At 53.0% G+C, this 57,671-nt stretch carries 44 protein-coding genes (1 of these 44 cut by a window edge); 13 read left to right on the forward strand and 31 right to left on the reverse strand.

Annotation, left to right across the window (positions count from 1 at the left end; all coding sequences use genetic code 11):
• Window positions 1–5: 5 nt before the first annotated feature.
• From LOC67_RS11605 to LOC67_RS11615, 3 genes are all read right to left on the reverse strand, one after another.
• Window positions 6–2,177 (reverse strand): sialate O-acetylesterase, encoded by a 2,172-nt coding sequence (locus tag LOC67_RS11605; protein ID WP_230262769.1) that lies wholly within the window; start codon window positions 2,175–2,177, stop codon window positions 6–8.
• 93 nt (window positions 2,178–2,270) lie between these two features.
• Window positions 2,271–3,704, reverse strand: coding sequence for a glycoside hydrolase family 5 protein (locus LOC67_RS11610; protein ID WP_230262770.1), 1,434 nt, complete (start codon window positions 3,702–3,704; stop codon window positions 2,271–2,273).
• 120 nt (window positions 3,705–3,824) lie between these two features.
• A complete protein-coding gene (locus LOC67_RS11615; RefSeq protein WP_230262771.1) occupies window positions 3,825–4,739 on the reverse strand; it encodes an alpha/beta hydrolase in 915 nt (304 codons plus the stop codon).
• 398 nt (window positions 4,740–5,137) lie between these two features.
• Here LOC67_RS11615 and LOC67_RS11620 point away from each other — a divergent pair, with 398 nt between their 5' ends.
• The 3 genes from LOC67_RS11620 (at window position 5,138) to LOC67_RS11630 (ending at window position 10,589) form a co-directional block, all read left to right on the forward strand.
• Window positions 5,138–5,683 carry a DUF2760 domain-containing protein gene (locus tag LOC67_RS11620; RefSeq protein WP_230262772.1) on the forward strand — a complete coding sequence of 182 codons (546 nt, stop codon included), beginning with the start codon at window positions 5,138–5,140 and terminating at the stop codon, window positions 5,681–5,683.
• A gap of 130 nt (window positions 5,684–5,813) precedes the next feature.
• Window positions 5,814–7,652 (forward strand): Hsp70 family protein, encoded by a 1,839-nt coding sequence (locus tag LOC67_RS11625; RefSeq protein WP_230262773.1) that lies wholly within the window; start codon window positions 5,814–5,816, stop codon window positions 7,650–7,652.
• Between the two features lie 78 nt (window positions 7,653–7,730).
• Window positions 7,731–10,589: a hsp70 family protein gene (locus tag LOC67_RS11630; RefSeq protein ID WP_230262774.1), complete on the forward strand. Its 2,859-nt coding sequence runs from the start codon at window positions 7,731–7,733 to the stop codon at window positions 10,587–10,589.
• A gap of 555 nt (window positions 10,590–11,144) precedes the next feature.
• Here the strand turns inward: LOC67_RS11630 and LOC67_RS11635 are convergent.
• The 4 genes from LOC67_RS11635 to LOC67_RS11650 form a co-directional block, all read right to left on the reverse strand.
• A complete protein-coding gene (locus LOC67_RS11635; protein WP_230262775.1) occupies window positions 11,145–13,004 on the reverse strand; it encodes a CRTAC1 family protein in 1,860 nt (619 codons plus the stop codon).
• The gene (locus LOC67_RS11640; protein WP_230262776.1) at window positions 12,994–15,885 is read right to left on the reverse strand and encodes a tetratricopeptide repeat protein; all 2,892 of its coding nucleotides are present in this window, start codon (window positions 15,883–15,885) and stop codon (window positions 12,994–12,996) included. Before LOC67_RS11640 ends, LOC67_RS11635 begins: the two co-directional genes overlap by 11 nt.
• Window positions 15,886–16,315: 430 nt before the next feature.
• Window positions 16,316–16,723 (reverse strand): hypothetical protein, encoded by a 408-nt coding sequence (locus LOC67_RS11645; RefSeq protein WP_230262777.1) that lies wholly within the window; start codon window positions 16,721–16,723, stop codon window positions 16,316–16,318.
• Between the two features lie 478 nt (window positions 16,724–17,201).
• Complete coding sequence (locus tag LOC67_RS11650) at window positions 17,202–18,602, reverse strand: two-component system sensor histidine kinase NtrB (protein WP_230262778.1); 1,401 nt, start codon at window positions 18,600–18,602, stop codon at window positions 17,202–17,204.
• A 479-nt stretch (window positions 18,603–19,081) separates the two neighbouring features.
• Between LOC67_RS11650 and LOC67_RS11655 the strand changes: the two genes are divergently transcribed.
• Window positions 19,082–20,104 carry a putative zinc-binding metallopeptidase gene (locus LOC67_RS11655; protein WP_230262779.1) on the forward strand — a complete coding sequence of 341 codons (1,023 nt, stop codon included), beginning with the start codon at window positions 19,082–19,084 and terminating at the stop codon, window positions 20,102–20,104.
• Window positions 20,105–20,323: 219 nt separating this feature from the next.
• Here the strand turns inward: LOC67_RS11655 and LOC67_RS11660 are convergent, their stop codons facing one another.
• The 10 genes from LOC67_RS11660 to LOC67_RS11705 form a co-directional block, all read right to left on the reverse strand.
• On the reverse strand, window positions 20,324–21,388 hold the full coding sequence (locus tag LOC67_RS11660; protein ID WP_230262780.1) for a chemotaxis response regulator protein-glutamate methylesterase: 1,065 nt from the start codon (window positions 21,386–21,388) through the stop codon (window positions 20,324–20,326).
• Between the two features lie 17 nt (window positions 21,389–21,405).
• Window positions 21,406–22,941, reverse strand: a complete 1,536-nt coding sequence (locus LOC67_RS11665) for a CheR family methyltransferase (protein ID WP_230262781.1) — start codon at window positions 22,939–22,941, stop codon at window positions 21,406–21,408.
• A gap of 412 nt (window positions 22,942–23,353) precedes the next feature.
• Window positions 23,354–23,686, reverse strand: a complete 333-nt coding sequence (locus tag LOC67_RS11670) for a hypothetical protein (RefSeq protein WP_230262782.1) — start codon at window positions 23,684–23,686, stop codon at window positions 23,354–23,356.
• A gap of 165 nt (window positions 23,687–23,851) precedes the next feature.
• Complete coding sequence (locus LOC67_RS11675) at window positions 23,852–26,467, reverse strand: methyl-accepting chemotaxis protein (protein ID WP_230262783.1); 2,616 nt, start codon at window positions 26,465–26,467, stop codon at window positions 23,852–23,854.
• Between the two features lie 157 nt (window positions 26,468–26,624).
• Entirely contained in the window at window positions 26,625–27,140 is a 516-nt protein-coding gene (locus LOC67_RS11680; protein ID WP_230262784.1) for a chemotaxis protein CheW, read from the reverse strand.
• A gap of 73 nt (window positions 27,141–27,213) precedes the next feature.
• A complete protein-coding gene (locus LOC67_RS11685) occupies window positions 27,214–29,187 on the reverse strand; it encodes a chemotaxis protein CheA (RefSeq protein ID WP_230262785.1) in 1,974 nt (657 codons plus the stop codon).
• 22 nt (window positions 29,188–29,209) lie between these two features.
• The gene (locus LOC67_RS11690) at window positions 29,210–29,575 is read right to left on the reverse strand and encodes a response regulator (protein WP_261366888.1); all 366 of its coding nucleotides are present in this window, start codon (window positions 29,573–29,575) and stop codon (window positions 29,210–29,212) included.
• Window positions 29,576–29,593: 18 nt separating this feature from the next.
• Window positions 29,594–30,610, reverse strand: a complete 1,017-nt coding sequence (locus LOC67_RS11695; RefSeq protein WP_230262787.1) for a methyl-accepting chemotaxis protein — start codon at window positions 30,608–30,610, stop codon at window positions 29,594–29,596.
• A gap of 62 nt (window positions 30,611–30,672) precedes the next feature.
• Window positions 30,673–31,008 carry a lipid asymmetry maintenance protein MlaB gene (locus LOC67_RS11700; RefSeq protein WP_230262788.1) on the reverse strand — a complete coding sequence of 112 codons (336 nt, stop codon included), beginning with the start codon at window positions 31,006–31,008 and terminating at the stop codon, window positions 30,673–30,675.
• 599 nt (window positions 31,009–31,607) lie between these two features.
• Window positions 31,608–32,201 (reverse strand): MarR family transcriptional regulator, encoded by a 594-nt coding sequence (locus LOC67_RS11705; RefSeq protein WP_315861053.1) that lies wholly within the window; start codon window positions 32,199–32,201, stop codon window positions 31,608–31,610.
• A 1,004-nt stretch (window positions 32,202–33,205) separates the two neighbouring features.
• Between LOC67_RS11705 and LOC67_RS11710 the strand changes: the two genes are divergently transcribed.
• From LOC67_RS11710 to LOC67_RS11745, 8 genes are all read left to right on the forward strand, one after another.
• Entirely contained in the window at window positions 33,206–33,427 is a 222-nt protein-coding gene (locus LOC67_RS11710; RefSeq protein ID WP_230262790.1) for a hypothetical protein, read from the forward strand.
• Window positions 33,428–34,069: 642 nt separating this feature from the next.
• Complete coding sequence (locus tag LOC67_RS11715; RefSeq protein WP_230262791.1) at window positions 34,070–34,636, forward strand: hypothetical protein; 567 nt, start codon at window positions 34,070–34,072, stop codon at window positions 34,634–34,636.
• Complete coding sequence (locus LOC67_RS11720) at window positions 34,636–36,138, forward strand: sodium:solute symporter family transporter (protein ID WP_230263740.1); 1,503 nt, start codon at window positions 34,636–34,638, stop codon at window positions 36,136–36,138. The genes LOC67_RS11715 and LOC67_RS11720 overlap by 1 nt, the downstream gene beginning before the upstream one ends.
• Before the next feature lie 129 nt (window positions 36,139–36,267).
• Window positions 36,268–37,344, forward strand: coding sequence for an aspartate carbamoyltransferase (locus LOC67_RS11725; protein WP_230262792.1), 1,077 nt, complete (start codon window positions 36,268–36,270; stop codon window positions 37,342–37,344).
• A gap of 26 nt (window positions 37,345–37,370) precedes the next feature.
• Window positions 37,371–39,290 (forward strand): asparagine synthase (glutamine-hydrolyzing), encoded by a 1,920-nt coding sequence (gene asnB / locus LOC67_RS11730; protein WP_261366889.1) that lies wholly within the window; start codon window positions 37,371–37,373, stop codon window positions 39,288–39,290.
• Complete coding sequence (locus tag LOC67_RS11735; protein ID WP_230262794.1) at window positions 39,290–40,543, forward strand: Zn-dependent hydrolase; 1,254 nt, start codon at window positions 39,290–39,292, stop codon at window positions 40,541–40,543. Before asnB ends, LOC67_RS11735 begins: the two co-directional genes overlap by 1 nt.
• 61 nt (window positions 40,544–40,604) lie before the next feature.
• Window positions 40,605–41,345 carry a cysteine hydrolase family protein gene (locus tag LOC67_RS11740; RefSeq protein WP_230262795.1) on the forward strand — a complete coding sequence of 247 codons (741 nt, stop codon included), beginning with the start codon at window positions 40,605–40,607 and terminating at the stop codon, window positions 41,343–41,345.
• 109 nt (window positions 41,346–41,454) lie between these two features.
• The gene (locus LOC67_RS11745) at window positions 41,455–42,357 is read left to right on the forward strand and encodes a hypothetical protein (RefSeq protein WP_230262796.1); all 903 of its coding nucleotides are present in this window, start codon (window positions 41,455–41,457) and stop codon (window positions 42,355–42,357) included.
• A gap of 23 nt (window positions 42,358–42,380) precedes the next feature.
• Here the strand turns inward: LOC67_RS11745 and LOC67_RS11750 are convergent, their stop codons facing one another.
• Window positions 42,381–43,232: an endonuclease/exonuclease/phosphatase family protein gene (locus LOC67_RS11750; protein ID WP_230262797.1), complete on the reverse strand. Its 852-nt coding sequence runs from the start codon at window positions 43,230–43,232 to the stop codon at window positions 42,381–42,383.
• A 90-nt stretch (window positions 43,233–43,322) separates the two neighbouring features.
• Window positions 43,323–44,045 (reverse strand): hypothetical protein, encoded by a 723-nt coding sequence (locus tag LOC67_RS11755; RefSeq protein ID WP_230262798.1) that lies wholly within the window; start codon window positions 44,043–44,045, stop codon window positions 43,323–43,325.
• Between the two features lie 427 nt (window positions 44,046–44,472).
• On the opposite strand from LOC67_RS11755, the gene LOC67_RS11760 reads away from it, so the two are divergent.
• Window positions 44,473–45,408, forward strand: a complete 936-nt coding sequence (locus tag LOC67_RS11760; RefSeq protein ID WP_230262799.1) for a glycosyltransferase family 2 protein — start codon at window positions 44,473–44,475, stop codon at window positions 45,406–45,408.
• Window positions 45,409–45,430: 22 nt separating this feature from the next.
• Here LOC67_RS11760 and LOC67_RS11765 read toward each other — a convergent pair whose 3' ends face one another.
• The 12 genes from LOC67_RS11765 to LOC67_RS11820 all read right to left on the reverse strand — a co-directional run.
• Window positions 45,431–46,045 carry a hypothetical protein gene (locus tag LOC67_RS11765; RefSeq protein WP_230262800.1) on the reverse strand — a complete coding sequence of 205 codons (615 nt, stop codon included), beginning with the start codon at window positions 46,043–46,045 and terminating at the stop codon, window positions 45,431–45,433.
• Window positions 46,039–47,466, reverse strand: a complete 1,428-nt coding sequence (locus tag LOC67_RS11770) for a hypothetical protein (RefSeq protein WP_230262801.1) — start codon at window positions 47,464–47,466, stop codon at window positions 46,039–46,041. The genes LOC67_RS11765 and LOC67_RS11770 overlap by 7 nt, the downstream gene beginning before the upstream one ends.
• Window positions 47,467–47,473: 7 nt before the next feature.
• A complete protein-coding gene (locus LOC67_RS11775) occupies window positions 47,474–48,592 on the reverse strand; it encodes a glycosyltransferase family 4 protein (RefSeq protein ID WP_230262802.1) in 1,119 nt (372 codons plus the stop codon).
• 58 nt (window positions 48,593–48,650) lie between these two features.
• Entirely contained in the window at window positions 48,651–49,886 is a 1,236-nt protein-coding gene (locus tag LOC67_RS11780) for a glycosyltransferase (protein ID WP_230262803.1), read from the reverse strand.
• Between the two features lie 49 nt (window positions 49,887–49,935).
• A complete protein-coding gene (locus tag LOC67_RS11785) occupies window positions 49,936–50,928 on the reverse strand; it encodes a glycosyltransferase family 2 protein (protein ID WP_230262804.1) in 993 nt (330 codons plus the stop codon).
• Window positions 50,925–52,187, reverse strand: coding sequence for a glycosyltransferase family 4 protein (locus LOC67_RS11790; RefSeq protein WP_230262805.1), 1,263 nt, complete (start codon window positions 52,185–52,187; stop codon window positions 50,925–50,927). The genes LOC67_RS11785 and LOC67_RS11790 overlap by 4 nt, the downstream gene beginning before the upstream one ends.
• Before the next feature lie 13 nt (window positions 52,188–52,200).
• Window positions 52,201–53,334: a glycosyltransferase family 2 protein gene (locus LOC67_RS11795; protein ID WP_230262806.1), complete on the reverse strand. Its 1,134-nt coding sequence runs from the start codon at window positions 53,332–53,334 to the stop codon at window positions 52,201–52,203.
• Complete coding sequence (locus LOC67_RS11800; RefSeq protein ID WP_230262807.1) at window positions 53,334–54,290, reverse strand: glycosyltransferase family 2 protein; 957 nt, start codon at window positions 54,288–54,290, stop codon at window positions 53,334–53,336. The genes LOC67_RS11795 and LOC67_RS11800 overlap by 1 nt, the downstream gene beginning before the upstream one ends.
• A 44-nt stretch (window positions 54,291–54,334) precedes the next feature.
• Window positions 54,335–55,321 (reverse strand): glycosyltransferase family 10 domain-containing protein, encoded by a 987-nt coding sequence (locus LOC67_RS11805; RefSeq protein ID WP_230262808.1) that lies wholly within the window; start codon window positions 55,319–55,321, stop codon window positions 54,335–54,337.
• A gap of 4 nt (window positions 55,322–55,325) precedes the next feature.
• Window positions 55,326–56,177, reverse strand: coding sequence for a hypothetical protein (locus tag LOC67_RS11810; protein ID WP_230262809.1), 852 nt, complete (start codon window positions 56,175–56,177; stop codon window positions 55,326–55,328).
• A gap of 70 nt (window positions 56,178–56,247) precedes the next feature.
• Entirely contained in the window at window positions 56,248–57,351 is a 1,104-nt protein-coding gene (locus tag LOC67_RS11815) for a galactosyltransferase-related protein (RefSeq protein ID WP_230262810.1), read from the reverse strand.
• Window positions 57,348–57,671, reverse strand: partial view of an acyltransferase gene (locus LOC67_RS11820; RefSeq protein WP_230262811.1) — the 3' portion only. Its footprint extends 279 nt past the window's final position; the window shows 324 of its 603 coding nt (coding positions 280–603); its start codon lies beyond the right edge, outside the window; its stop codon occupies window positions 57,348–57,350. The genes LOC67_RS11815 and LOC67_RS11820 overlap by 4 nt, the downstream gene beginning before the upstream one ends.

Consider the following 57,671-nt stretch of genomic DNA (forward strand, 5'->3'; position numbering starts at 1 on the left):
CTTTTTTAGCGGACGTAGATGCGAAGACGGGCTTTGGTGTAGCTGCCAGCGTTGGAGCTGAATGTCCAGTCGGGCTTGTCACCTTCGTTGTTCCCGATACCCAAATCGGCACCGTCGCCGTTGACCCAGTGATTGATGGCGAAGATCGTTTGACGCTCGCCATGGTTGTGGACTTGCATCGAACCATAGCCGTCCAATGGGGCGGCTCGTTCGTCTCCGAAATCGTATTCGGATGAGGACGCACCTGGAACGTTTCCAGAATTGCGCTGGCCATAGTTGTTCGGCCAAAACTCAATGTTGCCGGTTGTCATGCCGGTGCCACTTTTGATCGACGTCACGTTTGAGAAAACATCCAGGTTCGAGACTCGCTGTTGAAAACCTTCGCCAAGCGAAGTCGTTGGAACTGCGATCTTGTTGATGTCCTTGGTGAAGGCGTCCATCGCGACAAACACTTTTTTGTCCTCGGATCCCTCACTGCTAAGTTCTACCAAGTAGCCAATTCGCTCAAACTTGTTAATTTCAGAACTGTTGTTGACGTCGAATTTGATCTCACGGCCTAGACGTTTGAGGTCCAAGTCGTAGACAAGCCGGTATTCCTTTTCGATCGCCAGGGTGCTGACAAAGTCGGGGACTTCACCACCGCGGAATGCGCCCACCGGTAGGCCGCTGCCGCCCATCAAGTTCGGTTCGGCTAGCTTGTGCCACGCAAACCGAAACGCTGTGGGGGAGCCGACCTTGTCAGAGGTCAAGATGACACGATTTCCGTCCAGCTTCGCATCGGCAGGTTGGAAACCGTAGCTATCCGGGCCAATTAATTCAAAGTTTGACGGTGCTTTTCCGTCACGCGTCTTCAAACCGCCTGCGGTGTCTTTGAATGTAATGACCAGTTGATCGCCCTCGACATTCATGGAGCTCATTGTCGGGCTGGCCGCAGTCAGTTCCTCGCGTCCGTAGTCGTTTTTCAAGGCCCACAAAGCCAGTCGTTCACCGACGTCTTGCTTGTTCGGCGGGTGAATGTCGTTCAGTGTCGCGATGTCGTTAATAACCACCATGCCGACGTTTGCGATGTCTTGCACCTTGGCCTGAGCTTCCCAAAAACGGGCCAAGATCGTTGGGTCTTCATTGCCGTAGAAGTAAGGGGCAATTTGCACGAAGTAGAACGGGAAATCGCCTTGTTTCCAAAGCTGCCGCCAACCGTTAATCAATGCTTTTTTCTTTTCAAAGTAAAGCATCCCTTCGTTGTGATTGGATTCACCTTGGTACCAAATGGCTCCGCGAATCGGGTATCCAACAATTGCATGGATCATCCCGTTGTAAAGCATCGTTGGATCTTGGTGGCTTTGCCACGGTTGCAAAGCATTTGGAAAAGCTGGGCTCGGATTGACTCGCTCCGTCTTGTCCATGCTTTGCTTGGCTGCTCCCAACCATTGTTGCGTCGCATCGATATGTTTCTGCAACAAACCGTTGTGCTGTTCGGTTCCTGGCGTCTTGGTCAGGACCGAATTGTAGATGTCTGAAAGTGCGCCGATTTGTTGAAAACCATTTGGTGGCGTCCACGGTTCGACTCGGGTTCCACCCCATGACGAATTGATCAGTCCGATTGGTACGTTCAGTTCTTTGTGCAGCCGACGCGCCATGAAGTATCCGCATGCGGTGAAGTCCGCGACGGTATCCGAGGAACAGAGTTCCCAGGGAGCTTTGACGTCGTCGAGGGGATCGTTGGAAGGTCGGTGTGCGAACTTGATATGGCGAATCAATGGATAGTCGGCTGCCGCAATTTCTTCCGCGGAGTTGTTGCTCGCGCGGACGTTCCATTCCATATTCGATTGGCCGGAGCAAAGCCAGACTTCGCCAACCAGGATATCTGTCAACTCGATCTTGTTCGTGCCGGAGACGATCAGAGTTTTGGGAGATTCGCTGGCGGACAGTTCGGGTAGCTCGACAGCCCATTTGCCAGAATCATCGGCTTTGGTTTTCGCTTCGTTGCCCGCGATTGTGACCGACACCGATTCGCCAGCGTCAGCCCAACCCCATACGCGAACAGGTTTCTTCTGCTGGATAACCATATGGTCGCCGAAGAAGCCGGGAAGTCGTACTTCCGCTGCGGCTTGCGTCGCCATGCCAAAAACACCTGCGATGCTAAGGCAAAGACGAAGAGATTTCGATCGAAGTTTCATCAAGATGTGGTCTCGGTAGAGTTTGAAAGTAGTGAAGCGGAAAATGTCGAGCGTCTGGGCAGAATCGATCAGTGAGGACGAACGTCACTGGCGTTATCGCCGTGGTTTTAGCGCATCCAACAACGGCTGTTTGAACATCTGTTTGTCCGGATCAAATATTCCGAAGCCTGCCGCGAATTCCCAATACGACCAATCCATTTGAAGTGACTCGGCCGCCGAGCGAACCGCTGCGGTCCATCTTTGCCTGGATTCAATGTCCGCAGCTTGGTAGGCACCAAACTCGCCAAGGTAAATGACGCGGTTGTGCTTTTTACCCCATTCGGCCGCCGTGGCTAAATCACTGATGATGGAGTCGTTCGCCGTGCCTAGCAGGTTTTGTGTTTCGTCGGCATAGATGAGGGCGAGCTTTCGAATTGTAAAAGCAGGTTGTGACTTCGGTGTGTTGTTTTGCAAATAGATCGTGTCGAATGATTCGCCCATTTGATCGGAATCAAACTTCACACGACGGGTCTGATTCGGTTCGGTCACGATCACGCTATCCGTCCGTTTGTCACCGTTTACCAACGAGACTTGGATTTTTACCGCGGCATCGGTCTGCAGTTCGATAGCGAGCGGACGCGAGTGCGGCTTGCCGGATCGAAGCTTGATGCCGGCCCAACCGGCTTGGTATTCAACTTCCAAACCGCGTGAGTTGCCTTTCGTGGTGGTTTGCCAAGATTCGTTACGCCAACCATTCGCAATGGATGTCTCTTTCGGATCCCATTGAATCCCAGTTGGCTTTGGTGGCGAAACCCATTGTGCCCCTTGGTGGGTGAAGTCAAACGGAAGGTAGTAATGGACGGTTACCGAAACGTTCGGATCGTCGGGTAGTTCCAAAGTATTCAGTGACGAGATTGAGTTGTAGTTGATGGGGCCAACGACAACCGTCCGATCAGGGTTGGTTTGACGGACGACCTTCAGCGTTTCGACAACAAACCCATTCCAAAGCCCCGGTGATTTTGCCAAAGTATCGTGTGGTTCATTTAAGAGTTCGAAGGCAACACGGTCTTCCGGAAGCCCCCGGAACCGCTCGGCGATCTGTTTCCACATCGCCAGAAATCGAGCTTTGTTTTCAACCGGTTTTTGATTCAGGTTGGGATCGTGGTGGCAATTGATCAGCAGTTTTAAATCCGCATCCAAGCATGCTTTGGCAAGATGCTCCACGCGGTCCAATAGCGCTGGGTCGATCTTGTAGGGAGCGGTTTGGGCGGTGTGATAGCCCCAGCTAATTGGCAAGCGAACATGATCGAATCCGGCATCCTTGATCTGTTTAAACCATGCGTCGTTCGCTCGCAGTCCCCAATCGCCTTCGTTGGGGGCTTCTAACATGTTGCCAAAATTGACGCCGCAACGAAGTCTTAGCGCCGAATCGGTGACTTGCGAACCGTTGTCGCCCGAGGCGTTGGTATTAGACGTCACTTGTGCATCTGTTGTCTTGGCAGTTAACAGCAGTGCACAGGCGAAGCAAAATATGAAAGCAGGTTTCATCTCAGTTAGTTGAATCGTTGTAAAAGCGAGGTTTATCAATCGTGGGGAATGTCTGATGCGTCGAATCAGGATCGTGCTCAAAGCGTTCTCGCGAGTGGACTCCGTTCGTCTCGTCGACAATCACTGTTCCGCTGACTTGCGTTTCTCTAGCAGATGAGACTGCGCGAACGCGGTCGCCCGCTGACTGACTTGGTCGCTTGCACCGGCGACGGAATGATTGGCATCGGGGATGACGACCAGTTCGCAGGTCACGCCAGCCGATTGAAGTTCCTGGTGCAAGTTCTTGGCATGTTCAATCGGCACGATGTCATCCGCATCGCCGTGGACTTGCATGATCGGTGGGTCATCTTCGGTGACAAAGCTGATTGGCGAAACGTCGTGCATTTTGCCAGCGTCCATTTGCTCAGCCGGCGTACCGGGTTTGTAGCCGATCAATTGCCGGTAGGCGGGATGCTGATGGTCGATCGTCTTTAACAGCGACCAGTCCGTTGGCCCGGCAAAGCTGATCGCACATTGAACGCGTGAAGACTGGGTTTGCACAGGGTCATCCGAGTCCGTCTTGGCCGCGTCATCCGCTAGTGCGACATACGCCGACAGGTGACCGCCGGCAGAGCCTCCTGTGACACCGATTCGCTTGGGATCGATGTTCCATTTAGAAGCCTGTTGACGAACGAATTGGATTGCTCGCAAGCAATCGTCCACCTGGGCGGGGTGTGGAGCGACGTCGGTGAAGCGATATTCGACCGAAACGACCGACATCTTTCCTTCCGCTGCAAGCCGCAGTAGCCATGCGGGAACATGGGCTTTCGAACCGCCACGCCAACCGCCGCCATGAATGAAGACCATTGCAGGGGTCGGGTGATCTGACTTCGTTCGGTATAGGTCAAGCCGCTGAGAGGAGTGTTCGTCGTCGTAGGCGATATCTTTTTGGATGGCTTCGACGGAGTGCGATGCGGTCTGAGCACAGCTGGGTGACGAAACTAAGATTCCGCCAAGCAAACCGACGAACGAAAATGTCTTCAATATTTTGTTCATAGCTCGATCCATTCTCCTTGGGGAATTCTTGATCCACCGGCGGTTCTGAGTGCCGAATCGGATGGTTTCTATCGCCGGGCTGGACTAGCCGACATCGGCGTATTGTAGCTTGATCCAAACATTGTCTACCGCTTAGTGGTGCCGGAATGACGCCTTGCGCTGCTTTGCCGCGAAATTGTCGGAGGTCAGTCGTTCGTTTGGCGTGGAATTGAGGTTCTTTAGAGAACCGCTCCGCTATCTCGGCCCCAAGCTGGGTGCCAAGGAAGGGTTTTGGTGGGTGGGATGCCTCTATTCTCAGTCTTGGGTGAGACCGGCCAGATTCGCCTCTTGACGCTTGGGCTTCAATCGCCAACGCTTTCATCGATTTCTTCCTGTGACGACTAACTTTGGGCGACCCGATGAGCTTTTCTGTAGCGCTGAAAGCGTTTTTCGCCGCGATCGGCAACAAAGAAAAATCTGCCGCGATCGATGCCGCACTTTCCGGTTCAAGTGTGCCTGCAATCGAAGCTCCTGCTGCAACAAAAGCCGAACCAAAGCCGGCGCCCGTGGCTCCAGCACCTGCGAAGCCGAAACGGGATTCGGCGCTTACGTTGTTGGCGGCGCTGCAACGTGAAGCACGCTTGGTTGATTTGATTCAGGAAGACTTGGACCAATACGCTGACGCTCAGGTCGGGGCCGCAGCCCGGCCCTGTTTAAAACAATGCGCCGGCGTGCTTGAACGACTGCTGGGTTTGAAACCTTTGGTCGATGCGTCCGAAGGCGAGACGGTGACAGTCGGTACGTCGGCTTCGCCGCTTCGGTACCAATGGATTGGCGAAGGCACATCCGAGTCTGGCAAATTGGTTCATCACGGTTGGCAGGCCACCAAAATCGAACTGCCCAGTTGGGCCGGTGATGACGGCGATGCCAACATCATTGCACCGGCACAAGTTCAAACGCCCTGACGCCGATGCGAATCATTCGATGCGGTTTTGTTTTGACTCGGCGATTGATTCGGCACTCCGCAATTGAATGGTTCCGATTAAATCGATCGTCGAATCAAAGACTCGCTTCGTAAAGCAAAAAGAAAGACTGATGGCACCTCGCTTTTGTGTTGGAATCGACTTAGGCACAACCAATTCCGTCGTCGCATTCACGGAAATCCCTTCGGATAAACGTGTGCAGCCGAAATTGGAGCTATTGCCGATTCCTCAGATCATCGCTCCGGGACAGGTCGAGACGCGGGACTCGTTGCCATCGTTCTTATACCTGCCCCGAGAAAACGAAGTCGCATCGCTGCAGTTGCCGATGATCGACAGCCCCGAGCAGGGAATCGCGGGCTACTATGCGAGGCAGCAAGCGGCCGAGAATCCTCAACGTGTTGTGGTCGCAGCGAAAAGCTGGCTGTGCCACGGAAGCATCGGACGGACCGAGCAGGTGTTGCCTTGGCAGTCACCACCAGAAGTCCCCAAAGTTTCTGCGTTTGATTGCACGCAAAAGTTTCTTAGCCACCTCGTCGCGGCATGGAACGAAGGATATCCCGATGCACCGTTAAAAGACCAGCAAGTCGTTTTGACGGTACCGGCATCGTTCGATCCCGCGGCACGCGAATTGACTCGGCAAGCTGCGATTGAAGCAGGGCTTCCAGATCATTTTGTTCTGCTTGAAGAACCACAGGCAGCGGTCTACAGCTGGCTGGCATCGAAAACGGATGACTGGCGAGAGCAACTATCCGCAGGCGACCTTCTGTTGGTTGTCGATGTCGGCGGCGGAACCACCGACCTGACGCTTGTCGCCGTCGAAGAAGAAAACGGCGAACTGAATTTGCAACGTCTAGCGGTGGGCAATCACTTGCTGCTCGGTGGTGACAATATGGACTTGGCACTCGCCCATTGCGTTTCGCTTCAGCTGCAAGAACAAGGTCATCAACTAGATCCGTGGCAAAGTGTTTCGCTTTGGCATGCCTGCCGTGACGCGAAGGAAAGTTTGCTTGCCGCCGACGGACCTGGTGAAAAAACGATCTCGGTTTTAGGTCGAGGCAGTTCGTTAATCGGCGGTACGATTTCGACGCCCCTGACGGCAGAAAAGGCTCGCGAAGTCATCGTCGATGGATTCTTTCCCAAATGCTCTTCGGATGAACGCCCGCAGCGAAACGCGGCTTCCGGATTCCAAGACATCGGTTTGCCCTACGAAGCCGATCCCGCAATCACGAAGCAAGTCGCCGCGTTTCTTGCTGATCAGGCGGATACGATTCGTCAAGCAAAACAGAATGGTGGAGACGAGTCTTTCATTGGCCCAACGCATCTACTGTTCAACGGTGGCGTTTTCCGTGGCGAAGCGTTGCGGCAACGGATGCAAGACGCGATCAGTGATTGGTGCGACGAAGCACCGGAAGTCCTCGGCGGCCGAGAGGAGCTCGATTCGGCTGTCGCCCTTGGGGCAGCGTACTATGGTTGGTCAAAACATTCAGGCGGCATTCGAATCCGTGGCGGTACGGCCAAGTCCTACTACATCGGAATTGAGACTGCGGGGCTAGCAATACCAGGGGCCCCACGTCCGTTGCGTGCTCTATGTGTTGCACCGCAAGGCATGGAAGAAGGCACCGAATCGGAAGTACCGGGCAACGAAGTCGGTTTGATCGTCGGTGCACCTGCCCGTTTCCGATTTTTCGCCTCATCCAAACGCAGCGATGATGCGGTTGGGACGCAACTGGATCGCTGGCAACCTGACGAATTGGTCGAAAGCGAACCGATCGAGTTATCATTGCCACGTCAATCTGCTGAAGATGGTCGCCCTGCGGACCCGTTCGTTCCTGTTCGTTTTGTCAGTCGAGTGACTGAACTTGGGATGTTCGAATTGTGGTGTCATTCAACCCGCACCGACGAACAATGGAAAATGGAGTTCAATGTGCGTGAAGCGAAGAACGCTTCCTAAATCAACTTGCGGCCTTTGCCTACACGATCTGTGAAACCGTGGTTGAATCTGCCGTCTGTTACCCACCAATGTTGAAGCATGTCTAGTTCGCCGGAACGCCAAGCGGATCCTACCTCAAGCGGTTCTTCATCGGAAACCACACAATCCAGATACGTTGTCGGGATCGATTTAGGAACGACCAATTGTGCGCTCTGCTTTGTCGATACTCAGCAAGCCGACTGGAGCGTCAACACATTCGCTATCGCACAGTGGGTTGATCTCGGGCAATTCGAAAAGCGGGAAACCTTGCCCTCGTTTCACTATCAACTGACCAGCTCCGAATCAACTTCGTTGGAATCCGGATTGCCCTGGTCGGCAACGACAAAGCGGTCAAAGAAGGACGTCCCCGGCTGTGTTGGTGTCCTTGCACGTGAAGCCGGGACGCGCCATCCCGGTCGCCGAATCAGTTCTGCAAAAAGTTGGTTGTCGCATGACGGGGTTGATCGAACGGCCGACTTTCTTCCTTGGCATGGCGATCCCGACGTCGAACGACTGTCTCCGCTTGAAGCGTCTGCAGAGTATTTGAAACACTTGCGCAACGCATGGGATCATGAACATCCCGATGAACCGCTTGATCAACAAGACATTGTGATCACCCTGCCAGCTTCGTTTGACGAAGTCGCTCGAGAGTTGACGATCAAAGCGGCGAAGCTCGCAGGGCTGCGCCGTGTGTATTTGATTGAAGAACCACAAGCCGCATTCTACGCCTGGATCGATCGCCACCGTACACAGTGGCAAGATCTGGTGCGTCCTGGTCAGCTGATCTTGGTTTGCGATATCGGTGGCGGAACGACTGACCTGACATTGATTCGCGTCCAGCCTGCGGGCGAGTCGGGCGAACAGGTGCAGTTCCACCGAGTTGCCGTGGGACGCCATTTGATTCTCGGTGGAGACAACATGGATTTGGCCGTTGCAAAACTGGCCGAATCAAAGTTTCTAAGCCAGAACAGTGGATCGATTTTGTCCGCGTCCCAGTGGGATCGGATGGTGCAATCCGCTCGCCAAGTTAAAGAGACGATGCTGGGTGAGAACCGTCCAGAAAGCTATACGCTGAATGTCGCCGCTGAGGGCGCAAAGCTACTCGCCGGTGCCATTCAAGTCGAGCTTGGCCGAGACGAAGTCGACACAGTATTGTTGGATGGGTTTTTCCCAAAGGCAGAGCTTTCCGAGCGACCGATTGCAGGCCAAAGCGGATTCCAGGAATTTGGTTTGCCTTATGCTGCCGACGCGGGGATCACGAGACATTTGGCGGAATTCTTGTCAGAGCATCGTCGAAGTGGTTTGGACGATGCGGATCGTGATTCGGCAGACCGGCCCGATCTGATTTTGTTCAATGGTGGCGTGATGACCGCGCCGGCAATCCAAGAACGCATCGTCGGGTTGATTCAGGACTGGTTTGCCGAGCCTGAAGAATCATGGCAACCGACCGTTTTGGCATCACCTCGACTGGATCTGGCCGTCGCCCATGGGGCAGCTTACTACGCGATGGTGCGTCGTGGCGAAGGTGTTCGGATCGCCGCGAACCTGGGGCGTTCTTACTACATGCAGGTCAGCGGCGAGCCGCCACAGGCACTGTGTTTAATTCCAGGAAACGCTGAAGCCGGTCAGCAGTTCCGTGCCGATGAGTACCCGTTGCGATTGCAGATCGGGCAGCCAGTTCAGTTTCCTCTTTGGGTCAGCAGCACACGTCTGGCTGATCGAGCAGGGCAGCTGGTTCCGATCGACAGTAGCGAGTTGACTCCGTTGCCTCCAATCTGCACGGCACTCGTTCGCGGAGGGAGCCGAGACGATTCGCTGTTGGAAGTTTTTATCGAGTCTGAACTAAGCGAAATCGGAACCGTTGGCATGTACTGCGTCGAGAGACGCGATGATTCAAAGAACAAACGCTGGAAGCTTGAGTTCGACATTCGCAGCACCTTAGAAACAGATCGGCAAAGCCATGGTGGTGAAGGCGAAGTTGCCGGTGTGGTCGACCTGGAGACGGTGCAGGCTTGCGCCGATGCGATTGAAGCGACCTTTGGTAGCGACCCCAATATCAAGCCCAGGGAAATCATCAAAGAACTGGAGTCGATCGTCGGAAGCGGTCGCGATCAATGGCCGCCGACTCTGATTCGCGAACTCTGGCAGTTCTTGCTAGATTTCGAAGCGGGACGTCGACAGTCTCCCGCCCACGAAGCTCGCTGGTTGAATATGAGTGGTTTTTGTTTGCGACCGGGCTATGGCGTCGCCGTTGATGATTGGCGCGTTCAGTCGACGTGGAAACAGTTGCACGGCAAGCTTGCGTTTCCGGCATCACAATCACGAACCGAATCGATGATTTTGTGGCGTCGTATTGCCGGAGGATTGACCGCAGGCCAGCAAGAACAACTGGCCGCCCCGATGATCGCAAATCTGCGCAGCAAGACGCGACGAATTGAGCCGCACGAAGCCAATGAGTTCTGGCGTTTGGTGGCTTCACTCGAGAGATTGAAAGTTGCCGAAAAGGTCGAACTTGGTGAGTTGGCGTTGGTCGAAATTGTCAAGAAAAAGAACGAACGTTTGCGTTCGGGGCTTCTTTGGGCCATCGGAAGACTCGGTTCGAGGCAACCAGCGTATGGACCTTTGAATTCGACCGTGCCTGTTTCGAAAGCAGAGTCGTGGATCAAGCGATTGATCGAAATCGACCTGAACGAATCCGAGTTGCCGCTCACACTGGCTCAGCTGGGCAGGGTCACCGGGGATCGATATCGAGACTTATCAGAAGATGTCCGCGGTGATGCTGCGAGGTATCTCGAACGGCGTGATGCGGAATCACATTACGTCAAGTTACTCCGCGAAGGCGGGCAGCTCGATCGTGACGAACAGTCCGCCGTGTTTGGTGATACGTTGCCGTTGGGCATCCAGCTCGGGAAGAATTGAAGCAATCGCGAAAGCGAATCAAGTCGTGATACCCTGAGCCGCGATCGCGCTAGCGACGGTTGCGTGAGTCTGGTTAGTCGCGTTGACAAGAAAACCGCGGCTAACGCCAAAGCGGCTAATGTGTTGAAACCCTGAGCCGCAATCGCGCTAGCGACGGTTGCGTGAGATTTTAGCATCGATGGCGGGCAGAGCCCGCGAGACATCGCATGCGAGGCGGGAGCCTCGCACGAGTTGGTTTACTCAAACTGAGCCGTGATCGCGCTAGCGACGGTTGCGTGAGATTTTAGCATCGATGGCGGGCAGAGCCCGCGAGACATCGCATGCGAGGCGGGAGCCTCGCACGAGTTGGTTTACTCAAACTGAGCCGTGATCGCGCTAGCGACGGTTAATTGATCTTTTAGCATCGACGGCGGGCAGAGCCCGCGAGACATCGCATGCGAGGCGGGAGCCTCGCACGAGTTGGTTTGCTCAAACTGAGCCGCGATCGCGCTAGCGACGGTTGTTTGACCCTTTCAGGCGCTGATGCCCGCCTGAATCTCTGCTGTACGCTCGCGACTACTGACGCGAGACCGTGATCTGCTGATCGACCTTTGGTGCATCGATCTGTTGCCGATAACCGTCGGCCCACAAGATGGACACCGAATCGATCGTCTTGGACGTTCCAAGACCAAAGGTCAGCGGCAGTTCCACTTGCGAGAGATAGCTTCGCGTTGGCATGACCTGCTGACGCAAAACTTTGTCACCAACGGTCACTTCAACCCAGGAACCAATCGCATCGCGGTTGCAGTTCTTTCCGTCGCCGACAAGTTTAATACGCAGCCAATGGTGCCCAAGGTCTTGATCGTTGCGTAACAGTCGTGGTTTGCGTCCACTTGATGTCACGACAACATCCAGGTCACCGTCGTTGTCGATGTCGGCAAAGGACGTACCACGACCGACCATCGGTTTCAGAAGGTCATCGCCTATTGATTCCTGCCCAACAGGAACAAACTCGGTATCGTATTTTGGACCTGCGTTCCAAAACAGCTGTGGTGGCTGTTCATAGTGTTGGCTGGGCTGAACACGATTGATGTCTTCTTCCAGGTGACCGTTGGCACAGAACAGGTCAGACCTGCCATCCAAGTCGTAGTCAAAATAGAACAAGCCGAACGTTAGCAGCAGTCTGGTCGTCGGGCCTAGACCCGTACTGACGGCCTCATCATAAAACTGCATACTGCCAGTCTTCGCGACGTACAGTGCGGTCATCTCGTTGGAAAAGTTGCCAATCGCAACCGCCAAGGCCTTGGGGCCACGAAATGATGCGATATCAATTCCCATCGCACCGCGAGCGTTTCCGCTTGAATCGAAAGCGATGCCGCTAAGTGCACCCACATCGGTAAAGTTTCCTTCGCCATCGTTTTGCAACAACAGGTTTTGGACCGTGTCATTTGCGATCACGATGTCCAGAGCTCCGTCCTGATTGAAATCGCAAAACGCTAGGCCGAGTGACTTCGAAAGGGGAACACCGGTAGCCGGATTTCGAATCTGAATGCCAGCGATTTCAGACACGTCCGTGAACTTTCCTTCGCCATCGTTTCGGTAAAGGTATGGGAACGTGCCTTGGAAGTTCTGCGGTCGGCCGTAGGCGCGACCACCACCGATCAGTTGAAAGTTCTGCGACTGGTCATACTCGCGACTCCATTCGACATAGTTACAGACGAACAGATCTAAGTCGCCATCGTTGTCATAGTCAAACCACCCTGCACTACTGCTCCAACGATTTTCGTCCCCAGCCACACCTGCGGATTCGGTGATGTCTTCAAAGGATCCGTCGCCGAGATTTCGATAGAGGTGGTTTGCACCAACGCTGGTGATAAAGACATCGACCCAGGAGTCATTGTCAAAATCACCGACCGCGACGCCCATTGCGTAGTCGTTTAAGTTCAGACCTGAGTCGGCTGATACATTCACATAGGTGTCACCATCATTGCGATACAGCACCGAGGTCGATTGCCGATCACTTGGCGGATCCCAGGGCCAGTCGCGTGAATTGACAAACAGGATGTCTTGATCGCCATCGTTGTCAAAGTCAAACATCGCAACGCCGCCACCCATGGTTTCGGGAAGCAGCTTCGCACCGATCGCGCCATTGTTGTGAACGAAATCGATCCCGCTGGTTTCGGTAATATCCGTAAACGGCGTGTGTGGCACTTGAACTTGTGGCAGTTCACGAGTTTTGACGCCAGCCAATTCGGTTTCTTTGACCGGAGGCGCGGGTGGCCGACGGCGGAAGACGAATAACAGAGTCAGCCCGACGAGGGCGACCAAAGCGATGACCGCGAATGAAATGCGAAAGGCTTTGCCGATCACTGCATCGTCGCGCGCTTCTTCATCGTTTGATGAATGTAACGGTTCGACTTGATTTTCAGTTGACATCGGATGCCTCCTCTTTCGCTTCGGTTTGGGTCGCTTTCGCTTCATCAGTCTCCTTCGACGATTCTTCACGCTGTAGTGAGTAGATCACGACAGCTTCGGCAGCATGGTTTGCAGCCGGATACTTTTGACGTGCCAAGCGTACCGCACGGCCTTTGGCATTGTCATCGGGCTTGTAGCGCAAATGTAGCTCGCGATGTTTTGCGGCATTCTCCGGTTCACCAAGCTTTTCGTAAAGCAGCTGCAAGTTGAAGTGAGCGGTGACATTTTCCGGATCGATTTCCAAGGTTTTGTTGAACCGAGTGATCGCCTCGCGGAAATAGCCTTCGCTTTCGTCTTCCCGATCCTGTCTAGCTCGGGCATTGCCCAAATCAAACAAGGTACGACCGAGCAGGTTGATGACTTCGATATCCAAGCTGAAGTCAAAGCCTCTCGCTTGCATCTCTTCGGTGCTGTCTTCGAGCACACTTTTGAGGTTGCGTTCGGCTTCGACTAGGTAGCCCTGTTGTGCGTTGATCGCACCGGAAAGCCAAGCGTATGTCCAACGCGGGAAGCCCTCCGTCTCATTGAACTCGTCCGCCCGTTTCAATGCTTCGACCGCATCGTCGAGTCGGCCTTCGGTATTGAATACCCGAACGAGGTTGAGTGGCCCGTCGTAGCGACCGAGCTTTTCAACTTCCAAGAAAGCTTCTTCGGCCTGGCGGAGTTCGGCTTTGCCTTTGAGCAGGGCACCGATTCCATAATCATTCCATCGCTGCCAAGTTGGGATATCACGATCCGGATTGCTGACATCGGCAGATACGCCTTGCACTGGGAACGTCACCGTGTCGGTCGCAAGCGTCGTGATAGGCAGTTCATTGACATAGTCTTTGCCGGCTTCGTGACCGCGAATCATCTGGCCCAGGCTTTCGTTTTTCTTGGCAACGTAATCCATGTATCGCTGATCAAACTTTCGATACTTCAAAGCCAACTCAACGGTCACCGGGGCGTCGACGTCTTCTGGGATGGTGATCCCGTAGTGAACCGACTGTCCGGCGCCTGGAGGAATTTGGTGGTTGTAAAGCGGCGTGAAAATATCTTGGGCATTTCGACGATCGATTCGATTGCCGTCTTTGTCCAACATGAAAACGTTCACGAAATGCGACCATGGATCGACTTCATTTCCACGTTCTTCGTCCATCGCACCGCTGCGACCGATCACGCGATCACCGCTGGTGACTTTGACCTCCAGCCAAACTTCGTTGGAATCGACGGTGCCTTGGGTAAACAGGTGGCCGAGTTTCAGTGTTCGAATCACCGTTTCCAAAAGATACTTGTTACCAGGCACCAATTCGGGAACCGTTGGACGCAAAGGAGCGGTCAGCTTTCCATCGATCTCGCCATTCTCGCGAATGCCAAAAATGTCGACACGCATGGTGTCTTTCAAGAAATCTTGATGGGCTTTGATGATCTCGCCACGATCACGCAACCAAGCGATACCGGTATTGGCACTTGGGAACAAGTGATCGTGAACGCTAAGTTCCGTCGCATCACCAAACATCTGTGCCCCGAAGTCGTCACTTTTAACCAGGGGCATATGACACTTGCTGCAATTATCGACGGCCTTTGGCGGGTAATAAAAACTGCGTGCACCGTGTCCGGATACGCCACTGAATAGATAGGGATCGTAGTGGTTTTGGCCACGCAAGAATTCTTTGTAGCCGTTGAGCGCTTTGGGCAAGTGCACTTTGTGGCAGGTCGAGCAAAACTCAGCCGTCTTGTGGAATGGTTTTAGGAAAGTCTTCTTGTGGAAGGTTGGTTTGGCTTTCACCAGCTGATTGTTGACCCATTGCAAGACGGCGTTGTCGCTGCTGGCAAACGGGTAGTGCAGTGGTTCTTCGATCGTATAGTCCGCATTTCCGCGAACGCTGTTCACGTTGGTGATCGCATGACAGACAGTACAAGTGATGCCTGCCTTCGCAGTCTTGTGTTGCAGCATGTCGAATTCGGGATCGTCGAACGCACCAGAAAAGAACGGCACGGGGTCGTGACAGCCGGCACACCACCGAGAAGCTTGAACACTGCCGTCACGCTTCAACGAAACTTCGCGAGTCTCGCTGACGCTGGCTAGGTACGGCGGATTGTTGAACGAACTGAATCGGTGAACGCTATCGCTCCAATCTTTGTGGATGTCGGCATGGCACTTCAAGCAGTACTCGTCATTCATCAAGGCGTCCGCGGGAATGAAATCGCCCGTTGATGTCCGCGCCAATGAAGGCTCGAAATACTTCACACCTGATTCAGGACCGATCGAATTCCATTGCCTTGGGTCCTGCATCTGCATGATGACCAGCAAAGCGATCGCCGCTCCCGCTACGCCAGCAAACCGAAAGCCGAGTTTCCACTTGATCCGTGGACCAGCCAAGCGGTGCAGCCAGTAGAGCCAAACAAGCAATAGTGGCGACGCGACATGCATCCAATAAACGGTCTGACGCGCCAACGGTTGCCGCAAGTCGAAACCGGCGATTCGCACGAGTAGGATTCCCGTGACTAACAGCATCAAGCTGATCGCAAATAAGGCGTAGCCGATTCGTACCGCACGTCGGTTGCGGCGATCTTTGGAGTTCCACATGTGAACGAGTCCAAAGATCACGACCGGCAGGATCAGCACGACTCCCAGGACCAAATGGACCAGGAACATGTATTGGTAGTAAAAGTCCTGATATGTCTCTTGCGAGAACCACTCAAGGAACGTGATCAGTCCCAAGTAGCCAGAGTTTGCAAATAGCAACGCGAAGAGAATGAAGATGAAATACAGAAGCTTGCGAAGCTTCGGTCCGACAGCGCGGACATATTTTTTTTGTGGCGCCGGTTTGGCAGCACTACCAGCAGTAGCGTTTGACATCGAGAAAGGATTCCTAGCAGAGCAGACAGGTGCGGTTGCAATTCCATCCGATTTTCGGATGGGCGACGAACATCTTTGATCAACTGCGAATCCACGGCGGACGCTAGTATTTTGCATCGTGGATGGCTATCTGGACCGATGGTTCACACGCTGCAATCGCGGAGAAATCCCATCGACCGATTCGGTGCGATGTTGACGCCGCGGCAAGACCATCGATTCGATGTATTGCGACAGCAAACGAGAGCGTTTAGACCGGAGGTGATCGATCAGCAGACATGCGAATGGCGATTTTACGATACCAAACGAATGCCCTGCTGAAGCAGTCCTTGCACGCGAAGATGACGGCAGGGCGATCACACCTAGACCGGACCAAGCTCACAACCAACTGCGAACCGGTACCAGAAAAGCTGTTCCGAAGTGGATTCGGAAACTAGGAACGCGGTGGTCGATCGATGCGCGACAAGACGAGCGTGTAGTCAAGCTCGGGATGATCTTCGATCGTATAGGACAACCGAACATCGTCAACGCGATGCTGAGAAACAAACCCGACAAGCGTTTGGCTGTCGGGGGCGACCTTAGGCTGTGCAAAGGTCACTGGTGCCACAGGTAGCGGGGCGCTTTGGCAGTTCGGACCGTTGCAGGGTTTCGATGGAATCGAACCTGCGGGGAACGACTGGTCATCAAATCCCACGGGACGAACACTATCGATCGAAAGTGGGCTAGCTGGATTGCTTCCGGGATGTTCCAACCAATCACCACAACTGGCCTGTGCCGACTGCGTCTGAAACGCAACCGCCAAAAGGCAAGTGATCGAGATGAAAAGTGATGTGCGGAACATGAAAGCCGGAGATGAGATCGATAGGCCCGGAGAGGTCAAATGCGATTCCGATGCGTAAATCGCCGACTAATATGCCGCGCCAGTCACATCGAAAATCGCTTCAAACGCCCAGTACTGAACGGAATTCCCAACAGGGTTCCCATCCATACTGACGTTTTAGACGACGCCTAGTGTTTCAGATTAGGGTGGTCGCGACAATCTGTCAATTAAAAGGTCCGCGGATTCATCAATGTAAACGCATCACTTACCGGTCAATCGCGTTCCTGCAAGCACGTGGAAGTTGCAACAACGCCCGCCCTGGGGGAGGGTGATCTGGTGTTGGTGAAACGCTAGCTGATTGGCAGTATGCCATCAGCGATTGTGACGTGTTCGTTTCTAGGTTCGATCCGTCACAAAGTCATCTCCGCAGCGCAGTACCTGTGGAACTAACGCCCCCTTAAATTGGGGCGAAGGGTGACAATCGAAAATCGTCAAGCTGTTATCCCAACGGCGGTCCTTCTTCGCAAACCAACGCCCGTTCTGATTTGGGTAGCAGGACGCTAAAGGTGGTCCCCGCAATGCCGGTTTCGAATTCCAGTCGCCCCCCGTGTTGGCGAACGATCTTCTCGGAAATGGCAAGTCCCATTCCGGTGCCATCGCTGCGGGTGGTGAAATAAGGATCGAAGACTTTGTCTTGAAGGTCTTTGGGGATTCCGCAGCCTTCGTCGATGACCCGGATCGCGACCCAATCGGACAGGTCGTCGACTTCCAGAACGACTTTGCCACCATCTGCCATCGCGGTGAACGAGTTCAGGATCAGGTTCAGAAGTACCTGCTCGATCCGATCCGAATCAATTGGAGCATGCAGTGAATCGGGCTGCGAAGAACTTGGCCTCGCAATGGTTTTCAACTGAATGCCTTTGGCCTTCGCCTGTGGGTCGGTCAGACGCACCAGTTTGTGCAGCAGGTCCACGAGATCGGCATCGATCCGGTGAAGCTCGGCGACCGAAGCGTATTCGCGGAAGCTTTCCAGAACATTGGTTACGCGGCGAACTTCCGCGCGGAGGACCTCTAAGCTCTCTTGGATCGATTCTTCGTCTCCATCATCTTCCAAGGCTTCGGCTAGCAGTTGAACGTGGAGTGACAAGGCTGCAAGCGGATTCTTAATTTCATGTTGAAGCCCAGCGGCCAAGGATCCAAGACCCATGTATCGTTCCATGCGACGCAATCGCCGCTCGATCAACGCCTTTTCCGAAACGTCGAGGATATGGATGACAACTCCGATTTGATTGCCCTGGTGATCATGCAACAGGTTGCAGCCTGTTCGCAGGAATCGAGTTTGGTTTTTGGTTTCGAAGACGTACTCATGATCGCGAATCGGTGTTTGGCTGCGAAGCGTTTCCATTCTCAGATCGTCAAGGGCACGATAGGGTTTAGGAAGCTGCGCGAGCGTGGAGTCGGGCTCAAGCGTATCCATCCCCAAAAGCGTTTTGCCGCATGGATTGACGCTTAGAATTTTGCCTTCGCAGTCAACCGTAATCACCGATTGATCCAAGCTCGCAAGAATGTCAGTTGCGAGGACCTGCACGCTGCGAAGCTGCGTCATGTTGACGAGGTAAGATCGGACCAATAGTCCCAATGTGATTGCCGACCCGAGCAGATTTAAAATCAACAGTGCGGTCAATCGCGATTGAAGCCGAAGTTCACCGGCCAGCTCTTTCGCGTCTGGAAGATCGCTGTTGGGGAGATGCTTTGTGATCTTGCCGACAATTTCCTGCTCGCGACCAAAGTCCGCCCAAATCCAACTGGTGACTACCAATCCAATCAAACTGAGAAGGGCCAACGCGCCGATTGCCCATGGCCAAATCCGAGACGCGAATGGAGATTGGTTCTCAAACATGTTGTCCCCGATAAAATCGGTTCAGAAAGCTAGCATGCGGCCACGTTTGGATCAGCCAACACAGAATACGGAATCGGAATCATAGGTTGGTGATCGGTCACTTGGCTATCGGGGCGATTTCTCGGTGATTGGACTCGTCGGCAACAAGAAAAAGAGCGATCTAAATACCGAGCGATATTTCGATACCGATGACCATCGCGATTCTCGGGGGTGTCATAATGGCCGAGTAGTTGTCTGGTGGTTTTCAATTCGCAGCGGAATATGCATGCTCACAAAAAGATCAAGGTCACAGAGATGAAGGTCACAACGCTTCGTAAGAACGAAGGGCGGTGCGAAGTGCTACTTGTCGACCGATGTCCGATATCGATTTGAACCCCAACATGATATTGGCACACTTGTTGCATTACTGATCGGATTCTCTGACCGGGCTTTTCCGCTGTTCAATTACCAATCATTCCCCCTAAAACTTTGTTTCGATCATGAGAACGTTCCAGTGTGGATGTGGAGCCGATCTATTCTTTCATAGCGCCCACTGCATTAGCTGCGGCCGGATGGTAAGCCGCTGCGCAAGTTGTCAGACCGTCACCTCCGTCGACCAGAACACCGGTACCTGCGACAGTTGTTCGACAAAGCTGGAGCCGTGCAAAAACCGAGTTGACCATGAGGTTTGCAACGGAACCGTTTTGAACGAATCGAACGAAACGCATTGTCGTTATTGCACCCTGAATCGTGTGATTCCCGACCTATCGCTCGAAGGAAACCTAGAAAAGTGGCGTTTGGCGGAGCGAGCCAAACAGCGGGTCCTATTCGATATCGATCGAATCGGATTGCCGATTGATGACGACGACACGCTGCCCTTGGTCTTCGAGTTTAAAACCGCCGAGAAGGAACCGGTTTCGACAGGTCATGCAGATGGCGTCATCACGTTGGACCTAGCCGAGGCGGACAGTGTGCATCGCGAACGGACCCGGGTTCAGTTCGGCGAACCGCATCGGACTTTGGTCGGCCATTTCCGTCATGAATTGGGACATTACTTCTGGCAAAAGTGCGTGCTGCCGGGGCGGATCGAACTTTTCCGAGAGCTGTTTGGCGACGAGCGAAATCCGAGCTACGCCGAAGCGCGAGATCAATATTACAACCAACGGGCACCGGCGAATTGGCAGCAGGCCTACGTCAGCGAATACGCGACAATGCACCCTTGGGAAGACTTCGCAGAAACCTTCAATGCCTATCTCGACATGATCGCGATCGCACGAACGTTCGGTCACTTCCAGAAGGGTGGCTACGCGATCAATGAAGAAAACTTTGACTTCTTGATCACCGATTATCGAAACATCGGCATCATGGCGAACGAGCTAAACCGGGACATGGGACTGTTGGACCTCGTTCCCGAGGTATTCACGCCGCCGGTTATTGAAAAGATGCGTTTCATCCACGAGATGGCACGGCGTCAAACCGAACCATCCGGCAGTCCGGCAAAGAAGGCTCGTGTCGCGGTCTAAAAACGCGTTATCCATCATCCCAGTCATCACCCATCATCACAGTCATCCCTTGAAAACATGCGGGGTGTCTGCGGTGCGGCCAATCGACCTGATGAATTTGTGATCGATGATCCTATTGCGTTCGTCGACCACAGTCAGATGATCCCATCAAAGAGATGATCGCATTGAGGCCGATCCGAGTCCAACCGACGTGTCACTCGGATCGAATCAGCACCGTTTCTAGACGGTCGCTGTCATCTTCTTTGCGTGTTTGATGATACCATCGGCGACTTGGTTCAGAGGCATCACTGTATCAACCCCGCCACGCTTGATCGCTTCATTGGGCATACCGAACACGACGCAACTGTTTTGGTCCTGTGCGATCGTCGCTGCACCTGCGCGATTCATCGCGAGCATTCCTTCTGCACCGTCGTAACCCATGCCCGTCAGGATCACGCCCAACGCGTTGCTACCGACGTACTTTGCACACGAATTGAACAGTACGTCAACCGATGGGCGGAATTGGTTGACCGGAGCTTGTTCATTGAGTTTCACCATGTAGCGTGCACCGCTTCGTCCGACGGTCATGTGAAAATTACCGGGTGCGATCAACGCTTGACCTGGCAAAATCACATCGGCGTGAGTGGCTTCTTTAACTTGGATTTGGCAGAGTTCGTTCAAGCGTTTTGCGAAACGGCCCGTAAATCCAGGAGGCATGTGAATCACGATCACGATGCCGGGAATGTTGGAAGGCAGTCTCGGCAGCACCTGTGTGAGCGCCTGGGTACCACCTGTCGAAGTACCGATCGCGATGACTTTGTGCGTACTGGTGATCAACGCATCCGAGGTGTCAGTCTCGACAGCTTCTTTGACAACCGCCTCAGGGATATCGATTCGCGAAACGCGGGCGCGGGCCGCAATACGAACCTTTTCGACGATTTCGTCTCCGACGTTTGCCATGCCGTTGGTCACGTCGACTTTGGGTTTGGTGACAAAGTCAACGGCACCGAATTCCAAGGCTCGGATGGTCGTATCGCATCCTTTTTCTGTCAGCGATGAAACCATCACGACAGGAGTCGGACGTGAACGCATCAGTTTGCTAAGAAACGTGAGGCCATCCATTCGCGGCATTTCGACGTCAAGCGTGATGACGTCGGGTTGTTGTGCCAGGATTTTTTCGCGAGCCTTGTATGGATCGCTAGCCGACCCGATCACCTCGATGTCAGGTGCACTCGAAAGAATCTTCGTAATCAGTTGGCGCATCAACGCTGAATCGTCGACGACCAACACTTTGATTTTTGACATTTCGCCCCCTCGGTTCCTTAGAACAGTGTGATATCTGCAACCGGCTCGTCCGAATGACTGCTCTGAGCACGATCCAATTTTTCGGCTTCCATCGTTTTCGTTTGATCGAGAAGCTTCATCTTGGCTTTCCCACTGCAGGGCTCGAACAGGACTTGCATCCCTTGATCGCCACCTAGGTATTCAGCCGTGATCGGGATTTGTTCCATCCCGAGAAACTTGCGAACGAAGTCGACATTCTTTTGACCAATGTTTTCTTCGCTGGACATCCCGAGGACGTTGGCACCGCCAAAGACTTTGGCTTTCAATCGGCGACGGTCACCGCCAAGTTGCATGATGTCGTTGATCAGCAATTCCATCGCATGGACGCCAAAGCTAGCGATTTTTCGCGAGCCCAAATTTCCGGACGGCAACGCAAAGTGATTCATCCCGCCAGCTTTAATCGCATCGTCGTACAAGCAAACCGCGATGCAGGATCCCAAGATCGTACTGATCAGCACCGGTTTGTCACTTGCCATGACATCACCGACGATGATCGATTTCTTCGGCAGATCAGGCGCGGGGCGATTTACCGGAGCCCTGTAGTTGGCTGATCCGGGGTGGCTGGAAGGCAGGCTAGGCGTCGGCGAGTTAATCTGTACCCCGCTGCCCAACCGCGGGCGAGGCGCGGCTGCCCTCGCCGTGTTTGTGTGTTGATAGACAGTCCGTCCGACGCGCGTGTAGGTGCTGGTCAAACCGGACAGCGATTCCGAGTGACCGATGAACAGTGATCCATCGTCGGCCAAATAGTTTGCCATGTGACGCATCACACTGTCCTGCGTCGGTTGGTCAAAGTAGATCAATACGTTGCGACAGAAAATCACATCGAACTTCGTGCGGATTGGCCATTGGTCTTCCAACAAATTCAATTGTCGGAAAGTGACCAATTGTTTGACCTCCGGGCGGACGGTCAATGAACCGGGCTGGTTTTTCGCAGGCGTGAAATACTGTTTGACGATCTCGCCAGGCGTTTCCAAAAGCTGGTCTGGGATGTAAGTCGCTTCCTGGCATTTTTGCAAGACATTCGTGTCGATGTCAGTAGCGAGGATTCGAATATCCCAGCCTGGCTGATTTGCAAAATAATCGCGCGTGGTGATTGCCAATGTGTAGGGTTCTTCTCCGGTCGAAGCTGCCGCGCACCAGATGCGAAGTTTTCGCGGACGTTCACGTCGTGTTGCTTCTTGGACATACCTGTCAAAGACAACATCGCGTAGATAATGGAAGTGATGGTCTTCGCGAAAGAAGTGAGTCTTGTTCGTCGTGATGCGGTTGATCATCTCCTGCATCTCGGCTCCGTCGGGGCCTTGAGATTTCAGCAGGTCGTAGTACGTCGCAAACGACGACATGTTGTGATGACGAAGACGCTTTCGAAGTCTGGATTGAACGAAATCCAGCTTATTGTCGCCCAGCGAAATACCCGTCGAGTTGTAAATCAAATCACGCAAAAGGCGGAACTGTGGAATCCGAAGTGTTGCCCGCTGCGCGGCGTCCTGCGCCTGAGTATCTGTGGTCGTCATGATTCGTATCGGTTGCCCTTATCGCGTCGGCTTGGCTCGAATGTTGCTTGGAACCCATTCGTCGGTTGAACACCAATCGACGCTATTTCCATTTGTCATCGTTCGTGTAAAGAAATGATCGCGTAACGGTCATTTCACTACGGAAAAGTTCTGTCCTTCGCTTTTCTCTGTTCGAAATCCGTTCACGTGGCGACCGGGATGAATTGCATTGCAGTCGGTCAGGCGGATCACGGATTCGAGCAGAATCGAATGATGGACGTGTTTGGCTTTTGGGGTGACACCTAGTTGGAGTATTGAAACGGTTCGTCGACGAGTCGCTCGATCGGCAGCCCGATTTCTGATCGGGGACATCAGGCCTTCATTTCCTGTCGACGCGTTCGAGATCAAACGCGTCTCAGTTCTTTTGGGCCGATTAACGGTCGCTGTAGTGCTGGATCCTCGACTGGACCATTGTTCGCTTTACCCGATCGGACCCTTGATCTGGCAAGTCATTTGCGATCCGGTTCGTCGGTTTAAAAGCCGCAGGATGAATCTCGCAGTAGTCCAGTGGTGCCGGCTTGGAATCCGTCGAACGAGGAAACGTGACGTGAATGCCAAGGCTTGCCGTCAGATTCAGTAGCTCGCCACATGATTCCAGTAGGCGATCCCATTGCTGATCTTCGCATTGCTGCAGTTTTTCAGAAGGCAAGTGGTTTGCCGATCTGCCTGTAAACAACTGCTGCATTCGCTGTGTCAATCCGGACATGTTGTCGACTCTCGAAGCTGAATGATTCTGTTGACCGCGACCAACCTTTGCGGGCCTTTGTTATCGGGCCCGCTCGTGGTGATTCGCCCCGAGTGGTGTCGGGGCTGGCATCGCTGGGCCGACCGTGACCGTTGGATTGGTCGCGGTCGATCCCGCTAGTTCGGATTAAAAATCCATAAAGTCATCGTGGCTTGATCCGCCCGCAGGTTGCGAGGGACTTGCTGCACGTGGGGCGGGTGTAGCCGCTGCCCGTGGTGCATGATGCGATGAGCTTCCGCCGACACCCAGTTGGAATCGGCTGACCATCTCGTCCAGGCTGCGTGCGTGGTTAAGCACCGAACCGGACGTTCCAGCCATCTCTTCGGTTTGGCTGGCGTTCGCCTGAGTCAGTTGATCGATTTGCGTTACCGCTTTGGCAACCTGTTCGATACCGGTGAGCTGTTCTTGCGAGGCCGCGGCGATTTCGGCAACGATGTCGGTGACACGTTTGACCGAGTCGACGATTTCTCCCAATGTCTCCCCTGACTTGTTGACCAGCTCGGTTCCCTTTTCGACCTTGCTGGCTGAATCTTGAATCAGGCTCTTAATTTCTTTCGCTGACGAAGCACTGCGTTGTGCCAAGTTGCGAACCTCTGACGCGACAACCGCGAACCCACGACCTTGTTCACCGGCTCGTGCCGCTTCGACAGCCGCGTTGAGGGCCAAGAGATTGGTTTGGAACGCGATTTCGTCGATCGTCGTGATGATGTCGGAGATCTGTTTCGACGAAGCGTTGATTTCACGCATCGCCTGGACCGCATCGCCGACGACTTTACCGCCTTCGGAAGCAACATCACGCGAACCGTTCGCAAGGGCGCGAGCCTCTTGTGCGTTCTCGCTGTTCTGCTTCACCGTGGTGGTGATCTCTTCCAAGCTGGAAGCGGTTTCTTCCAGTCGTGCGGCTTGTTGCTGAGCACCACGGGAGATCTCTTCGGCGGCGCTGGACATCTGAGTCGATGCTGTCGCAACCGTTGTCGAAACTTCGCGGACTTCAACCAATGCATCTCTTACCGATGCGACCGCTTTGCCCATCGCGTTGGCAACTTTGCCGATGCCGTCTGACCCCAAGTCGGGGAAGGTCACATCGAAACATCCGTCGGCAACACTGTTGACCAGTTCGAGGACAACGTCGACCTTACGCTGCGTTTCTTCCGAACGAACGCGGTCTTCCTCCATCTTGTCCTTCATTTGCTTTTCCATCGCCAGACGTTCGGTGATGACCTCCCAGGTCACCATGGCACCGAGGTATTGGCGTTTGGAATCGTAGATCGGGCTGACCAACAACGCCAGCGTTTCGGGGCCGACTTTGATATCCGCTTTGACCGGCAATTGGCTTGGGTCGGCCAACATGCGGCGTTGATGCGATGGGTTTTTGTGGAAAATGTCGATGCACTGTCCGACCATCTCATCCGCACGGCAGGGAAGGAACTCCTGCAACTGTCGCAGCGTGTTGACTGACGCTGGGTTCATGTACTTGATGATGTAATCGGTATCGGCAAACATCGTATTGATCGGTGTTTGCTCCATCATCGACTGGACGCGAGCGATTTCGACGTCGGCCACTTGCTTATCGGCGATGAACTTTCGCATGCCTTCGGCCAAGTTGCCGATAGCATCGTCGCCTGTGGTGGTGATCTCTTTGCTGTACTCGCCTTTTTGTGCGTCGCTGACAGCATCGATGATTTCGACAACGGCTGCGTTGGTTCGCTCGGTTTGGCGAGTCGCTTCTTTTTCAGCTTCGGCCACTTGTTCAAGTAGCTTTTTCGCTTCGGTGATGTCCGAGGCGTATTTCACGACCTTGTACGGTTTTCCGCTCGGATCAAGGATTGGGTTGTAAGAAGCTTGGATCCAAATCGCATTGCCGTCGCGGCCTTGGCGTAGGAACTCACCCGCTTTGAATTCACCTTGGGCAAGGTCCGCCCAGAAGTTGCGGTATTCCGGACTGTTGGCATGGTCGCGGTCAACAAACATTCGGTGATGTTTGCCTTGGATTTCGTTCAGCGAATAGCCAACAACCGACAGGAAGTTTTCATTGGCGGTACGGATGGTACCATCGAGTTCGAATTCGATGACCGCTTGCGACTTACTGATCGCATTGATCTGGCCAGCATGGTCGGCTGCTTCAAGTTTTGCCTTGGTGATATCGCTTGCAAATTTTACAACCTTGACTGGCTTTCCGTCGGCATCAAAGACGGGGTTGTAAGTGGCTTGGATCCAGACCGATGAGCCGTCTTTGCGGAATCGTTCGAATTCATCCGATTTAAATTTGCCGCTGGAAAGATCGTTCCAGAATTCGCGGTATTCGTTGCTGCTAGCGTATTTGTCGCTAACAAAGATGCGGTGATGCTTTCCTTCGATCTCGTCCAGGCGGTAACCGAGTGCGGCAAGGAAGTTGTCGTTGGCAGTGATGACCGTTCCATCGAGTTCGAATTCGATGACGGCTTGGGATCGGCCGATCGCGTCAAGTTGGCCTTGCGAGTCGGCCAGTTGGTCTTTCGTCTCGGCAAGGTCGGCCAGAACGGTGCGCAGACCGTCGGCCAAGTGTCCAACCGCGTCGTCGCCGGTCACGGTGATCTCTTCGGAGTAGTCACCGTCGATTGCTCGGTCGATGACTGACATCAATTGTTCGACCTGATCGACGGCATCCAATTCTTCGATCGGTTCGGGCGCAGGAGCCGGGCGTGCGGCTTTGCGTGGAGTGCGTCGAGTCGGTTTAGCGTTAGAAGGTTTAGTGGTGGCCATTCGTGGTGCCCCTCGTGTGAATGGATATGAACGTGCTTGTTTAAGGTTGTGAGTCGATTCGCAAAGGAAACGTGACCCACTCGGAATCAAACTAAGCCAACTCGGTCGAAACTGGGCCGAGTCGGTGATCCCGGAACTGAAGGAGGTTCAGTCCGGGCTACATCGATATGGTTTCAGCCCCGATCAAATCTTCCATGTTCAGCAACGTGATTAGACGTTCGCCCGATTTGGCGATGCCGGTCATGAAAGTCGTGTCGGCTTGGCCACCAAGATCAGGTGCCGATTCGATGTTCTCTTCGGCGACGTTCAGGACGTCGCTTACCGCGTCGACAACCAGGCCGATCACTTTCTCACCGATCGTGACGACGATGATGACGGTGAACTGGTTGTAGTCGACTTGTGGCATCGCGAACTTTGCACGCAAGTCGATGATGGGGACCACGGTCCCACGTAGGTTCATAACGCCGCGGATGTAGTACGGCATGTTGGGGATCGGTGTGATCCGCGACAGGCCTTTGATTTCTTGAACGCGCAGGATCTCGATGCCGAATTCCTCGTCCTGCAGTGTGAACGTCAGGAACTGGTTCCCTTCGGTCGACAGGTCAGTCATTTCAGCGATTTGGGCGATCTCGGCCGCCTGTTCAAGTAGTTCTTGTTCTTGGGTGATGGTCATCGATTTACCTATCCATAAAGCCCTGATTCGTTAGATCTGTTCGTTGGATTGCGACGTCAAATCGCGTTTACAACTACCTTGTCAAAGACTTCAGACTGACGATGTCGAGGATCAGGGCCACGCGCCCGTCTCCCAAAATGGTCGCCCCTGCGATTCCATTGACTTTGCGGAAATTCGCTTCGAGGTTTTTAATCACGGCCTGTTGCTGGCCGATCAGGTCGTCCACCAACAGTGCGAATTTCGTATCGTGATCTTCCACAATCACTAGCAAGCCTTGGCACGGATCTGACTGGGCTTCGGTGATGTTCAAGATCGAGTGGAGGTGCAAAATCGGAACGACTTCGCCACGGACCTGAACAACATCCATGTTGTTTGCCAGTCGCTTGACTTCGTTCTTGCGAGGCCGGAACGATTCGACAACTGACAACAGTGGGATCACATAGACTTCTGAACCCAGGCTGATCAACAAGCCATCCAAGATGGCCAGCGTCAACGGCAACCGGACCGTCACTGTCGTGCCGATGCCGGGTTGCGAGTTCAGTGTCACACTTCCTTTTAGTTCTTCGATATTCCGGCGGACCACGTCCATTCCGACGCCACGTCCCGACACGTCGGTGACTTGTTCGGCGGTCGAAAGGCCGGCGTGGAACACAAGTTCGCAGATCTCCTGCTGCGAAAGCTTGTCATCCTTATGAACGATGCCGCGATCGATCGCTTTCTGGCGAATCCGATCGAGGTCCATTCCTTTACCGTCGTCTTTCAACTCGATAAAGATATTGCCACCTTGATGGTAGGCGCGGACCGAGATATGGCCTTCGGCGGGCTTTCCGGCGGCAACACGCTTTTCAGGTGTTTCGATACCGTGGTCGACCGAGTTTCGGATCATGTGAATCAGCGGGTCACCAATTTGGTCAACCACCGTCTTGTCCAACTCGGTCTCTTCACCAGAGACTTCGAAGTTGATTTTCTTTCCGAGACGGTTGCTGAGGTCACGAACGATTCGTGCCATCTTCTGGAACGTTGCCGCAACCGGAACCATCCGCAGCGACAAGCTCTGTTCCTGTAGATCACGGACGATCTTGCTGAGCTGAACGATGGCAGCCGAATCGGTTCCACCGCTGATTTCGGCCCACTCCTGTTCGACCATACTGATACCGATGACCAGTTCGCCGATTTGGTTGATCATGCTGTCGAGTCGTTCGCCGTTGACTCGAACCGATTCTCGTTGAAGTGTTCCGGATGCCTTTGCCGCTGGGGCTTTTCCGTCGGCCTTTGCAATAGCAGTCGTTTCCTCTTGCTCATCAGCAACGGGTTCTTCAGCAGCAGGCGGTTCAGGCTTATTGAATTCGACGGTGGTTTCATCATCGACGAACATGAACACGTCCTGCAGTTCGCTTTCATCGCGATCTGATTGAAGTGTCAACGTCCAAGCCAAGTAGGATGATTCTGGGTCCATCTCGGCAATGGATGGCAGCTGCGACCAATCGAGCTTCATTTCCGAAACGGTGCCACATTCTTCCAGATCGCGCAGCAGCAGCAGCGGATCAAGTCCGAGGTGAAAAAAGTGGCTCGATGGGCGAAACAGAACGTCGTAAACACCCGAGCTGGGTTCAGCGGCAGCCTCGGCCGGTTGATCATCGTCGCCGGAGGCGTGTGAGCTTTTGCCACCGTTGATTTCTTCAAGGCGGGCGACGACTTCGGCGGTATTCGTCGGTTCGGCAGTTCCATCGCGGGCTGCGGATAGCAATCCGCTTAGCACATCGACGGAAGCGAGCAACACTTCGGTTGTTTCGCTGGTGACTTGGATTTCTCCATCGCGCATTCGGTCCAGCAAGCTTTCGAGCACGTGGGTGAACTCGCCAACTCCGTGAACGCCGAAAGTGGAACTCGCTCCTTTGATGGAGTGTGCGGCGCGAAAAATTGTATTGAGCAGTTCCGTGTCGTCGGGTGTACTTTCGAGCTGCAGCAGGGCAGCTTCCATGTTTTCGATGTGCTCGGAAGCTTCATCGAAAAACGACTCCAGGAACTGACGCATGTCGACCTTCATGGGTTTTCTCCGTCAGTTCGAGTTACCGTACGACCTTATTGATCACTTGCATTAGCTGTTCAGGATTGAATGGTTTGACGATCCAACCGGTTGCCCCTGCAGCCCGACCTTCTTGCTTTTTGGAATCTTGCGATTCCGTTGTCAGCATCAGGATCGGTGTGAATTTGAATTTGGCATCGGCCCGCAGTCTGCGGATCAACGTCATGCCATCCATCACGGGCATGTTCAGGTCGGTGACGACAACCTTCACGTCTTTGCCCGCGACGTTCTTCAACGCTTCTTCGCCGTTGCCAGCCTCGATTACTTCGAAACCGGAGTCCCTCAGCGTGAAGGAGACCATTTGTCGCATTGACGTGGAGTCGTCAACCACTAGCGCAGTGTTAGCCATTTCTTCTAGAGCTCCGGTTTAAAACAACTCAATGTTGGAATCGTTGGAAGGTTCTTCGACTGCCACATCTCCATTGAAGATGCGACGTTCGTCATCGATACAGTAGCCAGCGGCGATCTTTTCTAACCATTCGTCAGATCGTTTCTTGGCGACACCCCGTGGCGCCTCCCCAACGATCGAGCCAAATATTTCTCGAATTTCGCCAATAGTTGCGGTCACGTGATGCATCCGTTGGCTAACAGCATCTTGGAATTGCAACGTGATCACAGATCTTGAAATGGCTCGCGCCAATTCGTCACTTGATGTCTTGGTCGAATCGAGGTTGTTCTCCAGATCGTTCTGGTACATCGCCAGGCTGGTTAACATCTCTTCCACACGCTGTTCACAAGACGCGGTTGCCTGTTGTTCAACGTTGACCAAGTTTTCGGTTTGTTCGTAAGTCGTTCGCAATGAATCGGCCAAGCGATCCACGACTTCACGGATTCGCTTACTCGCCTCGGAGACGTTTTGTGCTAGGTCGCCCGTTTCGGACGCTACCACTGCAAACCCATCACCAAAGTCACCTGCCCGTGCGGCTTCGATTTGGCCGTTCAGCGAAACCATTCGTGATCGGTTTGCGATGTCTTCGATCTTGACCATGCAGGTCTCGACGTCTTGGACATCTTTTTCAATGGATGCCAACATGTTCGCGGTTTCGCGAGTTGACTGACTCGTCTTTCGAACGTGACACAACAACTCTGAAACAACGTCGCGAACCTGTTCAACACCAGCGGTCGATTCATCGCGGCGTGAATCGGTCGCCTTTTGCACTACTTCTCTAGCACGTTGTGCCATGTCACCAAACGAAGTGCTCAAATTGTCGGTGGCGGAGTTCCCCTTCTCGATCGCGTCTAAGATTTGCTTTTCCAACACTTCCAAGACGGGAAGGCACGCCGACACCTCGGTCTTCAAACCGCCGCTGCCGGGACTGCGTTTACCAAACAGTCCCCAACCGGTTTGAAGGTTTTGTATGAATCGTTTCCCAAATCCATTCATTGGGAGCCTCCCAAGACGCACTGTTGAGTCATCACAAGTTGCAAGCGTTTCCATTTCATCAGCTATGCGTCAGGTTCTGCGGCCACTACTTCAGCTTCTTGATCAGAAGCCGCATCATCTGAATCCGAAATGCCGAGGATCTCGTCAGCGCCGGATCGTTGGAGCGAGTTGGCAAGCTGTTCCGAAACACCAATCCACTGGACCGACTTCTCGGACTCTTCGCATGCGGCCTTCGCCGCAATCAGCAGTTGCAGAATTGATGCATCGACATCACGCGCATCAGTAAAGTCGAACTGCAGGACGTCACCGGATTGCAGGCCTTCGCGGATGGATGCATGTAGTTGCTCCGCCTGTGCCACACCGATTGATCCCGATAATGGGATGTTGATTGTTTCCATGCCCCCGGTCCGGTTTATCGTTGAAAACAGATAGTCAAGCTGGACTGCGTCACGACGCCTCAATTGGTTTGTCGAACGCTACCGTCAAACTTTGCAGTATCAGTGAAGTGAAATTGATCGACAGAGCGAACGCATACACACTTGATGCTCAAAACCCCTTCGAACGGTCTTGGCGATTTGGATGGGATCACCGCCAAAATCAAACCGCCTGATGGGATCTGTGCCCCTGCTCTGTGGGCCAACGATTAAACCTAGAACGTCGCAACTTGCGCGTGAGCGAAACGGGGGTAAACCGTCGCGGTTAGGTTGAATTGTCCGAAGTTGCTTGCTCTCCCACTAAGGTTGACCTGAAGGTAGGGAAAGCCCCCTGACGCGAAGTACGCCAGGCTTGTCGCAGTTGCGAAAGAAATGATTTTCCGAACACCATTTCAACGACCAGCGATCAACGTTTGCAGACTAAGAGTTGCAGACCAACGCGCGGTCAAGAAGCTATCAAGGACACGCTATCGAAGAGTTCGAATGAGTCGCTGCGCACTGGCGCTGCTTTGTCGGGCCAATAAGCGAGCCAGTAAGCGACGGCCGAGAAACTAGATCGGGTTCTATGTCAGCGAACCGTCAACCGATTTTCCGCTTGGCAGCTCGTCCTGCGGCAACGCATCTTCGCTAAGAAGATCGACTTCCAATTCCGGTGTAAGCATCGGCGACGCGTCGATGTCGCATGCATCCATCATTTCGACTATGCGATTGAGAGCACTGTTGAGCTCCATTCGCTCACGTTCATCGAGGGACTCCAGACGCGCCAAAAATTGTTCGTGCAAAGGTTGTGGTAAGTTGTTCAACCGGTTCCAGCCTTGTTCGGTCAACGCGACGAACACTTTGCGGCGGTCGACGCTCGATCGTTCCCGTTCGACGTAGCCGCCCTTCTCTAAGCGGTCCAAGATTCTCGAAACGGTCGGTGCTGACAACTGCACGGTTTCGGCAACCATCGCAACCGTCATCTCTTGTCCCGGTTCCGCTTCGGCGATGGCACGCATGCACAACATTTGCGGGACGCTGACGCCTGCCTGTCGACCCACGTTGCGAGAATGTTCCGAGGTCCGGCGGATGATTCGCCGGATCGCGCGGAGTATCTGAAAACCGATCGGTTCACATTTTGCTACGGAACCAGAAATTACTGTCGCTTCGTCTTTCACTATCGATCAATTCGTTTGCACGTTTTTCAGGTGCGTCAAAGTTCCAACACTGACGAACATTCTGCCATAGGATCGCGGCTGAACACTGACTTCGATTTGCTGGAATGACTGGTATTCAATTCGAATGTAGGAGTCGTTCACAAGAGTGCTGCCTCGAAAAGCCAAGCACTGATTGGTGGATTGTGTTGATCGATCCGGATCTGGTCGGCGTCGATCGAGCTTTACAGCGGGGTACCAAACCGGTCGAGCATTTTGCAATTCGAATCAACTGTCCAACGCGAAGTCTAGTGACCGCAGCAATACTGTTCGAGTAGTGCTGCTTACTCGCGATGATCAGACAATGACGATCCTACAAGCTTCGAACGGGTTGGGCTTCGGTCAGACTAGGGTGACTTTCTGCGGGTTCGATTGGTGGGCTTAAACGGGTGGTTGTTTGACACCGGATCAGCGCGGTTTTCACGACTAGTTCGCCGCTACGTCAAATCTAACACGATATCGGGCCGTGTGCCGCATGCCTTTGGACCACCTCAACAATTGTCCATCACAGCACACAGCACACAGCCCCGTCACAGCACACGGCGGAGCAACTGCTCCAAGCAGGTCATCATCTGCATCGAGAAGTCGCAGATGGGGGGAAATCCTGGATCGGAGCCCGAAAGTTGCCGATGAAATCATTGCAGTTGCAATTATTTGTGTTGCACGTAATAATAGTAGGCCACCCTTTTCGGTTGTCGTCTCCGTTTAATGCGGGGGGCAGGCGACAGGGTGATGGCTCAGTTTTGTTCGCAAAATTGCATCTGGCAGGGCTTCGCACTCAGTTTGCTCTGCTGCGGTTGCTCCCCTACAGCAGTTCATGACTACGGCCCGACCGCTACAGGGTTGAGCAGTTCAGCGATGGCGAACCGAGTCGGAAAACCAAACGAGGCTTCCTGGAACCCAGGAAAGTCGCACGGGATGTGAAGCGTTCGCACCCGGATTTTTGATACGCGAATTGAGGTAAACTCATGACGGAATTCACCGAGATGAAGACTTATGATGTTAAACAAATCGGTGACGAAGGCAGTCTATTGGCAACGGTCCCAATTGATGCGATCAGTGGGGAAGCTGCTGCCAAGCAATTAAAATCAGTCCCTCGTGGCACTGAGAAAATTGTCGTCTGCCTCGACGGTTCGCCCATGAACGAGATGGGCATTGACTATTGGCAGAAACGTGTAAGACGACGCTGAAAGTAAGCATCCGAGGCGTCGCTCTACATAGCCCTCTGATCTTCACACCGCTCGTCACGTCTTTGCAAAGGCACTCATCATCATGACCAGCGTCTCAAGGTGAATTGAACTCCGTCATTCACAGTTCAGCAGTTAGCCAGCAGTTAAATCGTTCAGCAGTGAATTGGCGGCCATGTGTAATCGGCACGTCTTCCGACCAGTCGCGGTCCGTCTTTTTTAGACATCAGCTACGCGATTGGTGTGGTGTTCAGTCATATGGGATGAAAGGTATCCCCAATTCGCACGCTGCAGTTTCCATGCTGGTGTCAGTCCGCTGAATCAACCAGCTCGTTTCCGCTTATCTTTATCGTGCTGCCGAAGTTTCACTCCCGTTTCTATGTGTCGTTAAGTCCTATTGATTCCAATGGATCAACTGGATTGTTCCACGACGTAAGTATCTGTCCATCAAGGTCCACCAATTGAACGATCTGAACGCTAAAGCTGATCATCCAGACCGCTTTTATTGCGTTCTCGATCGTGAGGTCTCTCGTCCGCTGCGGTGTTCGAATGAAGGGATAGAAGATCGAATCATTCGTGAGTGCGCAGAGATTTAATCCAGTGAACCGACTGAAAAGATGGTCGCTGAAACAGCGACGTTGTTCTATGGACATGTTGTTCACTGGCTGCAGTGATACATCGACGCTGCCCGGTCATCCGGTAACGCTGCTTCGGCTAGCAATGCTTGTTCTGTTGTCGATGTTGACCTTTGCAGCCCAGTCGCTTGCGGGTGACAGCACGACGAACAGCAATTCGAAACCCGGTGCTCAAGCACAATCTAACCCGTTGAAGTTCACATCTTCACCCGAGCTGACAACACGTGAAGGCTACGTGACATTGACATGGAGTGCAGTCCCTGACGCGACACGCTACGAGGTGTTTGATGACGATGGGTTGGTGATGTATTCGGGAGTCTTCCCTCAGGCGTTTATCTCAGGATTACCAGACGGTGTTTATCGCTATCACGTCCGAGCGTTCTCAGCCGATGGGACTGAATTGGCACGATCCGTTGACGCGACTGACGTCACTGTTTCTCACTGGCCTTACTATATGGTCTGGCTACTTTTTGCCGTTGGCTTCATCGTCACCGTCGCGGTTGTGACCGTGATCGTTGTCGGTGAACGCTGGTCAGAAAACGACGAACCAAGCAACAGGATGAAGGTGACCACGTGATGATCGCTCAGGAATCGACCGTCACGATCTTGAGTGCCGAAGCGGGATACATACTTCTTGCCGTCTTCAGTGTCTTTTGGGTCGGACTAGGTTTGTGGTGGGGACGCAAAGCAAAATCGTATGATGGCTTTGCGGTTGCCGGTCGAAATGTTGGACTGGCATTGGCGACAGCAACAGCTGTCGCGACCTGGATCACTTCGAATACGACCATGATCGCCCCGCAGTTTGCTTTGCAGCTTGGCGTCTGGGGGGCATTGGCTTATTGCACGGCAAGTTTCGGATTGTTCGCGTTTGCCCCGATGAGCGCACGGATCCGAAAGGTCATGCCGCATGGTTATACCGCGGTTGAATTTATTTCACGGCGGTATGGTCGGCTGGGCTCGATCCCATTCCTGATCATCTCGTTGTTTTATGCGCTTACTTGGCTGGTTTCGATGACCATGGCGGGAGGCAAGTTGCTGAATATCCTTTCGGGGATTCCCTATGAGATCGGGATGACGGTCGTCTTGGCTGTCTGTGTTCTGTACACGTTATTTGGCGGGATGTACGCCGTCATCGGAACAGACTTTATTCAAAGCTTGATCATTTTGGTGGGACTGGTCATCGTCGCGATCGCTGTTCTCATGCAGGTCGACATCGCGGAGGTTCATCAGTCCTTAGAAGTCAAACGCCCGATGATGTTGGACATGCTGTTTCCTGCCGCGTTGATGGCGCTGTTCAACAACATGTTGTTTGCCTTTGGCGAGATCTTCCATAGCAATGTGTGGTGGAGCCGTGCGTTTGCAATGCGGGAAGGAGTCGGAGCCAAAGCATATGCCCTCGGCGGATTGATTTGGTTGCCCGTTCCGATCGTAGCTGGCTTTCTCGGGCTGGCCGCGCCGGCGCTCGGTATCGGAATCAGTCAGCCCGACACGGTAGGGCCACTCGTGGCTGCGACACTGCTGGGGACATCGGGTGCAGTGATGGTTTTTGTCGTCGTTTTCTGCTCTCTGGCGTCCAGCATCGATAGTCTTCTTGCCGCGACCGGAGACTTAATTGTCAACGATATCGCAGAGCCGATTAGCTCGTCGCCCGTCAATGATCGAATCAAACGACGATGGTCGTCGTATGCGGTCATCGGGTTAGGAGTTTTGGCTTGGGGATTGGCATTGCCCAACTACGGCACCTTGGCGACTGTGTTGTTCTTTGCCGGGCCGATGGTGGGTAGCTGTTTATGGCCGATTCTCGGGGGCCTCTATTTTCGAAGCGCCAGTCCAGTTGCCGCATGTGCAGCGATGGTCACCGGCAGTGTGGCTGGGTTGATCGCATATTTCACGATCGAGTGGTTTGTCGCATCGCTGATCGGTGCGGCGACTTCTGGCTTGGTGTTTGTGATCGCGAGTTTTATTTGGAAAGACAATTTTGATTTCGCCTCCTTGTCTAGACCGTCGCTGTCTGGACCGGCGAATCAAGTTGACGAGGCGTCATCCACGATTCAAGGCAATGAAGGGGTGATTGGATGATGTTTCCAGTTTGGTTTTTGAAGTTGATCGTAATAGGCGGAATTGGTTTGTGCATTGTCGGTGCACTAGGACTGTTGACATTTTTGATATTTGACATGAAAGGCAAACGGATTTGGTGAGACCTATTCGATGAACGCTTCTTCGTACCCCAATGAACCATTGACAGAATACGCGAGTAATTCGAAAGGCTTGGTCGTCCGTCCAAGCGACCTGCTGGATTTTTGCGAAAACAAGATTGACCGCGAAGCGTTGCTTGCGTTGGCCGGCCAATCGATTGTCAATCCAAGACAATTTGATCGCCGAACCGTTGTGGCGATTTCGCAGCTTGCGGCATTGCTTGAATCCCGCAACGTGGAAATCGATAAGCCACTGGATGGAAAGATTGCGATCACCGCATTTTTTGAAGCCAGTACACGAACACGCCTTTCGTTCGAAAGTGCGGTGTTGCGACTGGACGGTAAAGTCTTGTCTGTCCCAGACGGGCAGGTAACTGGCATCGCAAAAGGTGAATCGCTTGCCGATATCGGTGAGATGTTTAACACGTATGGCGACGTTGTCATCATGCGTCACCCCGATACCGATAGCGTCGACGAGATTCGCAAGAATCTGCAACGCCCGTTGATCAACGCCGGTAACGGTAGTGGACATCACCCCACGCAGGCATTGATCGATTGGTATGCGTTGCTGAAATGGCGTCCGGAACTAATCAAACCGGATTGCCCTGAAGATCGGCGAATCCACCTCGGTATTATCGGAACGCCAGGTTCGATGCGGGCGGTCAAAAGCTTCCTGCGTATCTCGCTAATGTTCAGCGGTGCGGTAAGGAAAATCACGCTGATTTCAGAGATGGCGGATCCGGTCGGCTTGGACTTGACCGAACCGATTGAACAATCGCCGATTGAGCTGGAAATCACCAATGACGTTCGTGAGGTGCTGCCTGAGCTTGACGTGGTGTATGTCAATTCGATTGCCTTCTTGGGAAGCAGCTATCGAAACTTGGGCAGTCGCTACAAAATCGATTGCGACAGTCCGCTGAAACCCAATGCGGTGGTGATGCATCCGTTGGCGCGAAACAAAGAGCTTTCGACCGACTTGGATGACACCGAACACAATCTTTACTTTGCACAAGCCGCCGGCGCAGTCTTTGTCCGCCAGGCGCTTCTTACAGCTGTACTTGATCGACTGGATCGCGTAAGCGGCATCTAGTCCATCTAATTGGAATACATTGATCTATGTGTGGAATTACAGGATTTTGGAATCCGTCGCGACAGAACGAACGCGAAATGCGGTTCGTTCTCGATGGTATGCTAGACGTTTTGGATCACCGTGGTCCGGACGAACGCGGAAGCCGTCTGTTTGTCGATCAGGGCCTCGCTCTCGGTCACACGCGATTGTCGATCGTGGGACTTGACCATGGTCACCAGCCGATCGAATCGGATGATGGTGACTACGCGTTGACCGTCAACGGAGAGTTATACGGCTACAAAAGGATTCGCACCGAACTGGCGTGTGAACAATTGACGTGTCACGGTAAAAGCGACAGTGCGATCGCGCTGCCGCTTTATTTGAAGCATGGCTTGTCCTTTGTTGAGCGTCTGCGAGGCGAATTCGCAGTCGTGCTCTACGATCATCGAAAGCAGCAGTTGATCTTGGTGCGCGATCGATTCGGAATTAAGCCTCTGTACTACGCCGTGAACGAAAACGGTGTTGCATGGGGATCTGAAGTCAAATCGATCTTAAAGCACCCCAGTATCGATCCTAAACTTTGTCCCAAAGCCGCGCTTCATCAGATGATGCAAGTGATGGTCCCGGGATCGACAGCGTTTGAAGGCGTCAATGCCTTATTGCCGGGACACATGCTGATCGTCCAGCGAGAGGGCGACAGATTGACGACGCGGCAGAAACGTTGGTGGGACCTGGAGTTTCCGACCAGCCATGATCCGAATCCCAATCCCGACGAGTATGTTGCCGGAGTCAAGGAGCGATTGATCGATGCGGTCGCGACGCGGCTAGAAGCTGACGTTCCGGTCGGCTGCTACCTATCCGGTGGTATCGATAGCTGTTCGATCTTGGGACTCGCCACAACGCTACAGCAATCACCGGTCAAAGCATTTACGATCGCATTCGATAGCGACGCGTACGACGAATCGAATATCGCCAAGTTGATGGCCGAGCGGACCGGTGCTGAGCAAGAGCTTTTGCGGTTGACCGAAAAAGAGCTTTATGGGCCGGCATTTGAACGGGCCACCTGGCACGCCGAACGGACATTTTACAATACGCTCGCGGTCGCAAAATGGCACATGAGTCGACGGGTTCGCGCCTGTAACTACAAAGCGGTTATCACCGGTGAAGGTTCCGACGAATTATTCGGTGGATACCCGTTCTTTAAACGCGATTGGCTGGGACGTGAAGACGACGGCGGGATTTTTGCCGGAGCTATTCTTGCGGAGGAAGACTTGCAGCATCCGGCGTGGATGGATTTGTGTGGGTTTACCCCGTCTTGGATTCAGCCCTGGATGTTGACGCTTGAACGCGTTCGGCCGCTGCTGTCAGCGCCTCTGCAGGACTTGTTAAACGAATACGACCCTGTCGGTGAAGTTGCCAACGCGATCGATGCGGAACAAGTCCGCGGAAGACATCGACTGGATATTTCGCAGTACACTTGGAGCAAGACGATGCTGGAAGGCCAAATCTTGACTTGGGGTGGCGATCGCATGGACATGGCCAACAGTATGGAAGCACGGCCGGCGTTCCTGGACCATCACGTTGCCGAGTATGCGGTTCAGATTCCGCCGGAAATACGAATTCGCGATGGCGTCGAGAAATGGGTACTGCGTGAAGCGATGGTCAACGTGTTGCCACGGGAATTGTACGAACGCAAAAAGTTTGCCTTCATGGCTCCGCCTGCTCACACCGATCCTGTGAAGCGACAAGCCATTCAGGAAATGATCAGCCACTGGATGACTCCCGAACGTGTTTCAACGCTGGGCGTTTTCGACGGTGACAAACTAAACGCGTTTATCGACGAAGCTTGGCAGGAAACCGATGGCACGGTCGCGCGCCGAAACGATATTGTGATGAATCACGCGCTTCAACTGCATTTGCTCCATGGCCAGTACGTTGAAGGACTTCCCTTGCCTGTGGTTGATTGATGAGTAGCAATGTATCAATGGACGTCTGCGTCAAACTCGAACGCATCAAATCGGACATCCTCGATTTGGCCGAATTGGGGCGTGATCCTAAGGACAAAGGGATCTACCGAATGGCGTTCACCGATGCGGACATGGATGGCAAACGCTGGCTGAAACAACGCATCATCGACGCGGGGCTGGAGCCTCGTCAGGACGGCGCACTGAATGTGTCTGCTGTCCTCGAATCGGGGACGAATCGTCCGAGGGTCCTTGTCGGTTCGCACATCGACACGGTGCCCTGTGCCGGAGCGCTCGATGGCACACTGGGCGTGGTCGTCGGTCTGGAGTGTCTACGCTGTCTTCGTGAAAACGATATCAAACCGAACTGCGATGTTGAACTGATCGCGTTTAGCGATGAAGAAGGTCGATTCGGTGGGATGTTCGGTTCGCAATCGGTCGCGGGACAAATGAATCCCCGTGCCGTCGCGACGATGAAAGATCTTAATGGGGTTCTGCTCTCCGATGAACTTAAGCGTCACGGGCACGACGCGTTCGAGGCACTCGATGCGGCACGCGATCCGGAGTCGATCGCGGGATATTTGGAACTGCATATCGAGCAGGGCCCGGTGCTTGACCGAGTCCACAAGCCGGTGGGCATTGTCGATGAAATCACCGGACTATTTACTTGGTCCGTTCGGCTGCGTGGTGAAGCCAATCACGCTGGAACGACGCCCATGGAAATGCGAAACGATGCATTTATGGGGTTAGCCGAATTTGCGAATGAGCTTCCACGTATCCTAGAAGAAAACGGCAGCGATCGCAGTCGAGCTACCATCGGCAAAGCGCAGATCATGCCCGGTGCGGCAAACACCGTCCCCGGATTGGTCGAGTTTTCTTTGGACGTTCGAGACACCAGTGAACAGATCCTGGATGAGCTGTCTGCGGCACTGCGTAAAGCACTTTCGGCAATCGCCCGTCGACGGAACCTGATGTTTGACTTTGAACAGATGAGCTATCTGTCGCCCGTCAAATGCAGCGAGCAAATCGTCGGCCAGCTAACCGAACAGGCTGAACGCTTGGGGCTGTCGTATTTGAAAATGCCCAGCGGTGCGGCTCATGACGCACAGATCATGGGGCGGATCGTTCCGGTGGGGATGGTGTTTGTCCCCAGCAAACGCGGGCAAAGTCACTCCCCGGCTGAATGGACCGCGTGGAAAGATATCGAGGCCGGAGCCAATTTAATGTTGCAGACGATCATGTCGATGACTTGCTAAAATCGCAATCTTGCGAGATGGTATCGGCAAAGATCCGATTTCTAATATCACGACAATTTAGATGAATTTAGGCCAACAACACCCGGAAGATCTCGATCCGCTGAAGGATGTTTATCACGAAGCGTTCGTTGAAAATCCGGCTCAGCAAGTCTTCCTGAAAACTGGCAGCGTCGCGCTGTTGTGTATCGACCTGCAATATCTCGATGCGGCGCGAGGGCACGGCGTTTTCCGTGATGCGACGACCCATGGTGTCTCGCCGGAAGCCCAGGAATACTATTTCAATCGTCTCGATTCGTTGGTGTTGCCCGGCGTTCGCAAGATCCAAGATGCGTTTCGCGAGCATCAGTTGGAAGTGATTCACACCCGCATCCAGTCGTTGACTCGAAATGGACGCGATCGCAGCAAAGGACACCGTCGTCTCGGTTTGCTGGCCGCCCCAGGAACTCGTGATGCCGATTTCATCGAGTCCGTCGGCCCGAAAGACGAGTACGATGAAATCGTGATCAACAAGACAGCGAGCGGAGTTTTTTCGTCGACCAACCTGCACTATGTGTTGAAGAATCTCGGCATCGAAGCGTTGTACGTGGTCGGCGTATACACAAACGAATGTGTCGAAACGACGGTGCGTGATGCCTGCGACCTAGGCTACCTGGTCACCGTTGTCGAAGATTGTTGCGCGACGGTGACTCGCGAACTTCACCAGGCGTCATTGGCCACGCTGCGTGATCGATACGCACGAATCGTGACACTTGACGAGGCACTGACGAATTTGGCTAAGCATCACCAGGTCGAACAGGTTTAAGCAAACTGCTCAGTGGCATTCCGCGAAGCCGCAACGGATGCTGTTCGGAATCCCGATTTGAGGTCGCCTCTATCGTTGAAACGAAAACGTCTTCAACAAAGGTGGCCAGATGCGTGCAAAGGTATCGATCACGGAACCGTTGACTCCAGCGGTTCATCGCTCTGATCATTCCGGCGGTATGGCGATCAGCCGATTTGATGCGGTGACATCGTTTCTGTTAACGCTCGCACTCATGCTCTTGGTCGGCGTGCTGACACTTTTTGTTTTGTGGCTTGGGACAAAGATACCCAGTCCGCTTCATCAGCCAAATGAAATTGACCGAATCACAACGGCGAGTTCTTCCTTTGGAGCCGAATTGGAATTTGAGCTGCCCACGGAATCCGAAGTCAGTGATCTAGCTCGCCCAGACCTTTCCGAAGCGTTGGTCGCGGTTTCAAATATCACGGCCAAGGTCTCCTCGGCGACGGCGATTGAAGACTCGGCTGGGCAACGCGACGAACGTGGCAATGGCCCCTCAGAGGATGCTCGCGAAACCGGCCCCAACGTAGAAGACCACTCCGTCATTCCAAAATGGGAACGTTGGGAGTTGCGGTTTGATAGCTCTAGCCGCGAAGACTATGCGAGACAGCTAGATTTCTTTTCGATCGAACTGGCCGCTTTCGGAGGCGGCGAAAACAAGATCGAATCGGCGGTGAACGTTTCAACGGAGCCGCGAAGGATCATCAATGAAGATCCACAGACGGAGCAACGTCTGTACTTTTCCTGGCGGCGTAAGACGGTGTTCAGCACCTATGACCGTCAACTGTTAACCAAAGCTGGAATCGTTGTTACCGAACGAAGTATCGTTCGATTGATCCCAGCCGAACTGGAAATGCTTTTGACGAACCTGGAACTGCAATGTTGTGAAAGGAACTCAAAGCCCTTCCCCGCCTCGATCGCCAAAACGATTTTTAAATGCGAGCGAGACGGCAACGGGTATGAATTCAAAATTCTCCAGCAGCGGTATCGTTAGAACGATTGAATGTATATTTCTAGTTACTTTGCGATGATCGCAGTGATGGGATAGTGATCCGAGGGGAAATGATCTTCAAACGAAGTGTGAACGATTTCAGCGTCTTTGACGACCGCATTCTTCGAAGTCGCGATCCAGTCGATCCTTGCACCGTCCGTTTTTCCCTGCCAGGAATTGAAGGTGCCTTCACCGGATTGTTTCGTGGGATGAACGTCACGATAGGTGTCTTTTAATGTTTGGCCGTCAACCAATGCTTGGTAGGGTTCGCTTCCGGCATCGCAATTGAAATCGCCAGTCACAATGACCAATGGATCGTTTGCGATTTTCGATAAGCGATCGATTCGTTCGGACAGAAGCCGACCCGCTTCAAGTCGTGACTGCCGGCCGCGATGATCAAAGTGGGTGTTTACAAACAGAATTGGCTGCTCGGACGTTTCTTTGTCTTGCAGCAGCACCCAAGTTGCCATCCGAGGCAAAGACGAGTCCCAACTCTTTGATTCTGGCGTTTCGGGTGATTCGCTGAGCCAGAAATGCCCGCCGGCAAGTTGAACGAAACGGTCTGCTTTGAAAAAGATCCCGCAGTGTTCGTTCGGAGTATTCATCCGAGAACGGCCAAAGTATTCGTAGCCGGAAACTTCACCGAGGATGAATTCTTTCTGAAATGCGAGCGTCTCTTGGGTGCCCATCAAGTCAGGAGCAAATTCTGAAACCACCGTGGTAACGAATGATTTACGTTTGTTCCAATGATTGTCACCGTCGTTGGCGGCGCCATACCGAAGGTTGAAACTCATCACACGCAGCGGTTCGGAAGCTTTTGCTGACAGAGTGAACGTTGCCATGCAGACGAGTGCGGCGGTCCAAAAGAGTGATTTCATATCGAAAGGTGGGGTGGGAAGTTATGGAGGGACGCACGAATTATAGCGAATTCGGCTGCGTCACAACCGAACGATGATTGAATCAATCGATCAGCTGAAAAGCAGAATTAGACTGCATCCGATCAAGAAACTAACAGCGGTCATGGACCAAATAAACGCAATCTTCAACTTCGGTGCAGGCACCGCCTTCGGTCGTGGCGGTAGACTGCTCATCAAGAAGATTGGCAATATCCAAAGTAGCGGTGGGAACACAATCAACCCACAGACCGACGCCAGCATTGCGCGGCGTATCGCGTGTTCGTAGTGCTCAATCGCTGCCTCTGAATTGTCATCCGTTACGTTGTTGGAGGATGACGCAGATTTTTGAACGCGAACTGTCCGATGATCGGGCAACTCGGACGCCTGATATGGATTTCGTGAAAGAGGTTCCTTTTCACGAGGAGCTTGCTTAATCGAAAACGGTTGGTCGGGCAATTCTGACGCGACCGGCTCAGGGTTCTCGGTGGCAGGAACGATTTCTTGCTGCGCATCCTGAATCGGTTGGTTTGAACGTTTGGCTTGACAGTTCCAGCAATACTCGAACGTCGGTTCGTTCGGTTCATCGCAGCGATCGCAGCGCCATGCTGTTCGCGTTTTCGCTTCTTGATCGTGTTGTTCCAACAATTGTTGTGCCCTTGGTAAGTCAGCTTCGGACACCAGCACACGAATCAGGCTGTCTGTGGGAGCACCTCCCATGCTAAGTGCGACTCCGGGATCAGTACCGATTAGCTGTGATCGAATGTCTGCACCGGCAAGCATGCTTTGGACTGCCACGGCGGACCATTGGTCACCAAACCGCCGTAAAACGCAAAAGGAATCTTGTGCTTTCATCTTCCACCAATGGCACACAAAAAAGCGACCGGGTTAAGCCGTCGAAGTTCAAATGGATGCGGAGTGCGATCTGGCGCCCGGTGTCGCATCCATTACGGCACGCAGGACTGTGAATCGACTGACTCGGCCCGCCCTATCATATCCAGAATCGACGCGAGGGACCTGGTCAAAACAATTGCCACACTCGAATCGATTTTGATGAACGGGTAGCGGACACTCTTTCTTGATCGACTGTATCAGCGGGCGGATCCCAGTGGCTTCGGTTCGATAACCAGAATTGAAGGATTCGTTTTAGCCCAATCTTGCTGAAGCGATGGCCCCAATTGATTTGAATTTAAGCCGGAGCCCTATTTGAAAATCTCGGTACACAATGGACAGAATCATTCCAATATCCGTCGTCGTTCTCGCTAAAAACGAAGCGGATATCCTTGATGACTGCCTGTCGACGTTGCACTGGGCGGATGAGATCGTCGTGATCGACGATCAATCAGTCGATCGTACCGCTGAGGTCGCTGCGGATTATGACGCCCGTGTCATTGCCCATCCATTCGAATCATTCGCCAAGCAACGTAACTGGGCCCTACGTCATGCGGGGCTAAGGAATGATTGGGTTCTGATGTTGGATGCGGACGAAGCGTCGACATTGGAATTCGCCAACGCGATCGAGTGTGCAATCCAAGAGGCTGGTTCCGAAACGGTCGCATTCAGGACTTGCCGGCGGACCATGCTAGGCAATCGCTGGTTACGGTTTAGCGATGGCTATCCCGTATGGATCATGCGGTTGGTACGGAAAGGCCACGCAGAATTCGCCGATCAGGGGCATGGCGAGATACCGGTGCCAGCGGTGGGTGGCAAGATGGGGACGATTGATCGTCCCTTTATCCACCGTCCATTCAGTCGAGGAATGGGCCATTGGTGGTCACGGCATATCCGCTATGCCGAAAGAGAAGCTTGGCATGAAAGCCAGCTGGAAACAAACGCAAAGCTAGGACAGCTTTTATCGACGGACGCGAGTCGACGCCGATTGGCACTGCGATCACTATCGCGAAAGCTACCATTTCGTGCGACGTTTCGATTCGTCTATCAGTACTTGATCAAAGGCGGATTTCGCGACGGAATCGCGGGGCTACAGTACTGTCGAATGATGGCTTGCTACGAACAAATGATTGTGATCAACAAGTCTCATTTACGGCGTGCGGTTCAGCCAGTGTTGGCTGACTCTAGGGTATTCGTTCCACCGCCGCGAACGAGTCGAAAGCGTTCAGCTGAACGCAAGAATGTGGCAATGGCGGTTGCTCGGCGATGATTGCCACTTCAATGAGTTTGATTCACTTCGCCAGATTGACGAAGCGATCTTGATCCTTCGCTGGCTTCGGGCGTTCTTTAATGAACTGCGCCGGGTGTCCGCCAAAAATTTGCCATGAACCGACCGACCGGGTGACGACTGACCGGGCCGCCACGATCGATCCTTCACCGATTTCAATATCGGGGCCAACGAAAGCGTCGGCGCAGATCCATGCATCATCTCCGATTCTGATTTCCGATTTGACAAGTGGAAGCGACATGTCTCGATAGTCATGCGTTCCGCCGCAAAGATGGGCTCGTTGCGAAATCGTGACTCTTTCGCCGATATCAAGTCGGCCGAGGTTGTAGATCAAGCAATCAAAACCGATCGAGCTCCAGTCACCAATCGTTAGATTCCAAGGAATGAAAACTTTGGCACTTGGATGGATATGGACCTGTTTTCCTACAGATGCTCCGAACAGTCGAAGCAGAAACCGGCGCCATCCCCAAAACGGTCTTGGGGAAAATCGGAATAGCGGACTGACAAGGTACCAAAGCAGTCGTGCAAATAGCTCCGCCGGTGACCATTTGCGCGAGCCACGGTTGACTGCGATCGGATTGTCGATCCTTGGTTCAATGTGCAACATCGTTTTCAGCATGGAACTGCCTCGACCGAATCGCTAACGACGGGTTCGACTCGATGGTGTGCGCGAGAATCCCTTTTTGCTGGTCGCGTTCGATATTTCGCCAATGTTCCCGCCCCCAACGACATGCCGAACAGAATCAAGACGATCAATCCCGACGACGGATCACCACTGTACTGCTGGTGCGAAACGGTAAATGACGCGAGGTTCGCGATCACGATGGATATCAATGCGAGCTGAGATACCGCTCCGGTCCACTGGCGGGGAACTTCATTGATCGCCTGGCGAACGCCGCGCACCATGTATACGCCTGCGAGGGTGATAAAGAATACACCGAAGATGCCGAGCTCACGAAAGATGCGACTGACGCCGTCTTCTTGCCAGCTTCCGAGACCTTTTTGATTGACCAAGTGATAGGCACCTTGAGTCGCGGTTCCAATGCCGGCACCCACGACGCCGGATTGGGCAACGGTGCTTTGCACGGAACCGCCAACAAGCTGCTGGTAGCGAGCAGCACCTTGCGTAAACAGGGTGCCGGCAAAGTTCGTGTACTCGGTCGCGACGTAGTGTTCCGTCGCAACCAAAAAGACGCCGACAAGCAGGGCCGCACTCATCATCAGCGGCATCAGGGTTCGTTGAAAGCTTAAGATTCGTCGCCAATAACACAGCAACGAAAGTGATGCCAGATAGACAAGTGGCATTCCCAGCATCTTCCGGCGACCAGAGAGCAATAGGCACAAGCAACCAAAGATGGCTGTCGCGATCCAAAATGGTGAATGGCGTTTGGGCTTTTGCATCGCAAGCGTCAGCGAAAACATCACGACCTGAGCCGCGTGCAGACCCATGATATCCGGACTGCGATACCATCCGGCGATCAGCTGAACAATTTCCCCGTTGCTATAGCGAATCCAATTCATCCCACGCATCCCGCCAAGTGCCGGCCAACCGCTGTGGCAATACTCCGCAAGAACACTGAACAGCGCGATCCCATTGACCAGGCAATAGAACTTGAAGATGCGTCCCAGTTGATTGGGACGCAGTGAAATCAAATAGCCTAAAACGATTCCTGCAAACGGCGTTAGATATGAAACCACACCGAGCGCAAACATCTTGTAACCGGCAGGGTATAGCACCAGCGATAGGACGCTGCCTGGGATGATCGCGATCACGAGTAGACGAAACGCGTAGGTGACTTTCCCGTGCTCTCGGAGCGCTTGTTCGATTTCCGAACGAGAACGATTCCAGGCACACAACGTGATCATCGCCCATAGCCCCAAGACGCTGACCGTCAGTAGTACCGGTTCACCGACGGTTAACTTGCGGACAGGATCACGAAGGAAATCCAATGCGATCGCCCAATAAACCGCCTTTCGCCAGTCGGTCAAGGCGACCAAACATGCGATCCCGAGCAGTCCCAGATAGACGATGGTGATCATTGCCGAACTAGACTATCGATGGAGACACACAAGGTCGGGGCGAAGGGATCCGATATGTGTAGGGACGCCGAACGGTGGTCGGAACCAATCGAACTCGAATCGCCGAGCGATAGACCTTTTGAAGGGAATCCGCGAATCGTTCGAGTGTAAAACGCTGAGCGTATTCTCGTCCTCGGGCGATAAGTCTTTCTCGTTCACGCGAATTCAATAGCAGCTGCATCAGTGATTCAGACATTTCCGTTTCATTGCCACTGGCAATCACTTTTGCGGCGTTACGGTCAATTTCCGCTAGCGAACCGCAGTCGCTACAGATGACCGGGCAACCACAGGCCATCGCTTCGATAGGTGGCCAGCCGAAACCTTCATAGAGACTCGGGAAAAGAAAGGCGGCCGCATGCTGGTACAGTTGCCGGATTTCCATATCTGTCGGGTCGCACACAAAATGAATACGGCCTTCGATCCCAAAGCGCTGTACCAATTCGTTCAAGTCACGTGTCGGGGCAGGGCCGGCCATTACCAAGTGGTGGTCCAGTTGGGCCTGGATTTTTGCGAATATCCGAATCACACCCTCTCGGTTCTTGTAAAAACCATTGTTACCAATGTGAAAGACATAGTCTTGGTCAAACGGCGCGGCTGCTGACCGGGCAGCCGGTTGATAGAAGATGTCTTCTAGTGGTGGCGCGATGACTGAATCACAACTTGTTCGATGTTTCTGCAATGACCGATAGTCTCGCCCGGTTTGATGGCTGTCAAAGATCAGTTGATCCGCATTTGCCAGACCTCGAAAGGCAGCGTTGATAATGATCCGAGAGACCTTGTTTGGTTTCGGAACCGAAAACTTCTGCAGTGACTGCAGCTTTGGAATCATGTCGTGAACCGTCGCCACAACTCGGTGTTGTGGAAACGCCGATGTCAGATACCCGTGGCTTCCGTCAATGATATGGACGACATCCGCTTCGATCTGCGAAGCGATTCTCTTGGCGTCTGCGAACGCAAGGAGATGGTGCAGAGGTGTGCGCAATCGCTGCGGAAATTTATGTAGCGACGGACTAACACAGACACGTTCGACCCTGATATCGCTGTAGCGGTTTAACGCTAGATCGATCAGGTTGGCGTAGCGTGACATGCTGCCAAGATGATCCCTGGGCGTCGTTTCGATGAGGCATAGCCGGATCATAGACGTTCTAGATCGCTCGCTTCTTTGGGGATGCTCGATGAACCCAATGAGCCGCCTGGGCAATTCCGCATGCTGCTGCTGAAGGCGAGTAGGAAGCGATACGTTGGTTGGCGTATTGCCCCATGATCTTCAATTGATCACGGGCTTTTGCAGCTTTGACGAACAATTCAGTCAGGGCGTTCCAGTCACCAAACCGGAACGTAAAACCTGTACGATCAGTTTCGATCAAGTCTTGTCGGCATCCCACTTGATCGCTCACAATCGCGGGTAGTCCTGCTGCCATGGCTTCATTGACAACCAAGCCCCAGGTTTCCCCGTGATCCGAGGGCAGAACCAAGCAATCCGATGCGGAATAAGCACGGACAATTTCCGTTTGATTCAAAAAGCCTGTGAAGCTGCACGGAAGGCGATGGTCATTCGCAAAGTTCTGACATTCCTTACGCATTGCTCCATCGCCGACCATCAACAAATGGATTGGCCGATCCGAACGCATCGACTGGACAGCATTTTTGAATGCGTCCAACAATTCGAGAGGATGCTTCTTGGCTTCAAATTTTCCGCAGTAGAGAAAGCAAGTCGCGTCGGGGGTGATCCCGATTTGATCGCGAAAGGCAAACCTGTCTTCAGGTTGTCGAAAGACTTCGGATGTAAAACGCGAGTTTTCGACACAGTATGGTGAATCAAAAATTTCCTGTTTGGGTACACCGTAGCTTTCATAAAAGTGGCGATTCGCAATTCCAATCGCGAGGCAGGCATCGAACTTGCGAACAAGGCGGCGCTGCAAAAAACGTTTCCAGTATGGACGCGGCCGCAAGTGGTTGGCTTCACCACGTACCAGACATGGGATGTTCAGTTTGCGGCAGGAACGCAATGCTTGAAGGCAGGTTTTCACTACCCAGCCGTTGACCACAACGACGTCGACCTGATGGCCCCGTAGGGATGATAGGATCGTTGGAGTGTCACAACCGGAAAAGCGAGTCACGCTGGGGTGCATGGATTCGTTTTGAAGCACGTGAGACTCGTACCCACTTAGAAGCGGCAAATCCCATTCGAATTCAACGCCAAAGCCATCGCCTTGCGTTGCAGCATCCGGAATCATCGCATACATCGCGAGAAATTCGATATCGGACCGTTTAGCAAGTTCTCGGAATACCGGGACTTGATACTGAATCGGATGACTTGTGACGTACGCCAGTTTCATCGGTGTGATGTTTCGGATGTCGACAAACAGTCGGTATGACAATGCGCGATATTGGCAAACGCGATTGATGATGCGCAGCCCGTGTGCGTGATCAACCGGTCAATCGCTTTAACTTCGAAAGCCGGCGAGTTGCCGAGTAGGCTTGCAAAAATGCGTGGCATTCACCGACCAGCTTGACTGGGATCCACCACGGATTCCGCAAGTGATACTTGGTGCGAACTTCGCGAAAGATTCGATTGATGCAGTAGGCATAGCCAGCAATGAACGAATCCGCATGGCGGAGAGCGTAAAAGTGATCGCCAAATCCATGGCATGGGTCGGCGCTATTCAAATGGCTTCCTTCGCTGCGCGTGCCCCCGTCTTCGACTCGAAGGTGATTGACACCGGCATGGCCAAGAAAGCGAATGGTTCCGCCGGCGTTGTTCAGTCGACGTGCAAAATCTGTTTCAAATCGGAAAGCTGATCCGATGAATCGTTCATCGAAGCCACCAATCGAAAGAGCTCGGTTTCGATGGACGCAAAGGTTCCCCGCCATGACGTTTTCGATATTCGAGACGCATGTCGAATTGAATGGGAAGTCGTCGTCTTTTCGCAGCCCTTTAAGCTTCCTGGGCGGCTCACAATTCTGTGGTTTCTGCCAAGGCTGAATGACTTGGCCAACCGTCGCCCACAAGTCCGGAGATATCTCGTGCTCCGTTTGATGAGCACGAATGACCTCCGAATTCGGCCGAATGTCATCGTCCAAGAACAACACATAGGGTGACGTCGCTTCGCGTAGTCCTTGGTTCATCGCAGCGGTTATCGATGGTTGTTTCCGATGCAACCATCGAATCGAACCCTCACTGCTCCAGTGACGCAATCGGTTCGTCGTGTCGTGATCATGCTGGGCTGATTGATCGACAATCAAGATCTCATTTGCTTTGGTCTTCAAAGCCAACAACGACTCAATCGTTTCGATGAGTGTCCAGTTTCGGTTGTAGGTTGGGATAACGATGGAAATCATCGCAGTCACAGTGATGCTCGATAGAAGGCTACGGTGTGAAGACGATTGGCAATCGATTTTGACAACGCGGACAAGCGTCAAGATGAAATCAAGAGTCCGCTTTCTGTCTGACGAAAATGCGGCCGAAGGGGCACATCGGAACTAAGTCGTTTCTTTGCGGCATCGTGCTTCCTGGCAGCACAGTGTGCAAAAAAACGAACGAGTTGTTGTGCACAAGACTTCCAAGTGAGTGATCTGCAATAGAGAATCGCCGCTTCCCGATCACGATCGATGGGGGCATTATTGCCGGTCATCCATCGAATCTTTTCAGAAATTGCGGCCACATCACCGACGGGGCAAAGCCAGTTGGGTGCAATTTGACGGAGGTGGTCACGCATTGCTCCGGTGTCTGATGCGACCACGCCTAGTCCGCGAGCAAGCGCTTCGGAACAAGCTTTCCCCGCCCCTTCGAACAATGATGGGAACACGAACACGCCGTGCGAATCCAGCAGCGGCAAAAGCTCGTGTTGCGCAATCCAAGGTCGAAGTGAAACCCTTGGCTGAATTTCTGGTCGAAGCTGGCAATGAAGATTCCGATGGGCTGATTCGTTTGTCACCCACGTCAATGTCAGTTGTGGATCTTCTTGAAGTACCTTGTTTGCAACCCGGACCAAAATGTCGGGCCCTTTGATAAACGAATGCTGGCCAATGAACAGCAATCGCTTTTGACGCTGTTTGGTCATCGGAGGCGGTGAGGTTTGAAGAAACGAATCCGGTATGCCGTGATGAATCATCGTCATCGCTGTGCCGACATCGCTGAACTGGCGTTTCAAGAATTCAAGGTCATCGCTGCTTGGGAGAACGATTCCATCGAACGATTCGACGGCAGCGTTCCACTGTCGGTCCAGATAGCGACGTAGTATGCGGGTGATCGAAGGTAAGCGAGATTCAGGAACCCCAAGTCGCTTGTGCCAACCAGGCAGTACAGCGTTTACGCGAAGTTCAAGACCGTGGCTGCGATTGACGACAACACCCTTGAATCCCTGCTTTTTTAGTGTCTTCGCAGCCAAAAAACCTTGCGGTTGACTGATCAGGACGACGTCATAAGAGTATTTCTTCGTCGCATTCAAGATTGCGTTTCGATATCGACGCGGTTGTTCAAGCAATGCGTGTAGGTTGCCATGGCTAACTAGTCTTTTGCCGAGATCCTCTTGCCAAATTTCGTCCACATGGTGACCAAGTTCACGAAGCGCAAGATTCGTGTGATAGACCGTTCCGGCAGCCCCCGAATTTGGGTCGGGTGGCACATTGGCAACGGTAAAAATCCGAAGCGATCGGTGTGTGGTGGCGAATGATGCCATATGACGGACTGTGTTAGCAGCCTACCGATTTACTATTGTCGCCTTTCACTCCGCGAAAGCTGCTTTCGCTCCGTTTGGATTTGTGGAGTGGAGGGCGACTTTGCAAGAGACCAATCCTGGGAATCGACAAGTCGCTAGCGTTGTCTCGATATGGTGGGCTGAAATGCTGGGACATTGCTTGAACCATCCGTAGCCATGCTTTGACGTGCGCAGGACTTCGGCGAAGCACTCGTGCGAGATACTGCTTTCCTCTCGCATCTCGGTTTTTGACTAGCTGCGATCCGATCAGATAATCGATGCGGATTTGGTTAGTTCTTTCATTGCCGGATTCTGGTTTAGCTAATCGACCTTGTCCAAGTTCAGATCGAATGCACGCGGATAGCTCAGCCGCTTTGTCGAGCCATACGGTTTCGTCTTCGTGAGATTTACGAGCAGAGCGACATTGTTGTCCGAGTACGCCGAACTGTTTTTGAACGTCTCGCTTCGTTCCGGTGATGCTGCTAGGATGAAAACGAAATTCATATAGCGGCTCGCTGACGTATCCGATCAGCGATACTTCCGCCATTCGTAACCACAAGTCTGCATCCTGGGCATAGAAAAATTCGGGACGGTAGCCACCGACAGCTGAATAGACGAACTTGCGGAACATGACGGTTCCGTGTGCCGGCGGCCCAATGCGTTCATTCAACAATTGTTGTGTGGCAATGAGTGGATCTGAAGGCCGTTTTGTCAAACAGAGCAGCTCGTTTTCTGGTCCGACGTAGTTGGCAAAGCAAGAAACAAAACCCAGTCGTTCTGATCGACGTAGTAGATCGAGTTGTGATTGCAGACGGTTTGGCATTGACCGATCGTCGGCGTCTTGTCGGGCGATCAGTTCTGCTTTGGCAAGTGAGCATCCTCGAATAAGCGATTGTGTCAGCCCACGATTGGATTGGTGAATGACTTTGATTCGAGGGTCAGCTTGCGCGTATTTGTCCAGGATTTTGCCGGTCGAGTCTGTGGATCCATCGTTGATCGCGACAAGTTCCCAGTTTCGAAGCGTTTGACGACAAATCGAGTCAACAGCTTCGCGGAGGTGAGACTCACTATTGAAGCAGCTCATCACAACCGATACTTCGGGTGCCAACGTGTTTTGGCGAGGTCTCATTAAATTGCTTGACGCAGTTTTGATCGAACAAGTTCAGCCGTCTTGGTCGTCAATCGCCAGCCCAAGATCGATTTGAACCTGCGAAAGTTCACTGTCGAAAGTGGTTGGTCGTTCAACTGGCACATTTCATCGGCAAGATCCAACGCTTCGTTTGCTTGTTCGATCAAGCCGCGTTCACCACACAGTCGCCCGATGTAAAACATGGTTCGACTGAATCGTTCGACATACGCCCAATCAGTGTTCCCTGTGGATTTCATTTCCGACCACACGGATTGGTGCGAGCGGAAAAGATCGCAGACCCTGGATCGGTTCAGACCGACATTCATTGCACTGGCCCGCTCGCCATCGTGGTCAATGACTGTGCACAGTTGTTGATTCACCCAGCACGGTAAAACTCCACATAGCCCTGCTCGAACATCGTGTTCCCAATCTTCCATCATGCGATAGGGTTTCCATGGTCCGATAGCTGTGCAAGCTGAATGTCTCCAAAGCGGCGACAACGTCGCCCAGCCACGCTCGGGAAGAAACGAGGGAAAAAGGCTTTCGATTATTTGACCGGTTCGTCTCCAGATACGCGGGTTGCCACCTCGGCTGTCCTGACGCACTGTGACGCAGTAACAAACACCGGCATTGGGATTGTCCTGAAGTGTACGGACCTGGTGTTTGAATTTTTCAGCGTGAAGGCGATCGTCGCTGTCCAGATATTGAATGAACTCTCCTCGGCTGATTTTTAAGCCTGCGTTTCGTGCAGCGCCTGGACCTGCATTTTCCTGACTGACAATGTCAATACATGAAAACTGCTGTTGCAGCCCTTCAAGAACCTTCGGCGTTGAATCTGTGCTTCCATCGTCAACCAAGATGATCTGAATCGGACGATAGGATTGCTTGATAACGCTCTCGACACAGTCGGCGATCATCGACGCGCGGTTGAACACCGGAATGATGGTCGTGACCAATCCCGGCGATCTGTGCTGTGCTTCAGGACAATTCGCAACTGCGATCACGCGGAGGCTACCGTGGTCGAGGTGTATCGATGAAGCCAACGTTTCGCGGTAGAAACGAAACGATTGCGTCGAAAAGATCGTGGTGTCACTGGTTCCGCCTCACTAACTGACTTTGGCAAAAGACCTGCTAGGCGGCGGAACAGTCCACGATGTGAATGAAGGTTGTGTTCAATGGCCTTGGACTTGTTCGCTAATAGAAATGGTCGCATCTGCTGGTACTTGTCCAGAGTCGCCAGCGATATGCAATGACGAAGTTCCTCCGCGGTGTTGAAACACAGCATTCCACGAGGGTCGAAGATATTGCTGATGCCCGCGCAACCGTAGTAGATCGGTACCGTTTCGCAAAGCAGACAGTCGATCAACTTCTCGGAAAAATAGAGATCAGATTGTGCGTTTTCCATTGCAATGGAAAACCGGTAGGGAGCAAGAGCACCGGCTTTGCACCTGATTTCTCGGATGCCACGTCCGAAGCAGTCAACGTTCGGCGAACGCAGGCAAACGTTTGCGATGTTTTTTCGGAAGGCGTATGCGGGGCGGTTGTCGTGTTGAATGTTACCGATGAAGGAAATCGCTTTATTCTTTTCTTTTGTGACCGTACTGAATTTGTCAGCCGCACTGCCGTTGTCGATACCAAGCCAATTCGTTCCGAAAAGGAGTTCTTGACAGTTTGTCCCAGATTCAGTCAGACCCACTTGGTGCGTAAAGATTGTCTTGAATTGATCCCGCAATCCAATCGAGGATTGGTAGCACGGATTGATCGGACTTTCGATCAATGCCGCGAACCGTTGTGGTAGTGGAAAGTTCAAAGCATCGGGACTGAATATCGCCTGATTGAAGACGATCTTCGCATGGAACGAAACGTCCTTTTTGACGCTGTCGTCAATGAGAAACTTATACGGTCTTCCATTGTGTATAACATCGATGGCCGACTGATGAATTTTGATTCCTCGACAGTCGATCCGAATTGCAGGCGATGTGTTCATTCGACTATGGGTTCACCGCCGAAGGCTTCTGGGCAACGCGGTACCAATCATCAAGTCCTTGATATAACGGGATCTCGAATTGCTCCCAGATGTCGCGGATTTGATTGACTTGGTTCGACGTCAATTCGTCTTTCCAGCTTGTCCCCATTGCCAGACTCAGACGCCGGACAGAATGAGGGTGATACGAGGCGGGGTCGCTGTCACCTCGAAAACACAACGATTCGTGCCGAAGTCTTGTGTGTTCGGTATAAGGAAGACCCAGTGTTGCGAAAACTTGCTGGAACCGAGCGATGGGGTTTTCGCAAAGATCTTCGAACCGATACCAGTCAGTGCCAGGTCTCTTTTGAATCAGGTTCCACAAGACTGTGTTGAGCGACCCGTGAAGGACGGCAGCTGCGGGGGCATCGGATCCGAATTGGTGTTTGGTCAATAGCTCGCTATGACGAGATAGATGATCAGCCATTAATCCGTCATTCGATAAAAACTGCTGGATGAATTTCGCAATCGGCCAACCTAGCCGCAAAACACTTGCGACGAATCCGGCGGGATGTCGAAACAAGACCACTGTGCGGAGTTTGAATCGGTCCGCTAGATATGGACTCAACAAGCAAGCAAGCGGGTCTTTAATCAATACGCGCCGAATCGGAGGGCGTATTAGTCGTAGCGGCATCCATGGTAAGTCGGTGTTGGGGTATAGCGATGTTCCGCGATACCGCCCTGACAGCAATCCTGAAAAGTACGTGTCGACTTCGGGAGATGATTCTCCGCTAGGCACATAGGAAAACTCATCCGGCCAAAAACCTTTATTTGGGTTGAAAGGTTCGTGGATGTACCACAAGCCAGGATCGGCCAGCATCTTTCCAAACCAGGTTGATCCGCTTCGGTGGGTGCCGGTGACAAAAATAGGTTGCCCAGATGGGAACCGGCTAATGTCTTGCAGTGCTCGTGGGTAGGCGAGCCATGCGTCGCGAAGTCGCCCAAGCGTTAGCTTGAATCGTGGGTTGCCGAGCGCTCGCTTGAAACCTGCGTTGTCTTTGGGATGCGATACGAGCTTCGACGGGGATGGACATTTTGGTTTCATGTAGATCACGATTTCGATGCCCGTTTTGCTTTTGGTTCGCAGGCGGATGCCAAAGATGGATGCCGAATTGATTGCCGCCTTCGATCACCATTCCTGTACGCAGTCGATCAATAAACTCACTGTCTTCACCGCCCCATCCGAAGTAGTCTTCGTCGTGGCCACCGATGCGTTCGTACGCTTTCGCGGTGATCGCGAGCGGTGTTGGGTTGTTTTGGACGATCTTTTCGATGTCAATTTGCTCTCGTTCGATTGAATCGCTCGATAGGTTTTGCGTCATCGTTTTTGATGCATGAAACAAGAACCGACATGGGCGAATCGCGTCCGCGTCACCGAGTTGTTGAAGAGTCCGCCGGACATAGTCGCAGGGAACGAGATAGTCCGCGTCATGGATGAACAGTACCCGACCTCTCGCTATGCTCGCAGACGCATTCAACGCTCGGCTTTTGTTGAATTTGTCATGAGGTGATGTGTCAAGATGCAGGTAACGTATCGAAGCTGGAAGTTTGTGTTGCAAGGTCGGTTGTTGGCCTAGTTCGCAGACAATGACCTCGATGGATACGTCGCACTGGCCTGCAAGTGAACGAAGTACTGTTTCGAGTTGTGGAAATCGTTCGTCACCTCCGATCGCGATCAGAATTGAGGCGTCGGGATCGGTGGTATGAGACAGGAAGACGCTGTCAACCAATTGAAGCGGTTGTTCTTTGAGACAATGGCACAGCAATCGCTTCGCAACTTGAGGGAAGACTCTAGCTAGCGTCAATTGTGATGAATCCTGCCAACGACAAATCCGAATCCCGTTGGACATTAGAACGTCAAGACTTTCGCCGCGATTGCAGAGGTCCATCCACGTCAGCCCACAGGCTCTTGCCAGCGATGGGGCACGCGTGACCAGTTCGGCTTTCCATCGTTCATGCAGCCAGCAGCCGAGTTGGTTGCGGAAAGTTATCACTTCCGTTCTCCAATCTTTCTGGCTGGCGTTCCGGCCCAAATCTCATGTTGTGGAATGTCACCTAGAACAACAGATCCCGCACCGACAACCACGCCGTCACCGATGTTGCTTCCCGCGGTTATGGTGACACCAGCACCGAGCCAAACATCGGATCCGAGTCGAACATTCCGCTTTTGGATTTGCGGCGACTGTTCGCGTATCAACTGTTTTTTTTCAACCCCGTGGTGACTCGCCACAAGAGAACAAAACTGACTAATCAGACAGTTCACCCCGATTTCGATGACTCCGCCGCCGCTGCGGAAATTGTTGTATGGGCCGAT

The organism is Stieleria sp. JC731 (assembly GCF_020966635.1).
In the GTDB taxonomy this organism is placed as follows: Bacteria; Planctomycetota; Planctomycetia; order Pirellulales; family Pirellulaceae; genus Stieleria.

Coding starts and splice junctions, on each gene's coding strand:
- LOC67_RS11750 (WP_230262797.1), bottom strand. CDS start 43,232: ATGAAATCACTCTTTTGGACCGCCGCACTCGTCTGCATGGCAACGTTC.
- LOC67_RS11675 (WP_230262783.1), bottom strand. CDS start 26,467: ATGGCCACCACTAAACCTTCTAACGCTAAACCGACTCGACGCACTCCA.
- LOC67_RS11645 (WP_230262777.1), bottom strand. CDS start 16,723: ATGTTCCGCACATCACTTTTCATCTCGATCACTTGCCTTTTGGCGGTT.
- LOC67_RS11640 (WP_230262776.1), bottom strand. CDS start 15,885: ATGTCAAACGCTACTGCTGGTAGTGCTGCCAAACCGGCGCCACAAAAA.
- LOC67_RS11765 (WP_230262800.1), bottom strand. CDS start 46,045: ATGCTGAAAACGATGTTGCACATTGAACCAAGGATCGACAATCCGATC.
- LOC67_RS11665 (WP_230262781.1), bottom strand. CDS start 22,941: ATGACGACCACAGATACTCAGGCGCAGGACGCCGCGCAGCGGGCAACA.
- LOC67_RS11610 (WP_230262770.1), bottom strand. CDS start 3,704: ATGAAACCTGCTTTCATATTTTGCTTCGCCTGTGCACTGCTGTTAACT.
- asnB (WP_261366889.1), top strand. CDS start 37,371: ATGTGTGGAATTACAGGATTTTGGAATCCGTCGCGACAGAACGAACGC.
- LOC67_RS11625 (WP_230262773.1), top strand. CDS start 5,814: ATGGCACCTCGCTTTTGTGTTGGAATCGACTTAGGCACAACCAATTCC.
- LOC67_RS11740 (WP_230262795.1), top strand. CDS start 40,605: ATGAATTTAGGCCAACAACACCCGGAAGATCTCGATCCGCTGAAGGAT.
- LOC67_RS11810 (WP_230262809.1), bottom strand. CDS start 56,177: ATGCTGGCCGATCCTGGCTTGTGGTACATCCACGAACCTTTCAACCCA.
- LOC67_RS11695 (WP_230262787.1), bottom strand. CDS start 30,610: ATGAATGGATTTGGGAAACGATTCATACAAAACCTTCAAACCGGTTGG.
- LOC67_RS11715 (WP_230262791.1), top strand. CDS start 34,070: ATGGACATGTTGTTCACTGGCTGCAGTGATACATCGACGCTGCCCGGT.
- LOC67_RS11620 (WP_230262772.1), top strand. CDS start 5,138: ATGAGCTTTTCTGTAGCGCTGAAAGCGTTTTTCGCCGCGATCGGCAAC.
- LOC67_RS11650 (WP_230262778.1), bottom strand. CDS start 18,602: ATGTTTGAGAACCAATCTCCATTCGCGTCTCGGATTTGGCCATGGGCA.
- LOC67_RS11745 (WP_230262796.1), top strand. CDS start 41,455: ATGCGTGCAAAGGTATCGATCACGGAACCGTTGACTCCAGCGGTTCAT.
- LOC67_RS11655 (WP_230262779.1), top strand. CDS start 19,082: ATGAGAACGTTCCAGTGTGGATGTGGAGCCGATCTATTCTTTCATAGC.
- LOC67_RS11680 (WP_230262784.1), bottom strand. CDS start 27,140: ATGACCATCACCCAAGAACAAGAACTACTTGAACAGGCGGCCGAGATC.
- LOC67_RS11720 (WP_230263740.1), top strand. CDS start 34,636: ATGATCGCTCAGGAATCGACCGTCACGATCTTGAGTGCCGAAGCGGGA.
- LOC67_RS11700 (WP_230262788.1), bottom strand. CDS start 31,008: ATGGAAACAATCAACATCCCATTATCGGGATCAATCGGTGTGGCACAG.
- LOC67_RS11770 (WP_230262801.1), bottom strand. CDS start 47,466: ATGATCACCATCGTCTATCTGGGACTGCTCGGGATCGCATGTTTGGTC.
- LOC67_RS11660 (WP_230262780.1), bottom strand. CDS start 21,388: ATGTCAAAAATCAAAGTGTTGGTCGTCGACGATTCAGCGTTGATGCGC.
- LOC67_RS11615 (WP_230262771.1), bottom strand. CDS start 4,739: ATGAACAAAATATTGAAGACATTTTCGTTCGTCGGTTTGCTTGGCGGA.
- LOC67_RS11805 (WP_230262808.1), bottom strand. CDS start 55,321: ATGAACACATCGCCTGCAATTCGGATCGACTGTCGAGGAATCAAAATT.
- LOC67_RS11775 (WP_230262802.1), bottom strand. CDS start 48,592: ATGTCACGCTACGCCAACCTGATCGATCTAGCGTTAAACCGCTACAGC.
- LOC67_RS11670 (WP_230262782.1), bottom strand. CDS start 23,686: ATGTCCGGATTGACACAGCGAATGCAGCAGTTGTTTACAGGCAGATCG.
- LOC67_RS11735 (WP_230262794.1), top strand. CDS start 39,290: ATGAGTAGCAATGTATCAATGGACGTCTGCGTCAAACTCGAACGCATC.
- LOC67_RS11690 (WP_261366888.1), bottom strand. CDS start 29,575: ATGGCTAACACTGCGCTAGTGGTTGACGACTCCACGTCAATGCGACAA.
- LOC67_RS11685 (WP_230262785.1), bottom strand. CDS start 29,187: ATGAAGGTCGACATGCGTCAGTTCCTGGAGTCGTTTTTCGATGAAGCT.
- LOC67_RS11725 (WP_230262792.1), top strand. CDS start 36,268: ATGAACGCTTCTTCGTACCCCAATGAACCATTGACAGAATACGCGAGT.
- LOC67_RS11795 (WP_230262806.1), bottom strand. CDS start 53,334: ATGAGACCTCGCCAAAACACGTTGGCACCCGAAGTATCGGTTGTGATG.
- LOC67_RS11790 (WP_230262805.1), bottom strand. CDS start 52,187: ATGGCATCATTCGCCACCACACACCGATCGCTTCGGATTTTTACCGTT.
- LOC67_RS11630 (WP_230262774.1), top strand. CDS start 7,731: ATGTCTAGTTCGCCGGAACGCCAAGCGGATCCTACCTCAAGCGGTTCT.
- LOC67_RS11760 (WP_230262799.1), top strand. CDS start 44,473: ATGGACAGAATCATTCCAATATCCGTCGTCGTTCTCGCTAAAAACGAA.
- LOC67_RS11635 (WP_230262775.1), bottom strand. CDS start 13,004: ATGTCAACTGAAAATCAAGTCGAACCGTTACATTCATCAAACGATGAA.
- LOC67_RS11710 (WP_230262790.1), top strand. CDS start 33,206: ATGACGGAATTCACCGAGATGAAGACTTATGATGTTAAACAAATCGGT.
- LOC67_RS11605 (WP_230262769.1), bottom strand. CDS start 2,177: ATGAAACTTCGATCGAAATCTCTTCGTCTTTGCCTTAGCATCGCAGGT.